The organism is Vreelandella azerica (assembly GCF_013112225.1).
GTDB classification, from domain to species: domain Bacteria; phylum Pseudomonadota; class Gammaproteobacteria; order Pseudomonadales; family Halomonadaceae; genus Vreelandella; species Vreelandella azerica.
Genome location: NZ_JABFHI010000004.1, coordinates 230,686 through 288,356 on the forward strand (window position 1 = coordinate 230,686; position 57,671 = coordinate 288,356).

Annotated in this window: 44 protein-coding genes and 10 pseudogenes (2 of these 54 only partly in view); 9 read left to right on the top strand and 45 right to left on the bottom strand. The window is 55.3% G+C overall.

The window, feature by feature from the left end; all coding sequences use genetic code 11:
- The 7 genes and pseudogenes from HLB35_RS11185 to leuC form a co-directional block, all read right to left on the bottom strand.
- A protein-coding gene (locus tag HLB35_RS11185) for a phosphoribosylanthranilate isomerase (RefSeq protein WP_171702633.1) crosses the window boundary here: on the bottom strand, window positions 1-22 show its 5' end (the start). Its footprint begins 614 nt before the window's first position; the window shows 22 of its 636 coding nt (coding positions 1-22); the start codon lies at window positions 20-22; the stop codon falls past the left edge of the window.
- Window positions 22-958 (bottom strand): annotated as a pseudogene (gene truA / locus HLB35_RS11190) (tRNA pseudouridine(38-40) synthase TruA). Before truA ends, HLB35_RS11185 begins: the two are co-directional and overlap by 1 nt.
- Window positions 959-978: 20 nt before the next feature.
- The gene (locus HLB35_RS11195; RefSeq protein ID WP_171702634.1) at window positions 979-3,114 is read right to left on the bottom strand and encodes a FimV/HubP family polar landmark protein; all 2,136 of its coding nucleotides are present in this window, start codon (window positions 3,112-3,114) and stop codon (window positions 979-981) included.
- 286 nt (window positions 3,115-3,400) lie between these two features.
- Window positions 3,401-4,512 (bottom strand): annotated as a pseudogene (gene asd / locus HLB35_RS11200) (aspartate-semialdehyde dehydrogenase).
- Between the two features lie 109 nt (window positions 4,513-4,621).
- On the bottom strand, window positions 4,622-5,704 hold the full coding sequence (gene leuB / locus HLB35_RS11205; protein WP_171702635.1) for a 3-isopropylmalate dehydrogenase: 1,083 nt from the start codon (window positions 5,702-5,704) through the stop codon (window positions 4,622-4,624).
- 65 nt (window positions 5,705-5,769) lie between these two features.
- On the bottom strand, window positions 5,770-6,408 hold the full coding sequence (gene leuD / locus HLB35_RS11210; RefSeq protein ID WP_171702636.1) for a 3-isopropylmalate dehydratase small subunit: 639 nt from the start codon (window positions 6,406-6,408) through the stop codon (window positions 5,770-5,772).
- 3 nt (window positions 6,409-6,411) lie between these two features.
- Window positions 6,412-7,863, bottom strand: coding sequence for a 3-isopropylmalate dehydratase large subunit (leuC, locus tag HLB35_RS11215; protein ID WP_171702637.1), 1,452 nt, complete (start codon window positions 7,861-7,863; stop codon window positions 6,412-6,414).
- 160 nt (window positions 7,864-8,023) lie between these two features.
- On the opposite strand from leuC, the gene HLB35_RS11220 reads away from it, so the two are divergent.
- On the top strand, window positions 8,024-8,908 hold the full coding sequence (locus tag HLB35_RS11220; protein WP_171702638.1) for a LysR family transcriptional regulator: 885 nt from the start codon (window positions 8,024-8,026) through the stop codon (window positions 8,906-8,908).
- Here the strand turns inward: HLB35_RS11220 and HLB35_RS11225 are convergent.
- A complete protein-coding gene (locus HLB35_RS11225) occupies window positions 8,905-9,381 on the bottom strand; it encodes a DUF6314 family protein (RefSeq protein WP_171702639.1) in 477 nt (158 codons plus the stop codon). The genes HLB35_RS11220 and HLB35_RS11225 overlap by 4 nt on opposite strands.
- 100 nt (window positions 9,382-9,481) lie before the next feature.
- Here HLB35_RS11225 and HLB35_RS11230 point away from each other — a divergent pair, with 100 nt between their 5' ends.
- The gene (locus tag HLB35_RS11230; RefSeq protein ID WP_235937143.1) at window positions 9,482-10,558 is read left to right on the top strand and encodes a TauD/TfdA dioxygenase family protein; all 1,077 of its coding nucleotides are present in this window, start codon (window positions 9,482-9,484) and stop codon (window positions 10,556-10,558) included.
- Window positions 10,559-10,593: 35 nt separating this feature from the next.
- Here the strand turns inward: HLB35_RS11230 and HLB35_RS11235 are convergent, their stop codons facing one another.
- The 7 genes and pseudogenes from HLB35_RS11235 to HLB35_RS11270 all read right to left on the bottom strand — a co-directional run bounded on the left by HLB35_RS11235 (window position 10,594) and on the right by HLB35_RS11270 (window position 17,580).
- On the bottom strand, window positions 10,594-11,781 hold the full coding sequence (locus HLB35_RS11235; protein WP_171702640.1) for an efflux RND transporter permease subunit: 1,188 nt from the start codon (window positions 11,779-11,781) through the stop codon (window positions 10,594-10,596).
- Window positions 11,727-13,777, bottom strand: a pseudogene (locus tag HLB35_RS18920) (efflux RND transporter permease subunit). The gene HLB35_RS11235 and the pseudogene HLB35_RS18920 overlap by 55 nt, the downstream one beginning before the upstream one ends.
- Window positions 13,764-14,117 (bottom strand): efflux RND transporter periplasmic adaptor subunit, encoded by a 354-nt coding sequence (locus HLB35_RS11250; RefSeq protein ID WP_171702643.1) that lies wholly within the window; start codon window positions 14,115-14,117, stop codon window positions 13,764-13,766. Before HLB35_RS11250 ends, HLB35_RS18920 begins: the two are co-directional and overlap by 14 nt.
- Window positions 14,118-14,119: 2 nt before the next feature.
- A complete protein-coding gene (locus tag HLB35_RS11255; protein WP_171702644.1) occupies window positions 14,120-14,890 on the bottom strand; it encodes an efflux RND transporter periplasmic adaptor subunit in 771 nt (256 codons plus the stop codon).
- On the bottom strand, window positions 14,887-16,197 hold the full coding sequence (locus HLB35_RS11260; RefSeq protein ID WP_171702645.1) for a TolC family protein: 1,311 nt from the start codon (window positions 16,195-16,197) through the stop codon (window positions 14,887-14,889). The genes HLB35_RS11255 and HLB35_RS11260 overlap by 4 nt, the downstream gene beginning before the upstream one ends.
- Window positions 16,198-16,503: 306 nt before the next feature.
- Window positions 16,504-16,722: a hypothetical protein gene (locus HLB35_RS11265; RefSeq protein WP_171702646.1), complete on the bottom strand. Its 219-nt coding sequence runs from the start codon at window positions 16,720-16,722 to the stop codon at window positions 16,504-16,506.
- A gap of 195 nt (window positions 16,723-16,917) precedes the next feature.
- On the bottom strand, window positions 16,918-17,580 hold the full coding sequence (locus tag HLB35_RS11270; protein WP_171702647.1) for a SatD family protein: 663 nt from the start codon (window positions 17,578-17,580) through the stop codon (window positions 16,918-16,920).
- 440 nt (window positions 17,581-18,020) lie between these two features.
- Here HLB35_RS11270 and HLB35_RS11275 point away from each other — a divergent pair, with 440 nt between their 5' ends.
- The gene (locus HLB35_RS11275) at window positions 18,021-19,340 is read left to right on the top strand and encodes a hypothetical protein (protein ID WP_171702648.1); all 1,320 of its coding nucleotides are present in this window, start codon (window positions 18,021-18,023) and stop codon (window positions 19,338-19,340) included.
- An 18-nt stretch (window positions 19,341-19,358) separates the two neighbouring features.
- On the opposite strand, the gene HLB35_RS11280 is transcribed toward HLB35_RS11275, so the two are convergent.
- The 4 genes from HLB35_RS11280 to HLB35_RS11290 all read right to left on the bottom strand — a co-directional run bounded on the left by HLB35_RS11280 (window position 19,359) and on the right by HLB35_RS11290 (window position 20,820).
- Window positions 19,359-19,673, bottom strand: a complete 315-nt coding sequence (locus tag HLB35_RS11280; protein ID WP_171702649.1) for a barstar family protein — start codon at window positions 19,671-19,673, stop codon at window positions 19,359-19,361.
- 37 nt (window positions 19,674-19,710) lie between these two features.
- Window positions 19,711-19,899 carry a guanyl-specific ribonuclease gene (locus HLB35_RS18925; RefSeq protein WP_422822452.1) on the bottom strand — a complete coding sequence of 63 codons (189 nt, stop codon included), beginning with the start codon at window positions 19,897-19,899 and terminating at the stop codon, window positions 19,711-19,713.
- Between the two features lie 10 nt (window positions 19,900-19,909).
- Window positions 19,910-20,104: a hypothetical protein gene (locus HLB35_RS16520; protein ID WP_216601498.1), complete on the bottom strand. Its 195-nt coding sequence runs from the start codon at window positions 20,102-20,104 to the stop codon at window positions 19,910-19,912.
- Window positions 20,105-20,310: 206 nt separating this feature from the next.
- Window positions 20,311-20,820: a zinc ribbon-containing protein gene (locus HLB35_RS11290; protein WP_171702650.1), complete on the bottom strand. Its 510-nt coding sequence runs from the start codon at window positions 20,818-20,820 to the stop codon at window positions 20,311-20,313.
- 153 nt (window positions 20,821-20,973) lie between these two features.
- On the opposite strand from HLB35_RS11290, the pseudogene leuS reads away from it, so the two are divergent.
- From leuS to holA, 3 genes and pseudogenes are all read left to right on the top strand, one after another.
- A pseudogene (leuS, locus tag HLB35_RS11295) lies at window positions 20,974-23,558 on the top strand (leucine--tRNA ligase).
- Window positions 23,555-24,058 (top strand): LPS-assembly lipoprotein LptE, encoded by a 504-nt coding sequence (locus tag HLB35_RS11300; protein WP_171702651.1) that lies wholly within the window; start codon window positions 23,555-23,557, stop codon window positions 24,056-24,058. Before leuS ends, HLB35_RS11300 begins: the two are co-directional and overlap by 4 nt.
- A pseudogene (gene holA / locus HLB35_RS11305) lies at window positions 24,055-25,112 on the top strand (DNA polymerase III subunit delta). The gene HLB35_RS11300 and the pseudogene holA overlap by 4 nt, the downstream one beginning before the upstream one ends.
- 11 nt (window positions 25,113-25,123) lie before the next feature.
- On the opposite strand, the gene nqrM reads toward holA, so the two are convergent.
- The 8 genes and pseudogenes from nqrM to HLB35_RS11345 form a co-directional block, all read right to left on the bottom strand.
- On the bottom strand, window positions 25,124-25,384 hold the full coding sequence (gene nqrM / locus HLB35_RS11310) for a (Na+)-NQR maturation NqrM (protein WP_171702652.1): 261 nt from the start codon (window positions 25,382-25,384) through the stop codon (window positions 25,124-25,126).
- A gap of 186 nt (window positions 25,385-25,570) precedes the next feature.
- The gene (gene nqrF / locus HLB35_RS11315) at window positions 25,571-26,803 is read right to left on the bottom strand and encodes an NADH:ubiquinone reductase (Na(+)-transporting) subunit F (RefSeq protein ID WP_171702653.1); all 1,233 of its coding nucleotides are present in this window, start codon (window positions 26,801-26,803) and stop codon (window positions 25,571-25,573) included.
- A 74-nt stretch (window positions 26,804-26,877) separates the two neighbouring features.
- Window positions 26,878-27,495 carry an NADH:ubiquinone reductase (Na(+)-transporting) subunit E gene (nqrE, locus tag HLB35_RS11320; protein WP_171702654.1) on the bottom strand — a complete coding sequence of 206 codons (618 nt, stop codon included), beginning with the start codon at window positions 27,493-27,495 and terminating at the stop codon, window positions 26,878-26,880.
- 1 nt (window position 27,496) lies between these two features.
- Entirely contained in the window at window positions 27,497-28,165 is a 669-nt protein-coding gene (locus HLB35_RS11325) for an NADH:ubiquinone reductase (Na(+)-transporting) subunit D (protein ID WP_171702655.1), read from the bottom strand.
- Between the two features lie 3 nt (window positions 28,166-28,168).
- Window positions 28,169-28,987 carry a Na(+)-translocating NADH-quinone reductase subunit C gene (locus HLB35_RS11330; RefSeq protein WP_171702656.1) on the bottom strand — a complete coding sequence of 273 codons (819 nt, stop codon included), beginning with the start codon at window positions 28,985-28,987 and terminating at the stop codon, window positions 28,169-28,171.
- Entirely contained in the window at window positions 28,987-30,213 is a 1,227-nt protein-coding gene (locus HLB35_RS11335) for an NADH:ubiquinone reductase (Na(+)-transporting) subunit B (protein ID WP_171702657.1), read from the bottom strand. Before HLB35_RS11335 ends, HLB35_RS11330 begins: the two co-directional genes overlap by 1 nt.
- A pseudogene (locus tag HLB35_RS11340) lies at window positions 30,213-31,561 on the bottom strand (Na(+)-translocating NADH-quinone reductase subunit A). Before HLB35_RS11340 ends, HLB35_RS11335 begins: the two are co-directional and overlap by 1 nt.
- A gap of 301 nt (window positions 31,562-31,862) precedes the next feature.
- Window positions 31,863-33,320 carry a glyceraldehyde-3-phosphate dehydrogenase gene (locus HLB35_RS11345; RefSeq protein ID WP_171702658.1) on the bottom strand — a complete coding sequence of 486 codons (1,458 nt, stop codon included), beginning with the start codon at window positions 33,318-33,320 and terminating at the stop codon, window positions 31,863-31,865.
- Window positions 33,321-33,530: 210 nt separating this feature from the next.
- On the opposite strand from HLB35_RS11345, the pseudogene mfd reads away from it, so the two are divergent.
- Both mfd and HLB35_RS11355 read left to right on the top strand, forming a co-directional pair.
- Window positions 33,531-36,979, top strand: a pseudogene (mfd, locus tag HLB35_RS11350) (transcription-repair coupling factor).
- A 120-nt stretch (window positions 36,980-37,099) separates the two neighbouring features.
- Window positions 37,100-38,224, top strand: a complete 1,125-nt coding sequence (locus HLB35_RS11355) for a L,D-transpeptidase family protein (protein WP_171702659.1) — start codon at window positions 37,100-37,102, stop codon at window positions 38,222-38,224.
- 197 nt (window positions 38,225-38,421) lie between these two features.
- Here the strand turns inward: HLB35_RS11355 and HLB35_RS11360 are convergent, their stop codons facing one another.
- From HLB35_RS11360 to HLB35_RS11385, 6 genes and pseudogenes are all read right to left on the bottom strand, one after another.
- Window positions 38,422-38,685: an Lpp/OprI family alanine-zipper lipoprotein gene (locus HLB35_RS11360; protein ID WP_171702660.1), complete on the bottom strand. Its 264-nt coding sequence runs from the start codon at window positions 38,683-38,685 to the stop codon at window positions 38,422-38,424.
- Window positions 38,686-38,893: 208 nt separating this feature from the next.
- Entirely contained in the window at window positions 38,894-39,517 is a 624-nt protein-coding gene (locus HLB35_RS11365) for a L,D-transpeptidase family protein (protein WP_422822453.1), read from the bottom strand.
- 35 nt (window positions 39,518-39,552) lie between these two features.
- Window positions 39,553-40,020 (bottom strand): 2-hydroxyacyl-CoA dehydratase, encoded by a 468-nt coding sequence (locus HLB35_RS11370; protein ID WP_171702662.1) that lies wholly within the window; start codon window positions 40,018-40,020, stop codon window positions 39,553-39,555.
- Between the two features lie 143 nt (window positions 40,021-40,163).
- Entirely contained in the window at window positions 40,164-40,625 is a 462-nt protein-coding gene (locus tag HLB35_RS11375; RefSeq protein WP_171702663.1) for a DUF6586 family protein, read from the bottom strand.
- Window positions 40,622-43,247, bottom strand: a pseudogene (topA, locus tag HLB35_RS11380) (type I DNA topoisomerase). The gene HLB35_RS11375 and the pseudogene topA overlap by 4 nt, the downstream one beginning before the upstream one ends.
- A gap of 278 nt (window positions 43,248-43,525) precedes the next feature.
- Window positions 43,526-45,907 carry a DUF3141 domain-containing protein gene (locus tag HLB35_RS11385; RefSeq protein WP_422822454.1) on the bottom strand — a complete coding sequence of 794 codons (2,382 nt, stop codon included), beginning with the start codon at window positions 45,905-45,907 and terminating at the stop codon, window positions 43,526-43,528.
- Between the two features lie 475 nt (window positions 45,908-46,382).
- On the opposite strand from HLB35_RS11385, the gene lipA reads away from it, so the two are divergent.
- The gene (lipA, locus tag HLB35_RS11390) at window positions 46,383-47,444 is read left to right on the top strand and encodes a lipoyl synthase (protein ID WP_171702665.1); all 1,062 of its coding nucleotides are present in this window, start codon (window positions 46,383-46,385) and stop codon (window positions 47,442-47,444) included.
- Window positions 47,445-47,452: 8 nt separating this feature from the next.
- Here the strand turns inward: lipA and lipB are convergent.
- From lipB to HLB35_RS11445, 12 genes and pseudogenes are all read right to left on the bottom strand, one after another.
- A pseudogene (gene lipB, locus HLB35_RS11395) lies at window positions 47,453-48,102 on the bottom strand (lipoyl(octanoyl) transferase LipB).
- The gene (locus tag HLB35_RS11400; protein ID WP_171702666.1) at window positions 48,102-48,419 is read right to left on the bottom strand and encodes an HP0495 family protein; all 318 of its coding nucleotides are present in this window, start codon (window positions 48,417-48,419) and stop codon (window positions 48,102-48,104) included. Before HLB35_RS11400 ends, lipB begins: the two are co-directional and overlap by 1 nt.
- A 102-nt stretch (window positions 48,420-48,521) precedes the next feature.
- On the bottom strand, window positions 48,522-49,670 hold the full coding sequence (locus HLB35_RS11405; RefSeq protein ID WP_171702667.1) for a D-alanyl-D-alanine carboxypeptidase family protein: 1,149 nt from the start codon (window positions 49,668-49,670) through the stop codon (window positions 48,522-48,524).
- Between the two features lie 205 nt (window positions 49,671-49,875).
- Window positions 49,876-50,778, bottom strand: coding sequence for a septal ring lytic transglycosylase RlpA family protein (locus HLB35_RS11410; RefSeq protein ID WP_216601500.1), 903 nt, complete (start codon window positions 50,776-50,778; stop codon window positions 49,876-49,878).
- Complete coding sequence (locus tag HLB35_RS18445; RefSeq protein WP_328731674.1) at window positions 50,775-51,014, bottom strand: lytic murein transglycosylase; 240 nt, start codon at window positions 51,012-51,014, stop codon at window positions 50,775-50,777. The genes HLB35_RS11410 and HLB35_RS18445 overlap by 4 nt, the downstream gene beginning before the upstream one ends.
- Window positions 50,969-51,817 carry a lytic murein transglycosylase gene (locus HLB35_RS11415; protein ID WP_328731676.1) on the bottom strand — a complete coding sequence of 283 codons (849 nt, stop codon included), beginning with the start codon at window positions 51,815-51,817 and terminating at the stop codon, window positions 50,969-50,971. The genes HLB35_RS18445 and HLB35_RS11415 overlap by 46 nt, the downstream gene beginning before the upstream one ends.
- A 98-nt stretch (window positions 51,818-51,915) precedes the next feature.
- Window positions 51,916-53,076: a rod shape-determining protein RodA gene (rodA, locus tag HLB35_RS11420; protein ID WP_171702668.1), complete on the bottom strand. Its 1,161-nt coding sequence runs from the start codon at window positions 53,074-53,076 to the stop codon at window positions 51,916-51,918.
- A gap of 13 nt (window positions 53,077-53,089) precedes the next feature.
- A pseudogene (mrdA, locus tag HLB35_RS11425) lies at window positions 53,090-54,992 on the bottom strand (penicillin-binding protein 2).
- Between the two features lie 106 nt (window positions 54,993-55,098).
- Window positions 55,099-55,566 (bottom strand): 23S rRNA (pseudouridine(1915)-N(3))-methyltransferase RlmH, encoded by a 468-nt coding sequence (gene rlmH, locus HLB35_RS11430; RefSeq protein WP_171702669.1) that lies wholly within the window; start codon window positions 55,564-55,566, stop codon window positions 55,099-55,101.
- Complete coding sequence (gene rsfS / locus HLB35_RS11435; protein WP_171702670.1) at window positions 55,563-55,952, bottom strand: ribosome silencing factor; 390 nt, start codon at window positions 55,950-55,952, stop codon at window positions 55,563-55,565. The genes rlmH and rsfS overlap by 4 nt, the downstream gene beginning before the upstream one ends.
- A gap of 128 nt (window positions 55,953-56,080) precedes the next feature.
- Window positions 56,081-56,734, bottom strand: a complete 654-nt coding sequence (gene nadD / locus HLB35_RS11440) for a nicotinate-nucleotide adenylyltransferase (protein WP_171702671.1) — start codon at window positions 56,732-56,734, stop codon at window positions 56,081-56,083.
- Window positions 56,731-57,671: the 3' portion of a glutamate-5-semialdehyde dehydrogenase gene (locus HLB35_RS11445; protein ID WP_171702672.1), read on the bottom strand. It continues 361 nt past the right edge of the window; the window shows 941 of its 1,302 coding nt (coding positions 362-1,302); its start codon lies off the right edge, out of view; the stop codon is at window positions 56,731-56,733. Before HLB35_RS11445 ends, nadD begins: the two co-directional genes overlap by 4 nt.

Sequence of the window (57,671 nt, forward strand, 5' to 3'; positions counted from 1 at the left end):
TTCGCGTTCGCTGAATAGGCATCACAATACTGGCTTCTCCGCAGTGGGGACATTGAGCAGGCCGCTGACCTGTTCACGACGCAGGCGCACCATGGCGTTATCGGGAATTTCCCGCTCGCCGGTCCACTCCCCGTAAAGGCAAGAAGGTTGGGACCAAGCGGTTCGCGGGGCAAGTCAAAGGCGTCATCATAACAGGAATCAACAAAGTGCAGGCCGCAGGCTGGGGCTGTCACATCGCCCTGCTTGCGATCACGCAGCGCCAGCAAGCGCTCGATATAGCCTTCATCCTCGGTTCCTCGCCCAACACTGACCAGCGCCCCGACGATATTGCGAATCATGTGATGCAAAAAGGCATTGCCCTGCACATCCACCATCACCAGAGGGCCGAAACGCTTGACGTCAATGAAGTGCATGAAACGCCGTGGCGTTCTGGAACGACAGCCAGCAGCGCGGAAACTGGAGAAGTCGTGCTCCCCCACCAACGCCTGGGCCGCCCGGTGCATGGCATCGGTATCCAGAGGGTCACGGCACCAGGTGACATTTGCCCTTTCCAGCACTGGCCGGTTCATCTGGTTAATCAGCAGGTAGCGATAACGACGGGCCAGGGCATGCAGGCGGGAATGAAAAAGTCCGGCACCTGCTTTACCCAACGAATGGCAATATCTCGGGGCAGATGGGTATTGGCACCGAAGATCCAGGCTTTCTCACTACGCTTGACCGGCGCATCGAAATGGATGACCTGACGGGTCGCGTGGACGCCGGAATCGGTACGCCCGCTGGCATGTACCCTGATCGGCTCGCTGGCGACCCGTGAAAGCCCCTCTTCCAGGCTGGCCTGAACGGAAGCTGCGTGACTCAGGCGCTGAAAGCCACAGTAATGGGTACCGTCATACTCGATACCCATGGCGAGACGGCCTGTCAGCGGCGTTTTTTCATCAAAGCGATCAAACAGCGACATCAGTTCACATAATTATCAGGTTAGGAAGACCGCATATTATCCCGACCTGGGCGCTGGAATGCCACCTCTTCTATTTCCCAATCATCATTCAGATCCACTTTCTGGTTTGCCGCCTGGGTATTGGCACGCTTCTGATCACGGCTAGACGATTGCTTTTCAGCCTGATCATTTGCGTCCCCAGGCGCCTCAAATTCCACGGTGGGCTGCATCAGCGTTTCCGTATCTTTGTCACTTTGCGGCTCTGCACTGAGAGATGGCGGCTGGTAATCGATAAAATGCTTGCGCTCATCGTTGCCGTGGCGCTGCTGTCCTGTTTCAGCGGATTCGTCAGCTTGTGTATCGCCTTCTGCTTCAGCTTTCTTAGTCGCCTCGTTTTTTTCCTCTGGCTCTTGGCTGCTTACTATTGCCTGATCAAGCGGTTCCGAATCAGGCGAGGCCTTGCCAAAAAGCCCAGAGGCCTGGCTGCGCCTCAGATCTGCAGGTTGTGATTCGAGTGTGTCGGCAGCATTTTCAGGTGTGTCTTCGTGGCGGGTCTTTACCTGCACTGTTTCTCGCGCCTCTTCAATGGCACTAAAGCGGCTGGGATTATCGCGCGTGACTGTCTGACTTGACTCACTTGCCTTGCTTGACTCACTTATTCCGCTTGTTTTACTTGCCTCACCTGTCTCGCTTGCCTGGGTACTGGCAGGCGTGACAGCCGCCGCAGACTGGGCCGTTTCTGGTGGCACATAGGCTGCCTTTGGTGCTGGCTGAACGACGTTGGTGGCGCCAGAGGGTTCAGCATCAGCCTGATGGGTTTTGACTTCCTGCCACTCCTTGGCCTGGCGGCGGCGTATCATCAGCAATAACACTAATAGCAAGAGAACCGCGGCAGCGGCCAGAGGCCAGCGGCTGTCGCGCAGTGATTGCGAATAAAAATCCTGGCTCCAAGCCATCGCCTGGGCCAAAGCACCAGGTTGATCAGCGGGCGAATCTTCCGTAACAGCCGTTTGCTCGTCTGGCTGGCTGGAGGGTGAACCCTGAGGCGCAAGGCTTTGCGCCGCCGCCAAGGCTTGATTCAGACTCGCCACCTCGTTACGAAGTGCTTCAATTTCAGCCTGCATCAACTCACGCTCCTGGCGTAACTGGTCAAGCTGCTGGCGCTGCTCATCCAGACGCATGTCGCGTAACTGGCGGTTCAGGGCCTGCGCAACCTCAAGCGCCTGAGGCGAAATAACGACGTCGGAATCATTACTATCAGCGGCGCTTCCACCTTCCACGGCAGCTTCAGCAAGCGCTACATCCGCAAGCGGCGTATCTTCAGACGGCGTAGCGGATTCACTAGGTTCACCCGACTCGGTGGCCGCCGTTTGTGATGATGAAGCAGAGGAAGAGGACGCAGTGGATACTGGCTGCGCTGACTCATTACTACGATTACGCCAGGCGGTGTTCATGGTATCTATGATACGGGCTGCATTTGCAGGTGACTGACTGAAGACCTCTGCATCACTGGGCATTTCCAGGGTATATCCCGCCCGCATATCGTTGATATTGCCAGATGGAAAGCGGCTTTCATTGGCTTCAAGCAGGGCCAACATCATCTGCTGAACACTGGCTTGGGGTGGCTTGACGCGTTCAGCCACGCTCCACAGGGTATCGCCACTATTGATGTAGGCAGGCTCACGGGAGCTTACTGAGTCTGCAGAGCTTTGCGGGCTTGTTGGCGCTGATACCGGCGTGCTGCTGACCACTCTGGATGAGCCAGCCTCAGATGCTTGTGCGGATGGCGTGCCGGGTGGATCAAATAATAGCGTCAGCACCTGAGACTGGCGGCCATCAGGCGTTTCCAGGGTTAACAGCAAATCCAGCCAGGGGTCGTTTACCGGGGTCGATGAGGTCAACTGCAAATAGGGCCGCGAACCGCCCTCCAGCGATATAGACACATTCTCTGTCAAAGACGTCCAGTCAAGGCCAAGGGCTCGAAAAGCGGAAGGCTCGGCAAGGCCAACACGAATATCATCGGTACTAAAACCACTGGTATCGGTCAGTGGTACTGTCGCCCTCAGCGGAGAATCAAGAGAAGATTCAACGTTTGGCTCACCGATATCCAGCGCCATTGCCAAAGGGCTTACGGCTCCCCATGCTGCCAGCACCGCCAGTAAGATTAATCGTTTCATTGAACCCCCTTTTGACTCGCGCCATCATGGCTTAAGAACCCATGGTCAATAACTCTTAGCTACTGACTCAGTCTCCAATCCTAGCTTATTTTTAATACAAATTAACTTTTTTCAGCGCCCTACCAAAATGAAAACCATAACCCAAAAAATTAAGCACCTACTTAAACAATAAAAGCTTAAACGAATTGATGCATAAAAAGATTGCAAAAACTGAACATAAAAAAAAGGGGCTATCGAGATAGCCCCTTTCCTGATTGTTGCGTTTTATCGACTCGCAAATGCGAAATTACTGCTCGCGCAGAATCTTCAACATCCGCTTGAGCGGCTCTGCGGCGCCCCACAGCAATTGATCACCCACGCTGAAGGCTGACAGGTATTCACCGCCCATGGCCAGTTTGCGCAAGCGGCCTACCGGCACCTGAAGCGTGCCTGTGGCGGCGGTCGGCGTCAGGCCGTCAATGGTGGCGTCCTTGTCATTGGGGATCACCTTGACCCACTCATTGTGCTTGGCAATGCGCTCTTCGATTTCATCCATCGGCACGTCCTGCTTGAGCTTGATGGTGAATGCCTGGCTGTGCGAACGCATGGCACCGATACGCACACACAGGCCGTCAATCGGGATAGGGTTGTTATCGAGGCCCAGAATCTTGTTGGTCTCGACCGACCCCTTCCACTCTTCACGGCTCTGGCCGTTATCGAGCTTGGTATCGATCCACGGCAGCAGGCTGCCTGCCAGGGGGCGCCGAAGTTATCGGTGGGGAAGTCACCCGAACGCATGGCGGCGGTGACCTTGCGGTCGATATCCAGAATCGCGCTGGAAGTATCTTTCAGCTCTGCGCCGACACAGTCATGCAGGCTACCCATCTGGTTGAGTAGTTCGCGCATGTGCTTGGCGCCGGAGCCAGAAGCTGCCTGATAGGTCATCGAGGTCATCCACTCGATCATATCGGCTTCAAACAGGCCACCCAGGCCCATCAGCATCAGGCTGACGGTGCAGTTGCCACCCACAAATGTCTTGGCGCCCTTGGCCAGCTGGGCATCGATAACCTTGCGATTGGCTGGGTCCAGTACGATGGTGGCGTCGTCTTCCATACGTAGCGAGCTGGCGGCGTCGATCCAGTAGCCTTTCCAGCCGCTATTGCGCAGATCACTGTAGACAGCCTTGGTGTAGTCGCCACCCTGGCAGGTGACAATCACATCCAACGGCTTGAGTTCGTCCAGTGAATGGGCGTCCTTGAGCGGAGGTACGTCAACGCCGATATCGGGACCCGGCTGGCCAACCTGGGAAGTGGTGAAGAAAATCGGCTCAATGCCGTTAAAATCACCGTCTTCCTGCATGCGCTGCATCAGCACAGAACCGACCATACCGCGCCATCCTACGAAACCGACTTTCAACATCGTGAAGTCCTCCAATAAAGAATGAACCGCCCATTATACACAACTATTAAAAATAATTTTTCCGACCATTGGCTCAGGGCCAATGGCTCTGGATGCCGATCCTACTGCACTACTGCTGTTTGGCAAAAGCGGCAAGCACCGCATCGCCCATGGCATCGGTACCGACTGTCTGCATGCCTTCAGAGGCAATATCAGCGGTGCGTAGACCATCATCCAGTACCTGACCGACCGCTGCTTCAATGCGCTCGGCCATGGCCGCCTCACCCAGTGAGTAGCGCATCATCATCGCCACTGACAGCATCATTGCCAAAGGGTTGGCCATATTCTGTCCGGCGATATCCGGGGCGCTGCCATGGCAGGGTTCGTACATGCCCTGGCCGCTTTCGTTAAGCGATGCCGACGGCAGCATGCCAATCGAACCGGTCAGCATGGCTGCCGCGTCGGAAAGAATATCGCCAAACATGTTGCCCGTTACCATCACATCAAACTGCTTGGGCGCGCGCACCAGCTGCATGGCGGCGTTATCCACATACATATGGGAAAGCTCGACATCCGGGTATTCCGGCGCCAGCCGGTTCATCACCTCACGCCACAGTATAGTCACTTCAAGGACGTTGGCCTTGTCCACGGAGCACAGCTTCTTGCCACGTTTCTGGGCCATTTCAAAAGCCACCCGGCCAATCCGCTCAATTTCGCTTTCTGAATACACATAGGTGTTAAAGCCGACGCGTTCGCCGTTGCGCTCTTCAATGCCCCGAGGCTGACCAAAATAGATGCCGCCGGTCAGTTCGCGCACGATCATGATATCCAGACCCGCCACCAGCTCTGGCTTAAGGCTGGAGGCGCTGGCCAGCTGAGGGTACAACATGGCCGGGCGCAGGTTGCCAAACAAGCCAAGGTTCTTGCGCAGCCCCAGTAGGCCCTTTTCCGGGCGTTTAGACAGATCTTCCAGGGTATCCCACTGAGGACCGCCCACTGCGCCGAGCAGGATGGCGTCGGCCGCCTTGGCCTTGGCCAGGGTCTCTTCGGGTAGCGGTTCACCGTGAGCATCATAGGCGCATCCCCCTACCAGACCTTCTTCCAGCTGGATATCCAGCCCGGCGTCCTGGCAGGCACGCAGCAAGCGCTTGGCCTGGGCAGCAATTTCGGGGCCGATACCATCACCTGGCAGAAGTAAAACGTTGTGCGTCATTACAGGATCCTTCAATCATGAGTCAGGCTGAACACGGTTATTCAGCCAGGAAGACAACCAACCGCCTAGCGGAAAAGCCAGGGGCGCTGTTCACGGTGCTGCTGTTCAAACTGACGAATCACGGCGTCATCCTGCAGGGTGATGCCAATATCATCCAGGCCTTCCAGCAGGCAGTGTTTGCGAAACTCGTCCACGTCAAACTCAAGGATCTCACCGCGTGGCGTAATAATGCGCTGGTTTTCCAGATCCACATCCAGCGCATAGCCTTCGCGCTCTTCGGTTTCCTGGAACAGACGCTCAATCTCGTCTTCTTCCAGGCGCACCAGCAAGAGGCCGTTCTTGAAGGCGTTGTTATAGAAGATGTCGGCAAAGCTCGGCGCGATAACTACCTTGAAACCAAAATCTTCCAGCGCCCAAGGGGCATGCTCCCTGGAGCTGCCGCAGCCAAAGTTACGCCGGGTCAGCAGGATTTCGGCATTCTGATAACGGGGCTGATTGAGCACGAAATCAGGGTTCAGTGGCCGGTTCGAGCAATCCTGGCCCGGCTGGCCTTCGTCCAGATAGCGCAGTTCGTCAAACAGGTTAACCCCGAAGCCGGTGCGCTTGATGGACTTGAGAAACTGCTTGGGGATGATCAGGTCGGTATCGACGTTAGCGCGATCCAGTGGTGCCACCACCCCTTCAAAACGTTCAAATTTTTTCATTCTTCAAGCCTCCTGGGCGTGGTTGGCATCGTTGGCAGGCAAGCTGCGTACATCCACAAAGTGGCCGGCAATCGCGGCAGCGGCGGCCATCGCCGGGCTGACCAGGTGCGTGCGGCCACCGTAGCCCTGACGACCTTCAAAGTTGCGGTTGGAGGTCGAGGCACAGTGCTCGCCTGCGCCCAGCTTGTCGGCATTCATCGCCAAGCACATGGAGCAGCCCGGCTCGCGCCATTCAAAGCCTGCCTCGATAAAGATCTTGTCGAGGCCTTCTTCTTCCGCCTGACGCTTCACCAGGCCAGAACCCGGCACCACCATGGCCAGCTGGATATTGCTGGCAACCTTCTTGCCCTTGGCCACCTTGGCGGCTTCACGCAGGTCTTCAATTCGCGAGTTGGTGCAGGAGCCAATAAAGACTTTATCCAGCTGAATATCGGTGATTTTCTGGTTGGGCTGCAGGCCCATATATTCCAGAGCGCGTACATGGCTGCGTTTGATCGTTTCATCCAGAGCGGCTTCCGGGTCAGGCACCTGACCGGAAATGCCGGTCACCATCTCGGGGCTGGTGCCCCAGCTGACCTGCGGCTCAATCTCGTCGGCATCCAGCGTCACGATCTTATCGAACTCGGCATCCGGGTCCGAGACCAGATTGCGCCAGTCGGCCACTGCTGCTTCCCACTGTTCAGCGGTGGGCGCGTAAGGACGGTTGCCAATGTAGTCAATGGTGGTTTCATCCACAGCAATCATGCCGACCCTTGCACCGGCTTCAATCGCCATGTTGCACACCGTCATGCGCCCTTCCATCGACAGCGACTCAATCGCACTGCCCGCAAATTCGATGGCATAGCCGGTGCCGCCCGCGGTGCCAATCTTGCCGATAATCGCCAGCACTACATCCTTGGCGGTCACGCCCAGGCCGAGTTCGCCTTCAACCCGCACCTGCATGTTTTTCATCTTCTGGGTCAGCAGGCACTGGGTCGCCAGCACGTGCTCGACTTCTGAGGTGCCAATACCGTGGGCTAGCGCCCCAAAGGCACCGTGGGTAGCGGTGTGGGAATCGCCGCACACTACCGTCATACCTGGCAGCGTTGCGCCCTGCTCGGGGCCGATGACGTGGACAATGCCCTGACGCGGGTCGTTGATGCCGAATTCGGTAATGCCGTACTCAAGGCAGTTATCGTCAAGAGTCTGCACCTGAATGAGGGACACTGGATCCTTGATGCCTTTATTGCCTTCGGCACGCTCGATCAAGGTCGTCGGAACGTTGTGATCCGCAGTCGCCAGGTTGGCATCCAGGCGCCAGGGCTTGCGCTTAGCCAGGCGCAGACCTTCAAAAGCCTGGGGCGAGGTGACTTCGTGGAGCATGTGGCGGTCGATGTAGATCAAGGCAGTACCGTCGTCACGCTGCTTGACCAGATGCTGATCCCACAGCTTGTCGTAAAGTGTTTTAGCTGACATATGCTCTCCCGGGCCATGGCCCTGTGATTTTCCAGTGATGAGGTAACCCTGGACGTGAACCTGACTGGGCGTGCTGCAGGGTAGTGAATGCAATGTTACCCCGCTCGCAGATAAAATCAATTCATGTTATTTATGGATTAGATTCCCAGCAGGAATACTAATGGACACTCAACATCTACAAGCCTTTTTGGCCGTAGCCGATACACAAAGTTTCTCCAAGGCCGCTGATCAGCTGTTTCTGACCCAACCCGCGGTCAGCAAACGTATCGCCATGCTGGAGCAGCAGCTCAATACCCGGCTGTTTGATCGCATCGGGCGGCGCATCGCCCTGACCGAAGCCGGTGAGCTGCTATTGCCCCAGGCGCGCCATATCCTGCTCAGCGTGGAAGACAGCCGCCGTGCCCTGGCCAACCTGTCCGGCCAGGTCGGCGGACGTCTGACCATGGCCACCAGCCACCATATCGGCCTGCACCGCTTGCCGCCGATTCTCAAGGCCTATACCCAGCAACACCCTGAGGTGGATCTGGACTTGCGCTTTGTCGATTCCGAGCTTGCCTATCAGGGTGTGTTGAATGGCCATCTTGAGCTAGCGGTGGTCACCCTGGCGCCGCACCCGGTCGAGCAGCTCAGCGTCACCGAGCGCTGGCGCGATCGCATGTGTTTTGTCAGTGCCCACGACCACCCACTGGCCAGGCAGGTCAGCCGCCCGGCCAAGCCATTGGCGCTTACCACGCTGTGCGAACACCCCTGCGTATTACCCGGCGCCCAGACCTTTACCCGCAGCCTGATAGAAGAGCGTTTCGCCCTTAAGGGGTTGGCGCTATCGGTGAGCATGTCGACCAATTACCTCGAAACCCTGAAGATGATGTGCAGCGTGGGGCTGGGCTGGAGCCTGCTGCCCGAAAGAATGCTGGATGAGGATCTGGTTGAACTACCCGTCGATACGCCGCCCTTTTACCGCCCGCTGGGCTACCTCACCCATAGCAACCGTACCCTTTCCAATGCCGCTCGCAAGATGATTGAGGCGCTAGAACAGGGCCGCTAGGCAGTCGGGTCAGTCTGGTAGCTATACACAATCGCTTCCTGCTTGCGCGGGCCCTGAATCGACCAGGCCACCCGGATCTGGGTACCTTCAATCGTGAGCGAGGCGGCATACACATCCTGGCCGCATAGATGCGGGTCGACTTCCCGCCACTGCCCTGCCTCATCCGGGGCCATATCAAACAGCAACACCGGCTTATCCACACCAAAGCGCAAATGCTCCAGACGCAGCTGATGCCCTATTGCTGTCCAGCGGAAGGTGTTGGTGAAGGCAAACGCAGACGGATGCTCTGCGCTTTTGTGGTTCGGCTGCCAGTTGCCTGTTTCGTGAAATACCAGGCTGTTCTCCTGCGCTGCTGAGACCTTGACCTCCCCCTTGCCCACCCCTTCCCAGCCGGTACCTGCCTGACTTTGCGCGTTAAAATGCAGTACGCGCACACGGCGCAGACAGCTGAGCACCTCTTGAGAAGTTTGCATCTTTCTCTCCTTAACAACAGCGAGCCTGCAAAATCGGGCTTGTCACTTTTATACAGTCGGTTAGGCTGAGGGTAAATTCACCCATAGAGGCGATTTTATCTTGGGTAACCTGCAGACACGCCTGGACGATACGTCTTCAACCATTCCTGCCATCGACCCGGTACACCTGTCACTGCTTGAGCAACACGGCCTGACGGCCACCGAGCTTGAACCACTGGGCATTGAAATCCGCGGCGCCGATGTGCGTTCAGCGCTGCCTGAGGCAGTGATCAAGGCGCTGGAAGTTGAAATGGCCCAGCGTGGCTTTATTGTCTTCAAGCACCAGACCGAGCTGTCCGCCAACGAACTGGTGGAAGCCAGCAAATGGTGGGGCGCCGGAGAAATCCACTCGACCCACGGCGTTCACCCCGCCACTCCGGATATGAACCGGGACATCTTCCGCTGCTCCAACGATGACCGCTACGGCATTCTTGGCGTTGGCCCACAGTGGCACAACGACGGCAGCTTCGAGGCGGCGATTTTCTCCCACTCAGCCTATTATATGGCCCGCGCCCCAGAACACGGCGGCGGCACCCACTTTGCCCACCAGGGCGCCGCCTTTGATTCCCTGCCCGAAGAAAAGCAGGCTTACTGGGAACGCCTGGTATCGGTCAACTCCGCCTCCGGGGTCAGCCACCCTGTGGTGCATACTCACCCCATCTCCGGGCGCAAAAGCGTCTGGCTACACCTGGGCATGACGGGGGCAGTGATTGAGCGCTTGCCAGAAGACGGCGTGCCCATTGAGGAGCTGCAGCGCCAGCCGGCGGATGTTGCCCAGATGCGCCTGCTCAATGCCGACGAACTCAAGCAGTTATTCAATGATTACAACGACCTGCTAAACGCCTCCTTCGACAAGGGCTACGGCATTCGTTACCACTACGACACCGGCGATCTGCTCTATGTGGATAACTGGGCGCTGGCCCACCGCGCAGCGCCAGAAGCGCATATGTCCGCTGAGCAGCAAGGCCTGCGCATCATGGATCGCGTCACGGTCAAGGCCAAACAGAATCTGGCGCCCCACTTCGGCCTGCCCCAACATATCAATCTTGCCGGGCCTCACCCCTTTAACCACGACGGCATATGGCAAGCCGGAGGGATCGGTTTTCGCTGGAAGGACGATATTCCAATGCAGAACTGAGGGCAAAGAGCTGTTGCCGCCACTTTCGGCAATGTTCAGACCTCTTTGCCATCCCTGGGGCTAAAGGCGTGGTAATAGAGGATTGGAATCAGCACCAGAGTCAATAAAGTGGATACCAGCACACCGCTGGCTAGGGTAAGGCCCAGCGGCTCCAAGGCTGGCTCAAAAATCAGCACACCGCTGCCGAACATCACCGTCGCAGCAGTCAGTAAAATCGGGCGGGTGCGCTGGGCACCCGCCTGGACTACTGCCTCTTTCAGCGCCATCCCCTCGTTAAGCCGCTGCTCAATAAAGTCCACCAGCAGAATAGCGTTGCGGGTCACGATGCCGCCAAGGGCAATCACTCCCAATACCCCAGTGCCGGCAATATTGATCCCCCATAGCCAATGGGCGGGTATCACCCCGATAAAGATCAGCGGAATGGGCAGCATGATCAACAGAGGTAGCGTGTAGGATCCAAACCAGCCGGCCAGCAGGACATAGATCAGCACCATCACCACCAGCCCGGCAACGGCCAGATCCCTGTAGACGCCTCGGGTCATTTCCCATTCACCCGACCAGTAGAGCAAAGGCGAGGCGGCTTCATCCGGCGGCTGGCGCCAGCGAATCTCCGTGCCTGGCCATTGTTCACTCACCAGCGCTTCAAGCTGCACGCTCAGCGGCTGCGCCACGGAACGATCCAGATCAGCAAAGACGGTGGTTACCGGCATCAGATTGCGCCGATACCTGGCAGGTTCGCCATCGTCGTGGCTGAAATCCAGCAACGACTCCAGCGGCACCGGCTGGCCGCTGGCGCTCAGGGTATAAAGGCTACGGATGGCCTGTTCGGAACCCCGGTCCTGCTTGGCCAGGCGCAGGATAATGGGCACTGAATCCCAGGCATATTGACTGCCGGACCAGTCGCCGAGGGTTTTGCCCGCAATGGCAAGCGACAGGGTGCGCGTCACCTCAGCCGGGATGACCCCATAAGTCGCTGCCTGCTGCGGGTTAACGTTCAGGTTCAGAGACGGCAGGGCCGCCATGGGGCTCTGGCTGGTGGTGATCACTCCTTCTTGCTCGCCTAGCCATTGCTCAAGCTCGTCGGCCACGGCCTGACGCGCCTGCGGGCTTGGCCCGTAGATCTCGGCGGTAATGGCTCGGTCACTGGCGGGGCCGGAAGGAATCCGTGCTATATGGCCAGTGGCCTGGTGAGGCGCCAGCCAGCCGCCAAGCTGTTGAGCCACCTCCCGGCTGACCTGGTAGCTCTGGCGGTCACGCTGCTGTCAGGCACCAGGCTTACATGCAGGGTCAGATCCCGGGGCGCTTTATCAGTGGGGGCCGTAAGCGTTTCCGGCGGATAGATCATCGGCGGGGTCAGGCCGGCATACAGGGTGACCGCCCTGACTTCCGGCAATTGACGCAGCTGCCGGTTCAGATCAGAGGCCACGCCAAGCGACTCGGTCAGGGTAGCCGTAGCGGGCAGTTCCACCTTGACCGCAAACAGATTCCGGTCCAGCAAGGGCGTCAGGCCAATCTGCACGCTGCGTGTTGCCACCAACGCAAGACTTAACAGCAACAGGATCACCAGGCCCAGATAGAAAAACCAGCGCAATATGGCAGAGCGGACAAAGGGCGCCAGCAGGCAGCGATAGCGCACCACAAAGGGGCTGTCTTCTCCACGCTCTTTGTGGCTTTGCTGCTCTTCTTTCTCATCGCTTTCGGATTGCTTCACTTTCAACAGGCGATAGCCGAAATAAGGCGTTATCGTCAGGGCGACCAAGAGGGAAAACAGCACGGCAGCCGAGGCGCCCAGTGGAATGGCGCGAATATACTGGCCCATTTCGCCTGTAATATAGGCGGTGGGCAACAGAGTCGCGACCACCAGCAGATCTGCCAGTATGGTCGGATTACCCACCTCATTGACCGCCTTGACAGTAAGCTCACGACTTTTTCGCCCGCGCGCTGAAAATGCCTCGCGACGTTTTCGAGTATGACCACGGCATCATCCGAGAGAATGCCGATGGCCAGAATCATGGCGGCAATCGATACCGGGTTCAGGGTGAACCCCAGGTGATGGTACAGGTAGGGCACAATCGCCAGCGAAGACGGCATCATGATGGCGATCACCACGGCGGCCCGCCAGCCGAGACCCAGCCAGATAATCCCCACGACGACCAGGGTGCCGGTTAATAACTGCGACAGCACGCTGAAAACCCTGGCCGTGGCATCTTCCCCCGCATCCAGGATGATATCCAGGTGGACGTCCGACGGCAGGACCTCGTGCTGAAACTGCTCCAGCCGCGTGATGACGGCCTGTGTCACATTGCTAACGTTCCGGCCTTCCAGGGTGGTTACTGCCAGCGTCACGGCCGGGAAAGGCGCTGAATGGCCTTCCTGCCAGTGCAATACGGCCTGATTGTTTTCCACTCGGCCATGGCGAATATCCGCCACCTGGTCCAGATAAACCGGGCCTCCGCCATCGCTACCGACGGGGATGCGCCCCAGCTGCTCAAGCTGATCCAGCTTCATTCCTGCCTGAAGATTGGTGACCGGCGGGCTTTCCAGGCGGCCGGTGGGCACCTGCAGATTGGCACCCGCTACCGCCTCGGCCAACTGGTTCAGCGGGATCTTGCGGGCCGCCAATTGGTTTGGGTCCGGCAGGATTTCAACCGCAGCGCGGTCGCCGCCGAAACGTTCCACATCGCGCACGCCGGGAATACGCAGGACATCTGACGTCAGTTCAGCTGCCACCTCTTCCAACCCGGCCGGGCCCAGGGTCTTGCTGCTGAGGGTGGCCGTCAGCACTACCAGGCGCGAGGTCCCATAGGTCTCAATGGTGGCCGGGCCGGCGTTAGTGGGCAGATCATCACGACGGGCGCCAAACAGCTCACTCAGCTGCGAGAACGCCTTTTCCTTGGCCGTACCCGGAGTAAACTCTACTGATAGAAGCGCCGCATGGCTTGAGCTGCTACTGCGCACATCACTGACATTGGGAAGTTCCCGCACCCAGCTGGCCGCTTTACGCGCCAGCTGATTATCAACGCGCTCAACGCCAGCTCCCGGCCAAGGGATGAGTATCGTGGCAGTGGGCACATCAATATCCGGCCGGTCTTCCCGGGGCGTTACCAAAAGTGCATAGCCGCCTAGCAGCAAGCAGGCCACCACAAAAAGCGGCACGATGGGCGAATCAAGCAGCCGATTGGCAATCCGCCCTGCCAGGCCCAGCTTACTCTCCTGCATGTTGCGGCCCTGATGGCTTGATCGTGACCGTTTGCCCGTCCTCAAGTTTGACAGAAGGGTTCAATACCACCTTGTCGCCCACCGTTAAGCCCTGGGTCACGGGAATCAGCTCACTGTCATTAGCTGGTGGGTTAGCCAGCTTTATCCACTCAAGACGCACGACAGAGCCACTGCTGGTCTGCTCGACCACCAGCGTTCCGGTCAGCTGGCCTCTGCGCAATAGTGCCGCCTGGGGTAGCCCCACCCACTCGCTGGCCTGCGTCTGCTGCGCCCTGTCCGGCACCAGCACAGAGACGACCTGACCCGGCGCAAGCGGGTCATCGGCGGTTTCCAGGCTCAACCTCAGGCGCTGGCCGGTGGCCTCCTCCCCAGCGCTGGCACCACGCTGATCAGAGAGGCCGGCAGGCTTTTACCCTGCGGCCCAACAACCACGAAAAGCTGCTCACCGGGCGTAAGGCGCGAAGCCACCTGACTGGACACCGGAACGTCCACGCGTAACTGATCCCGGGATTCCATGATCACCAATGGCTGACCAGGCCCGACAAAGCTGCCAGTATCCACCGGCGTTTCGGTCACCCTGCCGTTGAAAGGTGCGGTTAACCGGGTATAGCTCAGGTTTGCCTGCTGGGCCTCCAGTTCGGATTCGGCGGCCTGGAGCTGGGCTTGCAGTTCCTGATACTTGACCTGGGCCCTTTCCATTTGAACACGGGCTATCAGGTCTTCGGCGTACAATCGCTCCAGCCGCTGGCTTTCCAGCCGGGCCTGTTCCACGCCAGCTTGAGTGGCGCTGATTTTAGTGCGTGTCGCCGCGATGGCGGCATTGACTTCCCTGGCATCCACCTTGGCCAGCAGGTCGCCGGTGGTCACCCTGTCACCCGGCTCGACCTCGACTGACAGCAGGGTGCCAGCAAAACGGGTGCCCAGGACCGCACGCTTGCCGGGGCGCACCACGCCGGGCAGCTTCTGGCTGACCGCCCCCTGCCAGGCCTGAACCTCGGCAATCTGGACGTCGGGAATTTCGCTGGCGGTTTGCTTGGATGGAGGCGCATCGCTGAAACAGCCGGTAAGCAACAGCATCGCTGCCAGCAGAGGTATTGAAACAAGCATCTTCATGGTGACGGTTGACCAAGCGCGAGTAAGGGGTCACGGCCGTTCTGCAAATGGTAGTTCATACCGGCAAGCAGGGCCTTGTAACGGGCATCAATCAGGGTGGCTTGCTGCTGATCCAGGCGCGCCTGGGCAGCAAGCAGCTCTGTCATTGACCCCAGGCCTTCTTCGTAGCGTCGTATGGCCAGGCGTGCGGCACTTTCAGCGGCTTTTTCAGCGTTTTCAGCGGCCTGCCAGGCGGTGTATGCCGCCTGCCACTGGCGGGTGGCCACTGCCTGTTCCTGCTGAATCCGCCGCCGGGTATCCTCCATTTCAACCTTTGCCTGCCGGGCCTGGGCTCGGGATTCGGCCATTCGCCCTTCACGGCCAAAGCCATCAAACAGCGTCCATTGCAGATTGACCGCCACTAGCCAGCCATCGGCATGATCTTCCAGCGGCTGGTTGCCTTGCACCCACTGCTGCCTGGCCAGCAGGTTCACCCGGGGTAGCCACTCGGCTTGTGAGGCGCTGGCCCTGGCCTCTGCGGCATCAACGGCCAGTTTGCGGGCCTGCAGGTCTCTGCGCGGCAAGCTATCGTCCCTTATGACCAGCGGATCGGGGCGCGGCATGGAGTCTGTCACGTGCAGCGGCTCCTGTGGTGCCATACCCAGCAGATTCTTTAGCTGGTATTCCGCTTCCATTGCGTTACTTTGCACCTGTGCAACACGAGCTTCGGCAGCCGCCCGCTGAGCATTGGCCTGTTCGATGTCCAGACGCGCCGCCATTCCCTGTTGATAGCTTGCCTCAGCCAGCCGGGCAGCCTTTTGAGCCGCCGTGTGAGACAGGCGGGCAGCGCTTTCATGCTGCTGTAAGCGCAGGATATTGAAGTAGCGGCGCGCCACTTCCAGACGCAGGGCCTGCTGGCCCCATTGTTGCGCCTCTTGGCGGGCATCGACATTCAAACGGGCTGCCTCACGCTGTTGCAGGGCATCGGCGTTGTAGACAGGCTGGATGAGCTGAAGCCCCACCATCGTACCTTCTACCGGCCCGAAATCAGTGCTCTCGATACGCGGCGGTATCCCCAGCACCGGCACCGGTACACCGGTAATCAACGAGGAATCCGCCCGCAGCCACGCCGCATCCGTAGTAACAGTAGGCAGAAACGCCTGAGAAGACTGTTGATAGACGGCTTCCGCTTCCTGAGCCTCTGCCTCCAGGGTTTGTAGTTGGGTCGCCTCACGCTTGGCAGTGGCCAGCGCTTCATCCAGCGAAAATGCGCTGGCTACCCCTGGCAACATAAAGACAACAGCAATGAGTGCTCTTAGATTAAGCAAGCCAACTCCTGACCTTGCAACCAATGGCTGAATGAATGAGACAAATCAGCTTAACACTTTATGGTTCAGGTGCGGAATTAGGCTTAATACTGCTAAAGCGGTGATAGGGTGATTACCCGAAGACGGCAACACTCGTGAGAAGCTGCGACGCAAGTAGGCGGCACAGGACTCTATTGGAAAGGCCCATTGAAAGACAAACTGAACGGGATGTATATCTGCGTACTAGCGGCGATGACGCCATTTGCAACGGTATCGATAGGCGCAGCACGCAAGCATGCTCAGCCGCGCCTTGGTTATTAACGGCCTTTATTTGCCGTTGACCATCTCTTCACATTCAGCGATCAAGTCATCCAGTACCTGGACTGACGTTTTCGCTTCAGCTTTGATTTCTTTCAGGAAATTCAGTTCGCTCTGACTTACATGATCGTCCTTCAGGATCAGCTCGCGCAGCAAGTCCACTTCTTTAGTGCTAACGTGCCCGTCACCCAAGGCAAAGCCTTTCGCAACCTTACGCCACTCAGCCATAAATTACCTCCTGTCGCTATCGTTGATATAGATACCTGTAGATACTTTCTATCTACAGGTACTAATTTAGCAGACACCAGGGGTTGTGGGCACCCTTTTTCCCCAACACAAAAGCGTCTCCCGAGGATTTGTCTGACACGGCTTATAATCTCACTCAAATGCTTCATACTGAGGCAGGCCATCTGTACTTTCGAACTAGTTCACTTTTCGTCGTACCCATATTTCATCGAAGCATGCCTGCCAAAGGCCAAGGTTTCTTCTGAAGCGGGAGTAGTCCATGGCAGACAGGCTGTGACTGATGGCCGACTGGTCGATGCCGAGATGCTTGGCCGCTGCCGATTGTGAGTCACGCTGCATATACTCACGGACGATCTCGTGCTGGCGGCGTGTCCAGCCCAGCATCTGCGCATACAGCTGATCACCCAGTGCGCTGATCAATTCGCTTTGCCAGGTCTCCAGGCTAGTGTGATGATAACAAAACAGTTGCCCGGTCTGTTGCATTCCGGCCAGTTGATCTGCGGCCTGATGAAAAGCGGGACCATCAAAGTGGTACACGGCTGGCGGCTGATCAACATCATTGGCAATGGCCTGAATATCCAGATCACCAACCACCACCGAGCATCTGACTGCTTGGGGATAAAGCCCAAACCAGAGTTTTTGCATGATTCGACCACTGGCTGGATTGGTCACAATACCGGCGAATTCGTCAATTCCGGCCTGTACGGCAAATTTTGCAATCAGATCATCCGACTGTTCATTAAGCGCATCCATACAGTGGGATACCTGAGCGGCAAACGCTTGTCGATCTGATATCTTGCGAGAATCCCTGATATCGCACAGTACAACGGTAGCCCGCATTGCCATGAACCTTAATGATTTTAATGAACGTTAATGTGCATAAATATAAATTATGAGTTATTTTGTTCATAATTACAATATATGAGTATATTCATACATTTTATAGCCGTAGCGTATCTTCATCCGTCTGTTGCCTGACAGGCATGTCAGTATCGTTGTGATTGGCGATCAAATCGTTCGGGAGCATAGGAAACTTATAGCAGACTCCCCAGCCACGCTATCGCCAGGACGCACCAGCCAGAAATGCAAAACCGGTAATCTTCACCCATACTGATTGAGCGCTTTCTAAACTATATTTTTGACTTTATCTGCCTCGCGCTCTCCTTGCAAAGCGCTCTAATCTTTTATCTGTCACGTAAATACCCGGTAGCTTGTGCCGGGTGACTGGTAAAGCATCGCAAACAATATTAGCCTGCTAACTCAACCATCAAGGGCATGAGATGCAAGAGACAACCATCAGGCAGCGGTTGGCAGGTATATTGATCGCTTTGGCACTGCTGTTACAGATAGTCGGTTTTACCGGCTGGGTTTCCACAATACTAGCTGTGAGTTATTTGCTATGGCTTGGGGTAGTGCTGCTGTGGCGAGATATTCCGCGTCGTTCACGCCTGCAGGCAGCAGCCTTGATAGCCCTTGGCCTGGGTATGCTGCTGATAGCGCGCTTTGTGTACGGTGCGGACATTGATTGGCCTGGCATGCTAACCGGCAACACCTTTGTGGTCGCCATGCTGGTAGGGGTGAGCTTTATCTCACTGATTGGTAAACAGCAGGGCCGCAAGGGCGTGCCAGGGCAATCAGTGACGGGTGCAGGCGGGATTTTACGTACCTGGTTGGGGGTGCATTTTCTTGGCACGATTCTCAACCTTTCAACGGTCTTCATGGTCGGAGACCGCCTGGCCCGCCATAATCCGCTGAGTACGCCACAGTTTCTGGCTCTGAACCGGGGGCTTTCCAGTGCGGCGCTGTGGTCGCCGTTTTTTGCTTCCATGGGGGTGGTGATGGCCTTGGTGCCGGAAATGAACTACCTGACCGTGGCGGTGGTAGGCTTTCCACTGGCCATGCTGGCCGGACTGTTCACGGCGCTGGAGCTGCGCCAGCGCTTTGACTTGAGCGATACCGTCGGCTTTTCGCTTTCACCGCGCAGCCTACTGATGCCGGTTGGCATGGCTGCTTTGGTGATGCTGTTTCATTTTGTGCTGACGCCAGCGCTTTCCATTGTCAGCATTATTACCTTTCTGCTGCCGCTGGTGGCTATCGCCAGCAACCTGCCAGAAGGCCTGAAATGGACTCGTCGGCGGGTCAACCAGCATACCCTTAACCGCTTGCCAGCCATGCGCGGAGAGATTTCGCTATTCCTGGCCGCGGGTTTATTGACCCTGGGGCTGTCAACGCTGCTGGAGGCAGCCACCGGCGATAGCTGGTCGCTGTTTGCCGAGTTCAGCATCCCTCAGGCCTTGATCAGCTTTGCGACCATTTCCCTGAGCGCCCTGCTGGGTTTGCATCCGATTATCGGCGTCTCGGTACTGGCCTCAATGCTGCCCCTGGAAGGCGCTGAGCAGACTCTGTTTGCCTTTGTGGCTCTGTCTGCCTGGGCGGTGGGCACCAGCGTTGGCCCTCTGTCAGGCATCAACCTGTCATTGCAGGGCCGCTACGGGGTGAGTGGCTACCATATGATGAAGAACAACCTGATCTATGCCGCTGCGCTGAGCAGCGGCGTGGTGGTCATGATCAGCCTGTTGGGCGCTTGGTTAAACGTCTAGGACGCTTATGCCATCCGTTCAAAGGGTAATACCCGCCAGGAAAAACCGCAGTGTTTTTTCCTGAGGTTGCTGGTCGATCACGTCTTGCAGAATGTTTAAAAGTTCAGCAAGCGGCGCTTGATCGCGTGCCGCAGTGGATGAACTCTTGAACAGCACATCCAGTTGGTCATATGTATCCATGGCATCACACAAGCAGTCAAACGCAGCATCCCAGTTATGGCCAAAGTAATCGGGAAAATCAAAGGCCGTTGATAATGCGTTCAACACCGAGCTTTTGCTCATCTCGCCCTGATCATCCAGCTGAACCGTAATGTCAGGCTGAATGGATGTCATCTGGTCAGCCGAATAAACCCCGAAACAAGCAGGTCACTCATGGCGGTGTAATCCTGGTGAAGGACCCATAATGATCCTCAGTGTAATAGTAAACTTCCGGAGGGTTTCCACCTGTCACCACACGCCTGGGTCCACGGTGATTCAGCCCGGGTGTATCCACGGTAAATTCACGATAATAACCGCGAGGCTTTTGCGGCAGACGACCCTCGCGGTTTTCAAACGTGATTCCATCTCGGCTATAAGGGTACGGCCCCCTGCTGTATCAGCTTCAACGTCTGGTGAAGATTCTGCTCTTGCTGGGATAGAGACGTAGAAGTAGACGAAGACTCGGATGAAGATGACTGCGTAAAACTGTCAAGCGCACCGTCCTGCAGAAAGAAGGCACCGACCACCAGGATTAACGGTACTAACAGCTTTTTGAATTTTAACATTCCAGGTTCCTTTGCGTGTTTTTAACACAATTCCCATCAAGATTATTACAAGCCTGTCGGTATGATTGCTGTACCAACACTGTGTCATTACCGGGCTGCTTTCGGGTGGGGTGTCACTCAATGACGAAGAACCACCTGATCTATGCCGCTGCGCTGAGCAGCGGCGTGGTGGTTATGATCAGCCTGTTAGGCGCCTGGTTAAAGGTCTAGGACGCTTGCGACAGGCGGTAGAAGTAACGGTGGCCGCACTGGTGGCAAGGCTCAAGGCGGGCGACTTCCTCCAGGGTGACGACGGCATCACAGTGTACGCAGGCCATCTTGCCAGGGGCGGCCATCTCGCCTTCACAGTAGTCGGCACGGGCCGCTTCCAGATCATCTTCAAAGCGTTCGCGCTCGACCACGCTGCGGTCAGCAATCGAAAGCAGCGATTCCGCCACCCGGCGCGATAGCGCATCGATATCAATATCCAGCCACTGGGCGACCTGCTTGCCAGTGTCCGCCAGGAAGAAGCGCATGTCTTTCAGGTCGCGCTCTACCCAGGCGCGCAGCAGAGCCAGTTCATCCTTGGTGAACTCTTCCAGCTCACTTTCAAATTCAACCGCGTCATCAAGGTCCTTCTGCAGTGCTTCCCAGGTCAGCTCGTTGGCGCCTTCCTGCAGTCGCTCCAGCAGGCGTTCATAGCCTTCGCGCAGGCGTTTGTCTTGTTGCTGTTGCATAAACCTCTCCTTACTCACGTTGCGCGGATGTTGGGTTACCGTTCAAGGTTCCTCTCGCATAGGATACAATCAGATGCGACAACATACATTGATTTTCATCATTCACCCTGCCCGATTTTTACGGGCGCCCACGCCAAGGCATTGAATAAACCGATGGACGCACATTACAGCCCACGTGAACTCGAACACCAGGTACAGCAGTATTGGGACAAGAACCAGTGCTTCAAAGCCGTAGAGGATGCTTCAAAAGAGAAGTTCTACTGCCTCTCGATGTTCCCCTACCCCAGCGGCAAACTGCATATGGGCCATGTGCGTAACTACACCATCGGCGATGTGGTTTCGCGCTTTCAGCGTATGCAGGGCAAAAATGTCATGCAGCCGATGGGTTGGGATGCGTTTGGCATGCCCGCCGAGAACGCGGCGATCCAGAACCAGGTGCCGCCCGCCAAATGGACTTACCAGAATATCGATTATATGCGTAACCAGCTGAAAGCGCTGGGGTTCGCCTATGACTGGGGTCGCGAATTTGCCACCTGTGACACCAGCTATTACCGCTGGGAACAGTGGTTCTTCACCAAGCTGGTGGATAAAGGCCTGGTATACAAGAAGATGTCGACGGTCAACTGGGATCCGGTCGACCAGACCGTACTGGCCAATGAGCAGGTGATTGAAGGCCGTGGCTGGCGCTCTGGCGCTCTTGTCGAGCGTAAGGAAATCCCCCTGTGGTTTTTGAAAATTACCGATTACGCCGATGAACTGCTGGCGGATCTGGATCATATCGACTGGCCGGAACAGGTCAAAACCATGCAGCGCAACTGGATTGGTAAATCCCGTGGCGTCGAGCTGAGCTTTGATATCGAAACCGCAGAGGGTCAGCCCGCCGAGCCGATGTCGGTCTACACCACCCGCCCGGATACTCTGATGGGGGTCAGCTACATGGCGGTGGCCGCCGACCACCCGCTGGCCAAACAGGCGGCTGAAACCAGCGCTGAGATTGCCAACTTTCGCGAGGAGTGTGCCAAAGGCGGTACCTCTGAAGCCGAAATGGCCAAGCGTGAGAAAAAGGCCTGCCCACCGGACATGTCGCCATTCATCCGCTTAATGGCAAGCAAGTACCCGTCTATGTAGCCAACTTCGTGCTGATGGAATTCGGCACTGGCGCCGTCATGGCCGTGCCAGCTCATGATCAGCGCGATTGGGAGTTTGCCACCAAGTACGGCATCGAGATTCTCCCAGTGATTGCCGCTGAAGATGGCAGCATCCCTGACCTTTCTGAAGGGGCCTACACTGACTACGGTACGCTGATTAACTCGGGCGAATTTGATGGCCTGACATTTGAAGCCGCCTTCGAGGCCATTGCCACCAAACTGGCCGAAATGGGCCGTGGCGAGGTCAAGACCAACTATCGCCTGCGCGACTGGGGTGTTGCCCGCCAGCGCTACTGGGGCGCGCCGATTCCGGTGAAGTACGGCCCCGCCGGTGAAACTGTACCGCTCACCGACGAGGAATTACCGGTCGAGCTGCCGATGGAAGTCACCGTCGATGCCTCCGGCTCGCCGTTGAAGAAAATGCCTGAGTTCTCCGAGCTAGGCGATGGCTGGCTGCGCGAAACCGATACCTTTGACACCTTTATGGAATCTTCCTGGTATTTTGCGCGCTTCTGCTGTGCGGATAACCATGAAGCCATGCTCGACGACAGGGTCAACTACTGGTTGCCGGTCGATCTCTATGTGGGCGGCATCGAACACGCCATTCTCCACCTGCTGTATGCGCGCTTTTTCACCAAGCTGATGCGTGATTTCGGGCTGGTCGAGGCCAGCGAGCCTTTCCAGCGCCTGCTCACCCAGGGCATGGTGATTGCTGAAACCTACTACCGCACGACCTCCAACGGCGGTAAGCAATGGTTCAACCCAGCGGATGTTGAGGTCAATCGCGATGACAAGGGCCGCCCGATCAGCGCCCTGCTGGTCAGCGATGGTCAGCCGGTCGAGATGGGCGGCATCGAGAAGATGTCCAAGTCCAAGAACAACGGCGTTGACCCGCAGTCGATGATTGATAAGTTCGGCGCTGACACCGTGCGCCTGTTCATGATGTTTGCCGCCCCGCCGGAGCAGTCGCTGGAATGGTCAGAATCTGGCGTAGAAGGCGCGCACCGCTTTATCAAGCGCCTGTTGCGCCAAGTGCATGAACATCTGGGAGCTGGCCAGCCGCCTGCTTTGGAGACTGCCCGCCTGAACGATGATCAGAAGGCCATGCGGCGCAAGACTCATGAAACCATCAAGAAGGCCAGCGATGATATCGGCCGCCGTATCACCTTCAATACGGCCATTGCTGCGGTGATGGAGCTTTCCAACACCCTGGCCAAGTTCGAAGATACTAGCCCACAAGGCTTGGCCGTGGCCCGGGAAGCTGTGGAAGCCAGCATTCTGCTGCTGGCCCCTATTGTTCCCCACGTCAGCCATATCCTCTGGGAGCAGTTGGGTCACGCCGAGCCTGTGATTGACGCTCGCTGGCCGCAGGTGGACGAACAGGCCCTGACCCGTGACACCATTGAGCTGGTGGTGCAGGTCAATGGCAAGCTGCGCGCTCGGCTTGAAGCCGATGCTGATGCTGACAAGGCCACAGTGGAAGCGCTGGCCATGGCCGATGACAATGTCCAGCGGCATATCGACGGCAAGACGGTGCGTAAAGTCATCGTTGTGCCCGGCAAACTGGTCAATATTGTGGTGAGTGGATGAAGCGCCGTCATTTTCTGCGCCTTACCCTGATGACAGGCATGGCAGCTTCGGCTGCCGTGTTGGGCGGCTGTGGCTTTCAGCTGCGAGGTACTCAGCGACAGCGCCATATTCCACCGATAGCCTTAGATGGCGATACCCGTAGCCTGGTGGCGCGCAACCTGACTGTGGAGCTCAACAACCTTGGTAATGGTATTGACGAAGAGGCGCCCTGGCGACTGACCCTCTCATCGCCGACGCTTGAGCAGCGGCGCCTGGGCGGTGAAGATTCCGGCAGCCAGGAGCATGAATTTACCCTGGAAATCCAGGTGTCCGTGCAGGAACGGTCAAGCGGCGGCTATGCACTGAACAACCAGACCCTCAGCGTTATCAGCCGCCAGCGTCTTAATGATGATGATCTGCTAAACCGTGAAAGCCTGATCGAGGAAACGCGGTTAACGCTATCCAGGCGCCTGGCACAGCGTGTCGTGGAACGCATCAGTGCTTTGGAGGCGTTCGAGTGAAGGTCTTTGCTGACAAGTTGCCAGCCGCCCTTGAAAAGCGCCTTCCCAAAGTCGTGATTGTTTCTGGGGATGAACCTCTCCAGCACCGTGATGCCTGCGATGCGGTGCGCGCCGCTGCCCGGCAAGCTGGCGTTGAAGAGAGAGAAGTAATTGACGTTGAGCCTAATTTTGCCTGGGGTCGTCTGCTGGATATTGCTGGCAACCTATCCCTATTCGCCTCGCGCAAGCTGATTGATGTGCGCCTGGGCAACCAGAAGCTGGGGCAGGAAGGCAGCAAGATGCTGGCGCATTATGCTGAACAGATGGACGGCAGCGACGATGTTCTGCTGCTCAGCATGGGCAAACTGGATGCCAAGCAGCAAAAAAGCGCCTGGTTCAAGGCGCTGGATAAACACGGCATTTTTGTACCCGTCTGGCCGGTCGATGCATCACGCCTGGGTTATTGGCTGCGCGACCGCGCGGGCTTACATGGTTTACAGTTGGATATGGACGCAGCCCGCTTATTGGGCGAACGTACCGAAGGCAACCTGCTGGCAGCTGATCAGGAATTGCAGAAGCTTGCCCTGATGCTTCCGCTAACGCGCGTATCAGTGCCGACACTATTGCTCAGGGCGTGGAAGACAATTCACGTTTTGATGTCTTTAATCTGGCTGATGCCTGCTTGAAAGGTGAACCGTCCAGAGTTTCACGCATCGTCCACGGCTTGCGAAGTGAGGGAATTGAAGCGCCAATTGTGCTTTGGGCACTGAGCCGCGAGCTGCGCACCCTGCTGTCTATTCATCAGCACATTGATCAGGGGCAGAGCTTTGAACATGCTTGCAAGGCACAGAAGCCGATGATTTTTGATAAACGCCGCCCAGCCTACCAGCAGGCCATTCAGCGCTTACCCATGAAGCGACTGCACAAACTGCTGCTGATGGCCCAGCGCCTGGATCTGGCTGTTAAAGGCGCGTCACCCGTGCCACTTTGGCCAGGATTGCATGATCTTGCCTTCACCTTGGCCGGTGGCCGTGGCCTGCTGGCAGAATCTGCCTGGACCTATCGGCTGCATTAGTTCTCTACCACTCAACGGCGCGTTGCATCGTAACCAAGGTCAGCACCGCGGCTTTCATCGCTGGTGCGACGTACGGAAACGCCACGGCGTTTGCGATTTTCCTCTTCGCACACCTCATCCTTGCCGCCGCAGATATCACAGCCGTTTTTCATCCCGATCTGGTTCAGTCCACCACATGAGCCTGCGATAGGCTTGCGGCCCAGAATGACACCGACTGCCATAGCGCCCATTACCAGCAGCATGAAACCAAATACCAGTAACCAGATTGCCATTGTTGAACACCTCGTTTAACAGTGAGTGTGCGTGGGGCCAATACAACAATAAACAGTGGCTCCACGATTCTCCTAGCCTAACTGACAGTATTATACGCTGATAGTGCTCTTTTCGACCAATCATGGCCCCATACAAAAACGGGGCCAGCCGATTGGCTAGCCCCGCTGTACCGGTAAGAGTAGAAATTATCCGCCAAAGTCATCCAGCAGAATATTTTCAGGCTCCACGCCCAGATCAAGCAGAAGCTTGATGCAGGAGGCGTTCATCATCGGCGGCCCACACATGTAGTATTCACAGTCTTCAGGCGCTGGGTGATCCTTCAGATAGTTTTCATACAGAACATTGTGGATAAAGCCGGTCGGCCCTTCCCAGTTATCTTCCGGCTGGGGGTCGGACAGCGCCAGATGCCACTCAAAGTTGGGGAACTCTTCAGCCAGCTTGTCATACTCTTCGTTATAGAAGGTCTCACGCCAGGAGCGCGCACCGTACCAGAACGAAATCTTGCGGCTTGATTTCAGACGCTTGAGCTGGTCGAAGATATGGCTACGCATCGGCGCCATACCCGCACCACCACCGATAAACACCATTTCGGCATCGGTGTCTCTGGCGAAGAACTCACCAAAGGGCCCCATGACGGTTACCTTGTCGCCCGGCTTCAGGCTGAACACATAGGTAGACATCAGGCCAGGCGGATGGCTAGTGCCAGGAGGCGGCGTCGCGATCCGGATATTGAACTTGAGCAGCCCTTTCTCATCTGGATAGTTGGCCATCGAGTAGGCACGAATGATTTCTTCGTCATTCTTGTGGGAAATGTCGAACAGACCAAACTTTTCCCAGTCGCCACGATATTCTTCTTCGATGTCGAAATCGGAGAATTTAATATCGTAAGGCGGCGCGACCAGCTGAACATAGCCACCGGCACGGAAGGCAACTTCCTCGCCTTCCGGCAGCTTCAGGTTCAGTTCCTTGATAAAGGTCGCCACGTTGGGATTGGCGGTGACTTCGGTTTCCCATTTCTTGACGCCAAAGACCTCTTCCGGCACTTCGACTTTCATGTCCTGCTTGACAGGCACCTGACAGGAAAGGCGCCAGCCTTCCTTTTTCTCACGCATGGTGAAGTGAGATTCTTCGGTCGGCAGAATAGAACCGCCGCCTTCTTCTACACGACATTTGCACTGCGCGCAGGAGCCGCCGCCGCCGCAGGCAGACGAAAGGAAGATGCCGTTGGCTGCCAGCGTGTTCAGAAGCTTGCCACCGGCTTGGGTAGACAGAGTATGTTCAGGATCACCATTCACTTCAATGGTTACATCCCCGCTACTTACTAGCTTACTGCGGGCCGCCAGAATAATCGCCGTCAAACTGATGACGATGATGGTAAACATGACGACACCGAGCAAGATGACAGTTGTATCAACCATGTCGGTTTCCTATTGCTGAGGGTTTTCAGTGAACCGGCAGCGCCTTAAGGTGCTACCGGAAAAACCATCTCTCATCAAAGCTGAATGCCGGAGAAAGACATAAAGCCGAGTGACATCAGGCCCACAGTGATAAAGGTGATACCCAGGCCCTGCAAGCCTGCAGGCACATCGCTGTACTTCAGCTTTTCACGAATACCTGCCAGTGCGGTAATCGCCAGCGCCCAGCCAACACCAGAACCAAAACCATAAATGACGGATTCACCGAAATTATAGTTACGTTCCACCATGAACAGAACGCCACCGAGAATTGCACAGTTAACCGTGATCAACGGCAGGAAGACGCCAAGAGCGTTATAGAGCGCTGGCACGTACTTATCCAGAAACATTTCCAGAATCTGTACCAGGGCGGCAATAACACCGATGTAGCTCAGCAGGCCCAGGAAGGACAGATCAATGTTTTCAGCACCACTGATTCCCGTCCAAGATAGCGCACCTTCTGCCAACAAAAAGCCGAAGACAAGGTTATTAACCGGAACAGAAATCGTCAGTACAACGATGACCGCTATGCCCAGACCAAAAGCTGATGACACCTTTTTGGAAACGGCCAGGAAGGTACACATGCCCAGGAAGAATGCCAGCGCAAGATTCTCGACAAATACCGAGGCAACGAAAAGGCTCAAATAATGTTCCATGTTACACGGCCTCCTTCGGCTGGGTATTTTCTTTCATCTTGAACTCATTGGATTCCACCTGCTCCGGGTTAACTGCGCGCAGCACCCATATCAACAGCCCAATAATAAAGAAGGCTGACGGCGGCAGCAGCATCATGCCGTTAGGCACGTACCAGCCACCGTTCTGGACAGTCTCCAGAATAGTGATACCAAATACGCTGCCTGACCCCAAGAGTTCACGGAAGAAACCAACGACCATAAGAACAAAGCCATAGCCAATGCCGTTACCGATACCATCGAGGAAGGACATGCCCGGTGTATTGGACATGGCAAAACCTTCTGCACGGCCCATCACGATACAGTTGGTGATGATAAGGCCAACGAATACCGACAGCTGCTTAGACATTTCATAAGCATAGGCTTTCAGAATCTGATCTACCACGATAACCAGCGATGCAATAATCGTCATCTGAACGATGATGCGAATAGAGGAAGGAATGTGGTTACGGATCAGTGAAACAAACAAGTTAGAAAAAGCAGTTACGAAGATAACAGCAAGTGTCATTACCAACGAAACGCTCATGCTTGTGGTGACGGCCAGCGCAGAACAGATCCCCAGAATTTGCAGCGCAATGGGATTGTTCTTGAAAATAGGTGCCGTCAGGACACTTTTAGGCGTAGCGTCTGCCATGTTTTAGGCTCCTTCCGATTCGAGTTCGACATCGGCTTGTTGAGCTTCTTCCTGGGTGATTCCACTGCGGAATTTCGCCAGGTACTCACCAAAGCCTTCAGGGCTCATCCAGAACTGCAGCATGTCAGTTACGCCATTACTGGTCAGGGTTGCGCCTGACAGAGCATCAACTTCGTACTCGGAGCTCGCGCCACCCTTGGTCAGGTGGATTTCCGGCGAAAGATCACCCTCTTCCTCATAGATCTTCTTGCCTTCCCACTGCGCTTGCCAACGGGGGTTATTGACTTCAGCCCCCAGGCCAGGTGTTTCACTGTGGTCGTAATAGGTGATACTGACGATGGTGTTGCCATCACCTTCTACTGACAAAAAGCCCATCATGCTGCCCCACAGGCCCTGCCCACGAATGGGCAGGACAATCTGATCGGGGTCGTCGACATCGCCGACAAGGTAGATGGTAGCGAAGTTTTCAACTCGCGACAGACCAGCAATATCCTGATCACCTGAAAGTGTACGGCCTGTTGCAGGATCACGTGCTGCTTCAAACTGGTTGAAGGTATCCGGATCAAACTGATCGGTGTATTCACCCGAGCGCAGGTCAACCACGCGAGCAGTAATCTTGTCGCGGAAAGTCTCTTCAATATCCATGCCTGACTCGTAGAGCTTGGCAACGTTGAGAATATTGGATTTACGATCAAGTTCCTGATTCGTCTGCTGCATTGGACGCAGTGCGACGGCTGCTGTCGATACAATGATCGAACACACGACACACAGGGCAAATGCAACAGTTAAAATCTTTTTGATCGAATTATTACCTTGAGCCATCAGGCAATCTCCTCGGCCGGTGCACCCACGCGCTTCTGGCGACGCTTGATGTTAGCCTGGACAAAGAAGTGGTCGATCAGCGGTGCAAACAGGTTAGCAAACAGAATCGCCAACATGATGCCTTCCGGGAAGGCCGGGTTAACAACGCGGATCAAAACGGTCATCACACCAATCAGCGCACCGAATACCAGACGCCCCTGATTGGTCATGGAAGAAGATACTGGATCTGTCGCCATGAACACCATACCGAAGGCAAAACCACCAATCACCAAATGCCAGTACCAAGGCATGGCAAACATGGGATTGGATTCTGAGCCGATCAGGTTGAACAGGGTACTGGTGATCACCATGCCAAGGAAGACACCCAGCATGATTCTCCAGGACGCGATACGCGTCCAGAGCAGAACTGCTGCGCCGATAAAGATAGCCAGCGTTGACACTTCACCCACTGAGCCGGGAACGAAGCCCAGGAAGGCATCCCACCAGCTGAAGGTGGAAGTAAGAGCAGACATACCGTCTTGGAAAGCCATCGATAGTGCGGTAGCACCGGTATAACCATCTGCCGCGACCCAGACAGCATCACCTGAAATCTGTGCTGGGTAGGCAAAATACAGGAAAGCACGACCGGTCAAAGCGGGGTTGAGGAAGTTCTTTCCTGTACCCCCGAAGATTTCCTTACCGATGACAATACCAAAGGTAATACCCAGCGCCACCTGCCAAAGCGGGATAGTAGCAGGCAAAATCAGCGCAAACAGAACTGAAGTTACGAAGAAGCCTTCGTTGACTTCATGGCCACGCTTAATGGCAAACAGTACTTCCCAGAAACCACCCACCACGAAGGTGACTAGGTAGATCGGCAGGAAGTAAGTAGCGCCCAACACAAAGTTGGCCCACAGGCTGCTCGGATCATGCCCGCCTGCTAGGGTCATCATGATAGCTTCGCGCCAGCCCGCCATGGAGGCATAGCCCGCGTCAATCGCAGTATTGGCCTGCCAACCAGCGTTCCACATACCAAAGAACATGGCAGGGAAGGTACACATCCATACCGTGATCATGATGCGCTTAAGGTCTATACCGTCACGCACGTGGGCAGTGGTCTTAGCCACGCTGGGTGGCGAATAGAAAATCGTATCGACCGCTTCATAAAGGGGGTAGAACTTTTCGAACTTACCGCCTTTGTGGAAGTTGGGTTCGAGGTTGTCGAGTGTTTGTCTAATACCCATCATCAGGCCTCTTTCTCGATCATGGTGAGATTATCACGCAGGATGGGGCCATACTCATATTTGCCTGGGCAAACATAGGTACATAATGCCAAATCCTCTTCATCTAGCTCCAGACACCCCAGTTGCATGGCAACTTCAATGTCACCCACGATCAGTGAACGCAACAGCTGAGTTGGCATGACGTCTAACGGCATGATCTTCTCATAAGCTCCGACCGGCACCATGGCTCTTTCCGAACCATTGGTGGATGTCGTCGGCGCATAGTTGCTGAGCCCCTTGATTTTAGAAATATAGATTCCTAATACCGAGTGCTTGTTAACACCTGGCGATAGCCAGCCCATGAAAGCACGTTTATTTCCTTCTTCCAACAGACTGATCTGCTGATGGAAGCGCCCCAGGAAGTTCACGTTACCCTCTGCCGTCGCACCAGAGAAAACAGAACCAGAAATCACACGAGTATCGTCCGGTTGGATCACTTCGCCCTGCAAGAGTTCCTCAGTGCTGGCGCCAATACGAGTACGCACAAGACGCGGTTTCTCGGCGCGTGGCCCCCAATGGCAATAATACGCTGTGTATCAACCTTGCCTTCAGTGAACAGCTTGCCAAAGGCAATCACATCCTGGTAGCCGATATGCCAGACTTTTTTGTGCAGTGCAACTGGTGACAGATGGTGGATATGTGTTCCCACCAAGCCAGCAGGATGCGGGCCCGAGAAGGTCTGCGCCTGAACACCGTTGATGTTGCCGCCAGGAATACTGCTGTCCGAGCCAGTGCATAGGTAAACCTTACCTTCGGTCAGCCGTGCCAACACTTTCAGGCCATCCTCAAACGCCTGGGGCTGCTCATTGATGATCAAAGCAGGCTCAGGACTCAAAGGATGGGTATCAATGGCAGTGACAAAGATATCAGCAGGCGCACTATCGACTTCCGGTGTACGGGAAAACGGGCGCGTACGTAACGCCGTCCACATCCCCGATTCAACCAGTTGGTCAACAACGCTCTGTCGTTCAAGGCTTTCAAGGTTTGCGCGATCATGAGAAGCAAATGACACCGCCTCTTCAGCCTCATCGGCCTTGATCACTACAGACAGTAAACGACGCTTTTCGCCACGGTTAATGGCAACGACTTCACCCGCTGCAGGTGCTGTAAAGCGCACACCCGCAATTTTCTTATCGGTGAAGAGCAATTGGCCCAGTTTGACCTTATCCCCTTCCTTGACTTCCATAGTCGGTTTCATACCGACATAGTCAGTGCCCAGGATTGCCACGTGACGCACGGGCTTGGCATCTTCAATGCGTTGCTCGGGCGCTCCCGTGATGGGGAGATCCAGGCCTTTCTTGACTTCGATCATAGTCTCGCCCAGTTGATGGATCGGATAAACGAAGATAAGGGGTTCGAATGGATTCGAATTCTTATTAGTTTCTCAGATTGTTACCAGTCCGGCTTGGAGCTTGAAACAAGCCCAAACCACCCCAAAAATCTACCTCATTATAAAGATAACCGCGTCCAATGACCACATCCCTGACGCTCACCAAAAGTGCTATAGACTAAAATTGTCATAGACGAAACGGGCATAGCTTTTCTGGATTAATCCCCAGAAACAGCAACGCCACCCGTAGGTGGCGTTGTAATGACCTGATCATGCCGTGAAATCAGGCATGTGGCAGCTTTAGAAAGGTGACGTTGGACATTTGCTGTAGGATACGCACGACCTGACAGCTGTAGCCAAACTCATTGTCATACCAGACGTAGACGACAGCATGATTATCGTTGGCAATCGTCGCCTTGGCATCAACAATGCCGGCATGACGATTACCGACGAAATCAGATGACACCACCTCAGGCGAATCAACAAAATCAATCTGCTTCTGGTAGGAAGAATTGATGGAAACATCGCGCAGATAGTCATTTAATGCTTCTGCGTCGGTACCCTTCTCCAGGGTGAGGTTGAGAATCGCCATTGAAACATTAGGCGTCGGCACGCGAATAGCGTTACCCGTCAACTTGCCTTCAAGCTCAGGCAGCGCCTTGGCCACGGCTTTCGCCGCACCGGTTTCAGTCAATACCATGTTTAGTGCTGCGCTGCGGCCACGGCGGTCACCTTTATGGTAGTTGTCGATAAGGTTCTGGTCGTTGGTATAAGCATGCACGGTTTCCACATGACCGGTGACCACGCCGTACTGGTCGTTCAATGCCTTGAGAACGGGCACGATAGCATTAGTGGTGCAGGACGCAGCAGAGAGAATCTTGTCGTCTTCCGTAACAGCATCATGATTGATGCCATAAACAATATTCTTGATTGAGCCTTTGCCCGGCGCCGTCAACAGTGCCTTTGAAACGCCTTTGCATGTCAGATGCTGGCCAAGGCCGGCCTCATCACGCCAGATCCCGGTATTGTCGACGACCACGGCATTGTCGATAGCGTAATGGGTGTAATCAATCTCGTCTGGCGAGTCGGCGTAGATAACCTGGACGACATTCCCGTTCACTGTCAGCGTACGCGCTTCCACATCAATGCTGATCGTACCCTCAAACGGGCCATGGACGGAATCACGACGCAGCAGGCTGGCGCGCTTTTCAAGATCCTTGGCGACGTCACCGCGACCGCGTACGACGATAGCACGCAAACGCAGTAGGTTACCGCCACCGGCTTTCTCGACCAGGATGCGCGCCAGCAGGCGGCCGATCCGGCCAAAGCCATACAGAACAACATCTTTAGGTTCGCCAATGCTGGCACCAGGCTGATAACCATCGACAATTTCATGCAGCTCTTTGCGCAGGAAGGCCTCAACGTCGCCACCACCCTGCTTTTTCAACATCACACCCAGCTTGCCAATATCGACATGAGCAGGCCCAAGATTAAGGTCGCACATGGCTTTGACAATCGGAAAGGTGTCCTGAACGGACAGCTCAGTGCCTTCAATCTTGCGCACAAAGCGATGGTCTTTCAGGATGCGAATGACAGAGCGCTTGATCAGCGAACGCCCGAACATGGTAGCGACAACGTTATTCTGGCGATAGAGACGGCCGACGAGGGGGATCATCTGCTCGGCGAGCGCTTCATTGCTTTGCCATTCCTGGAATATGTTATCGAGCGTTTGCTGACTCACGGGCAACCTCTTCATAGTGAAATAGTAGGGTACTGACGTTACTATTATCCCGACCTGGAATAAGGGCTGCAATCACTGGATAGTCGCACTACGTGTAAGGAGATTACACAAACGCGTTTTTGACTACAAAAACGCTTGAGCTCAAGCCGCCAGTCGCCATGGTCGTGTATCATCGGGGTTTTCATTTTTTGTGCAGCCGATATTTCCATTATGCCGACTTTCTCTCTGCTGGAACCGCCTGCGCCTAAAGGGGCGCGTGAAACGCTTTACTGGGAAAACCCACCAGGCAGCGCGGTCGCACTGGGGCTTGCCCGCCTAGCGAGCAAGGCGCCCTTGCTGGTGATTACACCCAGCACGGCGGATACGCAAACCCTGGAACAAGCGCTGAGTTTTTACACCGAAACACCGGTGCTGCCCTTTCCTGATTGGGAAACGCTGCCTTATGACAGCTTTTCTCCCCACCAGGATATTGTCTCCGCACGTCTGCGCACCTTGCGCCAGCTGCAGGACGGTCTACACGGCATCGTGCTGGTACCCATCAACACCCTGATGCAGCGCCTGCCACCGGTAGAATATATCGCCGGGCGTGTGATGTCGCTCAAAGCGGGTGACAGGCTGGATCGCGAAGCTTTCCGTGAGGCGCTTTCCCGAGCAGGTTACCGCGCCGTGGAAACCGTCTATGAGCCAGGCGAGTACGCCCTGCGTGGCGCCTTGATTGATCTCTACCCCATGGGCGTCGATGCCCCCATCCGTATTGACCTGTTTGACGATGAGATCGAAACCCTGCGCCTGTTTGATCCAGGTTCCCAGCGCACGACTGAAAAGATCAATGCTATTGAGCTTCTGCCTGCCCACGAATATTCGTTCAGCCGCAGTGCCATTGCCTGCTTTCGTGAAAACTTTGAAACGCTTTTCGACGTTGATCCGCGTCAATGCCCTTTGTATAACGACGCTCTAAAAGCCATTCCATCCCCTGGGCTTGAACAATACCTGCCGCTATTTTTTGAACAGACGGCGTCCCTGTTTGAACACCTGAGCGACGCCACTCAAGTTGCCCTGCTGCCAGGTATTCACAAAGCCGCCGAGCAGCACTGGGCATCCATCGAAGCGCGTTACGCTAACCTCGGCGTCGACCCGACGCGCCCCTTGCTGCCGCCCCACCGTGCCTTTATTGCCAGTAACGATATTTTTGCCGCTATCAACCAGCGCCCACGGGTTGAGTTAACCAAGGATCAGGACAATCGGCATGCCCAGGTACCGCAAGCCCGTACCCTGCCAGAGGTTACCATCAATGCCCGCAGCAAGACGCCACTGGCAGCGCTTGAGCACTTCCTGACCACGCATACTCACACACGCGTCCTCTTTGTTGTTGAATCCCGTGGCCGCCGGGAAGCGCTTGAAGACCTTCTCGCCCCGCTGGCACTCAAGCTACCTTATGTCAGCCGCTTTGCTGACTTTCTTGATAGCCAGTTGCCTTATGCGATCAGCGAGGGGCTGGTGGCACAGGGTTTGTGGCTTGAAAGCCCTGACCTGGCCGTCATCACCGAATCAGAGCTTTTTGGTGAGGTGGTACGCCAGAGCCGTCGGCGTGAAAAAGTAACCGATGACAATGAGTTTGCCGTCCGCCATCTTTCCGAACTAAAAGAAGGCGCGCCAGTTGTCCATCAGGCCCATGGCGTTGGGCGCTACCTGGGGCTTGAAACCCTTGAAGCAGGCGGCCAGGCCAGTGAGTTCCTTGCCCTGGAGTATGCCAATGGCGCCAAGCTTTATGTACCAGTTGACAGCCTGCACCTGATTTCACGCTACAGCGGCAGCGCGGATGAACTGGCGCCGCTGCATAAACTTGGCTCGGATCAGTGGGAAAAGGCGCGCAAGAAAGCCGCAGAAAAAATCCGCGACACCGCCGCCGAGCTGCTGGATATCTACGCCCGCCGCGAAGCCCAGGAAGGCGTGGTTTATGCCGCGCCGGACGATGAATATCAACGTTTTGCGGCCAGTTTCCCCTTTGAGGAAACACCGGACCAGCAAGCCGCCATTGAAGCGGTCATCAACGACATGACCTCCCCTCAGCCCATGGATAGAGTCGTCTGTGGGGACGTAGGGTTTGGTAAGACAGAAGTCGCCATGCGCGCCGCTTTCCTGGCAGCCCAGTCCAATCGCCAGGTAGTGGTGCTGGTGCCCACTACTCTGCTGGCTCGCCAGCACTACGAAAACTTCCGTGACCGTTTTGCCGATACGGCGGTGAACATCAGCCTGGTATCCCGCTTCACCCAGGGCAAGACCATGAACGACACCCTGGAGCGTATCCGCAATGGCCAGACCGATATCGTGATTGGCACCCACAAACTGCTCTCCAAGAGCGTGGAGCTGCCCAGGATGGGCTTGCTGATTATCGATGAAGAGCACCGTTTTGGCGTAGCCCAGAAAGAAAAGCTCAAAACCCTGCGCGCCGAGGTCGATATTCTGACCCTGACCGCCACACCTATTCCACGTACCCTGAATATGGCCATGAGCGGCATTCGTGACCTCTCGATCATTGCCACACCTCCCGCCCGGCGCTTATCCGTCAAGACCTTCGTTCAGCGCCATGAAGATGGCACGATAAAAGAAGCGCTGCTTCGCGAAATCCTCCGCGGGGGACAAGTCTACTTTCTGCATAACGAAGTCAAGACGATTGAAAACGCCGCAGAAAAGATTCGCGAGCTGGTGCCTGACGCCCGAGTTGCCGTGGCTCACGGTCAGCTTCCCGAACGCAGCCTTGAACGCGTCATGTCAGACTTTTACCACCGCCGCTTCAATGTACTGGTCTGCTCCACCATCATTGAAACCGGCATTGATGTGCCTAATGCCAACACCATTATCATTGAACGCGCTGACAAGTTCGGACTTGCTCAGCTGCATCAGCTGCGTGGCCGAGTAGGCCGCAGCCATCATCAGGCTTACGCCTACCTGATGACACCGCCCCCAAGGCCATGACCCGGGACGCTATAAAACGCCTGGAAGCGATCAGCGCTTCCGATGACCTCGGCGCAGGCTTTACTCTCGCCAGCCACGATATGGAAATTCGCGGCGCTGGCGAGCTGCTGGGTGACGAGCAGAGCGGGCAGATGGAGACGATTGGCTACACGCTGTATATGGAAATGCTCGACCGCGCTGTCAAGGCCATCCGTTCAGGCAAGACACCCAACATTAACGCCCCGTTCAATACCGGCGTGGAAATCAGCCTGAACCTTCCGGCCCTGATACCCGCCGACTATATCAACGACGTCCAGCAGCGGCTAGTGATGTATAAACGCATCGCCAATACCCAGAACCGCGAACAGCTCAAGGAATTGCAGGTCGAACTGATAGATCGTTTCGGGTTACTGCCTGCACCCTTGAAAAACCTGATCCGCCAGACCCAGTTACGTCAGCGAGCGGATCAACTGGGTATCAAGCGGCTGGAAGCCGGAGAAACACGCGGCAAAATCACCTTCGAAAGCGAGACACCGGTTGATCCCATGACGCTGGTTAACCTGATCCAGCGCTCACCCCAGCAGTTTCGCCTTGAAGGCTCAGACACCTTGCGCTTTGAACTGCCAATGGAATCCGTCGACGCCCGCTTTAAACAGCTGGAGGCACTGCTTGATCAACTGAATCAAAAAGTAGTCGCCGCTTGACGTCTGGGGCAAACTGTCCTGAAACACAATATCGCTTGGCCTGCAATGTATTGGCCATTCACCCCTGAACGCATCAGTACCGATTGCACAGACGCAATCAAACACCTAGAGGGAAAATGCATGACCACTCACCCACTCCTTCGGTCAGCCAGGCTGTTTCACTGCAGCCTGCCTGCCATGGTGCTGGTGGCCACTGCGCTGGTCACCGCTCCAAGCCTTGCTCAAACGGCCAAGGAGGCAACGCCATCTCCTGGCATCTCTGAGCAGGTCTCAGAAGCAGAGAGTGCTCGCCCCAATGAGCTGCCTCGCGGCCAGTTCGTCATGCCTGAAGAAGGCGACCTCATTGGTCAGCACTACACTATTACGGTTGATGATCACGCCGATACGCTGATCGATATCGCACGTCGCCATAATATCGGTTATGAAGAAATCCGTATGGCGAACCCGGATGTCAGCCTTTGGGTGCCTGGAGAAGGCACCGAAGTAGTTATTCCCGCCCAATACATTCTGCCGCCTGTACCTCGCGAAGGTGTTGTGATCAACCTGTCGGAGCTGCGCCTTTATTATTACTCGGCCGATAACCCGGAAATTGTCGAAACCTACCCTGTCAGTGTAGGCCGTGATGAGTTTGCAACACCGGTGGGCGTTACCCGCACCACCATCAAGGTAGAAAACCCTGCCTGGGCACCGCCTGCCTCCATGCGCCGGGAAGCCGCTGAGCGCGGTGACCCACCGCCCGAAATCGTCCCACCGGGGCCACAGAACCCCCTGGGGGAACATGCCATTCTATTGGACATGCCCAGCTACCTGATACATGGCACCAACCGCCCTGACGGCGTGGGCATGCGGGTCAGCCGCGGCTGCATTCGCATGTATCCGGAAGATATCAAGTCGCTATATGAGCGCTTGCCAAGCGGTACCAAGGTGAACCTGGTCGATATCCCGTTCAAAGCCGGCTGGGCTAAGGATGGCACCCTCTTCGTGCAATCCTTCCCACAGCTTGAAGAAAACATGGGTAACTTCGAGCCCTTGCTTAATGCGCTTGAGCGTGTCGCGGAAAAAGCCTCCGATGACATTAGTGTCGATTATGCTCAGGTCAAGAAAGTGATAGAGCAGCCCAACGGGCAGATGATCGCCGTACATGGCCCGCAAATGCCTGCTGCACCGGAACCTGAGCAATGGGATAACGACCTGCTTGATGAGATCGAACTCGGTGATACTTCCGAACAAGCACCAGATGCCTGAAAGACAAACCTGATGTTTGAAGACAAAAAACCCTGCCGAGGCAGGGTTTTTTGTTCACACTGACTGATAGTAGCCTGTTAGCTAGAAATAGCTTAATAGACCTGAAACACCCAACGATGTTTCATTACAGCCAAATGATGCTAGCAATTGGTTAGACCCGCCTGAAAGCAAGCTCTCAGGCGGGTTATCAACCTGTCTTACTTCTGCATGGAGCGCTGGAACATGCGGTTCATTTCTTCACGGTTCTGCTCAGACATCTGCATGGCCGCACGCGCGTCGCGCTGCGCCTGGTTAGCAGTGTTCATTGCCTGAGAAGCCATGCTGCGTGCTTCTGCAGCGTCTGCCTGAGCAGATTCAGCCGTCATGCGCACTTCTTCCAGAGCGCTGGTAGAAGCACAACCTGCCAGAACGGCCAGAGAAGCGGCAGCGACAGACAGCTTGAGAGTAGTCTTCAGAGTCATATAGTTCTCCTTGAGTCTTCCTTGGTACTACGTTAAAGGCAAGATAACGCTGCAGCAGCTGCTAATGGACGTTACCTACCTGCGATGCAGGTTCATTTCAGCGACTTATACCTTTCGGCAAAATCGACAGAAGCTGTTGTATTATAGTCCACAACATTTGTCTATAGCCGCGTTTTTAAAAACTAGATTTTATCTTAACAGATTCAGCCTAGCGGATTACAACCCGAGTGCCAATCCCGATTAATTGGCTAAAACGCTCAATCTGGGCGTTTGTTAATGCAACACAACCTTGCGTCCAGTGAAATTGCTGGTGAATTTCAGGGTCTGCCCCACCCAGGCCATGAACGCCTATGGCACCGCCTAGCACGGTGTCCTGTGGCGGAGAGCCATACCGACGGTAGTAATCGAAATAGTCATCGTAGTCCTGCTGAGAGTATACGCCCGTCTTTAAGGCCATTCGCGCATGCGCCGGTGTCGGATAATCAATACCCACAAAGATATGCCACTGGCTTTCGTAATTAAACCGGTTGATACGAAACTCCCCCTTAGGGGTTACATTACTTCCTCTGAGACGTTGGGTTTTTGCCCCAGAGCGTCCCAGCGATACCGGCGCATAATGCTCAAGCCGACTGTTTCCCCGATAAACGCTCAGAGTGGCTTCCTGATCATCAATCAACACCCAGACTTCATCGGTAAAACGCGGCACGTGGGCGCGGGAAATGAGCGTTTCAATCAGATCCGGCTCCTCTCCAGCGGGTACATATGCCATGGAAACGGAGGCGGGCAAACACAGCGCATAAGCAAGAAACTGACGACGATTGACGGGCATTATGATGTCTCAAAACACTGACTTTAACGCTTGCATGCTTAAAGGTCAGAAAATTCCTCAAGGTGAGTGACAATCTGGCGCGCTTCACTTTCATGGCCTTCGGCCAAAGAACCAAAGAACGCCTGTTCTGGCTCAATCACCGATTTTTCTGCACGGTACTCGTACATTGCTTTCAAAGTGTTGTTTGCGCTCAAGGCCGTTTTCATGGCTGCATCGATATCATCATGGGCTACGGCCTGCTCAGCCATCTGGACAAGCACAGGGGGCTGCGGAAAATCAGTGGGGTCATCGAACCAGGTTTCCAGCACATCAGTATGGTCAGAACCATCATCAAACACGCTTTCTAGACCTTTACCCATACGTTTTTCACGCCCGGCAAGATAATCCAACACCATACTGGCGCGCTCTGAATCAGACTTGCGTGCTGCCTCTTCAAACTGTTGAGCCATACGTTGATGGAAGTCAGCTGCCCAAACAACCAGATCTTTTACCTGGTTATAACGCATATTTGTCTCCTCGCCCGCTCGTGATCAATGGTTAATAACTTCTACACAGATAGCAAGTTAACAAGGTTTGCTCGATGAAGGCATACTCTTTTAGTGAATAATCAGTGGATAGCCATCACGCTTGAGCACTCGCCCTGCTACGGCTACCATTCCTGACTGGTTTCGCGCAGCTGTGCAACTTCAGTTTTGGCCGACTGAATGCATTGTAACAGCTGATCGGCAAACTCGGTTTCACTTCCAAGCGCTATCATGCCGGGATTGGCGACCGATCGACGGCCAGCCCCCTGATCGCTATGCAAGCGTTCAAGCTGGAAGATCAGCCAGCCCAGCCATGAATCGGCGTCAGCGGCAACGTCTCTAAGCCGTTGCAGCTCAGCCACATCAGGGCCATCGGCTGCCAGCAGTAACTGCCAGCGGTGAGTGTCCAGGCGGGCATGCTCAGTCAGCTCCTTGAGCATTGATTCAAGTGCCAGCTCAAGAAGCGCCAGAGCGCTCTCCTCCATGGCCATCTTACGTGCCGCTGCATGCTCATCATCGCCTGCAGGCGTATCTGCCATTAGCTGGGCATGATAGAAGAGCTGATTGGTACGCGATTTCGGGGTCATTTACGCTTGTCCTCAACCTGCCATTGACCGTTAGCGAAGGTTGCTTTCCACCCTGTGGCCTTACCGTCTTCATCCGTCATCACATATTGCTCCTTGTTCTTACGTGAGAAGCGAATCTGGGCGGGGCGTCCATCCGGGTCTTCGGTCGGCGCCTTGAGAATAAAGTGATATTTCTCAGGCAGCTCATCCGCGTGCGCTTTCAACTCTTTAACCAGAGGCGGACGGGTTTCACGGTTTTTCGGAAACTTGCTGGCTGCCAGAAACAGGCCGCTGGCACCATCGCGCAGCACGTAATGATCCTCGACTTTCTGGCAAGCCAGTTCCGGCATTGCAATCGGATCCATTTTCGGTGGCGCCACCTCACCACTTTTTAGCAACTTACGGGTATTTTTACATTCGCTGTTGGTACAGCCAAAATATTTGCCAAACCGGCCTGACTTGAGCTGCATTTCACTGCCACACTTATCACATTCGATAATCGGCCCGTCATAACCCTTGATCTTGAACTTGCCTGCTTCCACTTCGTAGCCATCGCAATCAGGGCTGTTACCGCAGATGTGCAGCTTGCGGGTTTCATCAATCAGGTAATTGTCCATGGCCGTGCCGCACTTGGGGCAGCGGCGCTTGGCGCGCAGTGCATCAGCTTCGGCTTCCTCCCCGGCATCGGCGGCCACCGCTTCTTCACCAGGAATCAGGTCAATGGTGGTCTTACAGCGTTCCTTTGGCGGCAGGTTATAACCACTGCAGCCCAAAAAGACCCCGGTTGATGCGGTGCGAATCTGCATCTTACGCCCACAGCTTGGGCAGTCGATATCCGTCGGCACTGGCTGATTGGGGCGCATACCGTCTTCACTTTCGGCTTTTGCCAGTTCATCACGAAATTCGTGATAGAAGGCATCCAGTAAGGCCCGCCAGTTGCGCTCACCTTCGGCTACTTCATCCAGGCTGTCTTCCATTCGTGCGGTGAATGAAAAATCCATCAGATCCGGGAAAGATTCTTTCAACCGCTCGGTAACAATATCGCCAAGTTTCTCGGCATAAAAGCGCCGATTTTCAAGCTTTACATAACCACGATCCTGAATCGTTGAAATAATCGACGCATAGGTGGACGGCCGGCCAATGCCCTGTTTTTCGAGTTCTTTCACCAGTGCCGCTTCCGAATATCGCGCCGTTGGTTTGGTGAAGTGCTGCTGCGGGTCGAGTTTTTCCAGCTGCATCGGGGTGCCTTCCGGCAGATCTGGCAGCTGCTGATCTTCGTTTTTACCCCCGGCTTCATCACCCGAGTATAACCATCGAACTTGAGTACCCGCCCTTTGGCGCGTAGTTCATAGCCGTCAACCTGCACGTTCAGGGTGGTGGAAAGGTACTCGGCAGGCGTCATCTGACAGGCCAGGAATTGCCGCCAGATCAGTTCATACAGGCGCTCGGCGTCTCTTTCCATGCTGGCAAGCTCTGTCGCTTTGCGCTCTACGCTGGAAGGACGGATAGCCTCGTGGGCTTCCTGAGCACTTTCCTTGCTGGAATAGCGAATAGGCTTTTCTGGAAGATATTGTGCGCCGAAGGCATCACCAATATAGGTACGGGCACTTTCAACGGCATCCTTGGAAAGATTGGTCGAATCGGTACGCATATAGGTGATATAGCCCGCCTCATAGAGACGCTGAGCCATGGTCATGGTCTTTTTGACCGAGAATCCCAGACGGCTGCTGGCCGCTTGTTGCAGCGTTGAGGTAATGAAGGGAGCACTGGGCTTTGAACGGGTCGGTTTGTCTTCCCGCGAGGTGATTGCCAACTGTGCGTGGCGCAAGGCGGCAATCTGCTCCATGGTTTCCGCTTCGCTGGCAGGCCGAAAGGCTTTACCGTTGTAACGCGCAAGCTCAAAACGTATCAGCTCACCTTCTGGCGAAACCAGATCCGCGTGCACGTCCCAGAACTCTTCCGGAACAAAAGCACGAATCTCGCGCTCGCGCTCAACAATCAGACGAACGGCCACCGACTGCACTCGCCCCGCCGATAAGCCGCGGGCAATCTTGGCCCACAGCAGCGGCGACAGCATAAAACCCACTACGCGATCAAGAAAACGCCGAGCTTGCTGCGCCTCTACCCTGGGGATATTAAGTGCGCCAGGGGCCTTGAACGCATCCTGGATGGCATTCTTGGTAATCTCGTTAAACACCACACGTTTATAACGCTCGTTATCACCACCGATGGTTTCACGCAGGTGCCAGGCGATCGCCTCCCCTTCACGATCCAAATCCGTGGCCAGATAAACCGCATCGGCTTTCTCTGCCATTTTTTCAGCTCTGCAACCACTTTTTCCTTGCCGGGCAAGATTTCATAATGGGCCTGCCAGCCATTATCAGGGTCTATGCCCATCCGCCGAATCAGCTGGTCGTGGGCTTTATGCTTTTTATAAACGGCCTTTTCTTCCGGCGACATTTTGCGTGTTAGCGCCGCCTGACGGGCACGCTCCTTTGGGTCGGAGGCCGTCTTTCCCGAGCCGCTGGTCGGCAGGTCACGGATATGACCCACGCTCGACTTCACGATGAAATCGTTGCCGAGATACTTATTGATCGTCTTCGCCTTGGCAGGCGACTCGACGATGACCAGTGACTTGCCCATAGTGCTCCACTTAAATAACGTGCCGGCTGATGTGAGGCGGCAAATGAATGCAAAAACGTGCACAAGCTGATTGACCGCTGCACGCCTGAAAAAATGCGCTTACCCTACCCCAGGCCATGCAGAAGCGCCAGCCTTGAACAACGTTAAACCAGCGGACACTTGCCTGACAACTTCAGCTAGACACTAGACTGCCAAACGCCAAACGGCAACCTTCGAAAAATTTGATGTATACAAAAACGCCCCAGCCATTTTGCCGGGGCGTTGAGTTAACCACTCAATCAGCGCTTGCGCGATTGACCACGGGTAGTGGTCTTATTGGCAGCGGGGGCCTTTTTTGCTTGCGTTTTTACAGGCTCTTTTGGCTCAGGCGTAGCCGCTGGCTTGGCAGTCGTTTCAGCGTTTTCCGCCTTGGCGGGCGCTTGCTCTGCTTTTACTTCAGCTTCAGGGGCTGGCTGAACTGGCGCGGACTCAACCGGAGCTGACTTAACGGGTACTTCAACCAGTGTTTCAGGGCGCGCCTGATCAAACAACGCCTTGACTTGCTCAAAACGTTCTGATGAGTGTTCCGACAAATCGCCGCTGGCGGCCAGTACATGATCCAGATGGTCAATATGCGCATCAATCTGGGCATTGCTCTGACCAGCCAGTAGTTGCGGCAGGGTAGCAAGGGCTTCTTCACGATCCAGCTTGAGAATAAAGAACTGCTCACGTACCAGTTTCTTGAACTCATCCAGCGAGCTGCCCGGCTCAAGCTCAGCGCGTGACGCCCGCAGACGCTTGAAGTTACGCTCATCCGTGGCTGGCGAACCGCCGAGCACGTAAATAACCGCGCGCATTACCGCTTCGTGCTCACCACCATGAGCAATCCGCTCGCGCAGCTCTTCACGGCGCTGCTGGATAAAGCGACGATGTTCAGGCTCTGCGCCTGGACGACGACGATGAACATGGGCATCGCCATAGAGACCAACGGCGGCCTGCAGCAGAGGCTGGCCATAAACATCCAGGAAAATGCGCTCAAGCGAACTATCACGCAGATCACGCACGGCGTTCAGATTAGACACGATCTGCTCGGAAACAATGCCTTCCATGGATTTAAACAGGTTATCGTGGCCTACCTGATGACGGTTAGCGCGCACCGCATCCGCCATGACTGGCAAAGGAACGGTCAGAGGGTTACGATCCGACATTAATCGGTAGCCCAGGCGGATCGGGTGCATGCGCCGTATCCAGCGGGCCATTTCAGGCGTATTAAGCGCTTGAATCCAGGGCTGAACCGCCAAACGGTAAATGCCCAGATTAATCTCTGATACGCGCGCAACGGTCGCGAAACGACGATCATCTTCGGCGATGGGATTGACTTCCTGATCAAGCTCATCAAAGTTGCGCGTCTCGAATTCGAGCAGATACTCACGCTCGATCAGCTCAGCATCTGGCCGTTCGGAAGCGCGGGTAATCTTGGTTTCATAGAGCCCAGGCGGCATCACATCGATGTAATCCATGTTAGCCGTGAACTCGGAATGCTCCTTGCGGGAAACACTACCAGAGACAAAGATGCCCAGATGGCCCGTGGTATCGTGCAGGCAGTAGACAATGGTCTGGTCGTTGGCAATGATGTCCTCTTCGCCTTCATACAGATCACGAATCCAGCCAAGCGCCTGGGGCGGCGGCGTAATATCGTCACCACGCGAACAGAACACCACGACCGGCGAGCGGACATTGCGTAAGTCAACGCGACGCCCATCACGGGTCACCAGCTGAGCGGTCGACAGACGGTTACCGACAAACAGGTTATCCACGATGTACTGGATTTCTTCGCCACCCAGCACCACGTGGCCGCCCCACCAGCGTTCAAATTCCAGATAACGTTCGGCTTCGTTATCGATGTTATCAAACAGGTGATACTGCTTTTTCCAGTAGGTATTGGCCGGGTTCAGGCGTTCGAAGTTTTGCACCAGCCAGGCACCGTCAAACAGACCGTTACCAATATCACTGGTCAAGGCAGTCACCCAACTGCCGCCGGTAATCCCGCCGGTATAACGCATCGGCGCCTTGCCACGCTCACCTGCCCAGTAAGAAAGCGGTGCACCCGCAATCAGGATGGGGCCAAACACGTCAGGCTCCAGCGCTGCCGCCATCATGATCTGCCAGCCCGCCTGACAGTTACCCACCACCATCGGCTTTTCACAGGTATCCGGATGCAGAGAACTTACATGGCGCAGAAAAGCGATTTCCGCTTCGACAACGTCTTCAACCGTCTGCCCTGGCTCCGGGAAAGGCAGAAAGCCGATAAAGTAGCAAGGGTGTCCAGCGCGCATGGCAACACCCAGCTCGCTGTCAGGCTTAAAACCGCCAATGCCCGGGCCGTGGCCGGCACGGGGGTCGACGACCACAAAGGGACGCTTCAGCTCGTCAATTTCGACGCCTTCCGGCGGCAGAACGCGCATTAATTCATAGTTGGTAGGATGCTCGAGCTCACGACCATCCATGACAACTTCGGTTTTAAAGCCAAGCACATTGGGCTTGGTTTGCTCCATATGCTCAAGGTATTGATTACCCCGTTGGCGCATCACATCCCAGTAGAGAATGCTGCGCTCCAGGCCGTCGCGCCAGTAGTCAAGTGCAGCGCGGCCAAAACCGAAGGGGTCACACAGGGTCATCATCGCTTGGGTTCCGGCATTTAACGGAAAGTCGGCGATGGCGCCATCATTGCCAGTTGGCGCTGATGGCATAAAAGGGTTGGCGAGAAAGTTCATGGATTCTCCCTTGGGCCAGCATGAGTGCCATGGCCCTAAATCGTTTTATGCTGCAACGCAATATAGTGTAATTCACACAGCCCTCAACGTCGATGAAGAAAGCTACTTTATCGCTGCCAATGTTGTGATTGTTCACTTTTAACGCTGTTCCAGCCGGAAAACCAAGGCATCAGACAGAGAAACAGGATTTGATCATGACAATATTCGCCGCTGTTGTTAATCATCCTTTATAGCGCTACCTTACAATGACGTAACGATATCCCGCTTTCTGCCAAATATGTTACATTGAGCCTTATAGACTTCTGTCGACATTGACCCATATTCCCGAGCGGTTAAAGAGGCCAGATAATGACCGCTCTCGCCATAGCAGAGGCGCTTTATTATGAGCAATCACCCCTCGCAGCGTATTTCCAGCGGCGAAAAATTCCGTAATGAACATGGCATGGCCGTCATCAAGGACGGCATCAAACAAAGCAAGCAAGTACCAGAAACACCGTCTACCTTACCTGAGCGTAAACCTGCCTGGCTGCGCGCCAAAATGCCCGGCGGCGGACGTTTTGAAGCCGTCAAGAAAAACGTCAAGTCGCATGGGTTAAGCACCGTATGCGCTGAGTCCCACTGCCCCAACATGGGTGAATGCTGGAGCAATGGCACGGCAACCATCATGCTGATGGGCTCTGTTTGTACACGGGCATGCCGCTTCTGTGCCGTCGATACAGGCAACCCCAAAGGCTGGCTGGATCATGATGAGCCTGAGAATACGGCTAAGTCGGTTGAACTGATGGGGCTACGCTATGTGGTGCTTACCTCGGTGGACCGGGACGATCTTGACGATGGCGGCGCCTCCCATTATGCGGCCTGCATACAAGCCATCAAGCGCCATACGCCTGAGGTGGTCGTAGAAGCCTTGACACCGGATTTTGACGCTGAACCCAAAGCGATTGAGCGGGTGGTTGATTCAGGCTTGCAGGTGTTTGCCCAGAACGTCGAGACCGTTGAGCGGCTGACGCAAAGGGTTCGCGACCCTCGTGCTGGCTATCGCAAGACGCTGGACGTTCTGGCCCACGCCAAGCGCTATCGTCCTGATATCATCACCAAGACCAGCCTGATGCTGGGGCTGGGCGAAACCAAGGAAGAAATCCTCAAGACCTTTGACGACCTGCGCGAGATTGGCGTCGATATCGTGACGCTCGGTCAGTACTTGCGCCCCACCAAGAATCACCTGCCGGTTGAACGCTACGTAACTCCGGAAGAATTTGAAGAGCTGCGTCAGCTTGGGCTTGAAAAGGGCTTCATGGAAGTGCCTTCCGGCCCTCTGGTGCGCTCCAGCTATCGCGCTGACCGGGTATTCGAGAAAAACAACCTTGGCTTGGCAACGCCTGCCAAAGTGCCTGGCCTGGCAGAAGAAGACAACAATCTTATTCCGGCTTTCAACGTCGGCTAGCCGGGTTTTTACGGCTTTGGCGTTAACCGACGCTGAAGCCGTGCTGCCAAGGCCTCTGCAAGCTCTCTGCCCACAGAGTCACAGCTAATTTGGCGTTCAACCAGATCAGCCAGATTAGTCATCTGCATGCCAGCATAGCCGCAGGGGTTAATGCGCTCAAACGATGACAGGTCAGCCTCCACATTGAGTGCTACGCCGTGAAAGCTGCCTCCCCTTCGGATGCGCAGACCCAAAGATGCGATTTTGGCCTCGCCCGTTGCGGTGGTGACATAGACACCTGGGGCATCCGGCTTGGCGTTGGCACTTACCCCATAGTTTTCCAGGACATCAATTACCGCGTTTTCAATCGCGCTTACCAGATCTCTTACTCCAACCCCGCCCGGCGCACGTCTAAGAGCGGATACAACACGACTTGCCCAGGGCCATGGTAGGTCACCTGCCCACCACGGTCTGTATGCACCACAGGAATATTGCCTGGCATCAAAAGATGCTCAGGTTTACCGGCGCGCCCTTGGGTGAAAACAGGCTCATGTTCCACCAGCCAGAACTGATCGGGCGTTTCAGCGTCACGGGTATCCGTCAGCGAACGCATGGCTTCCCAGACGGGCAGATAGGGACGCATCCCCAACAGGTGTAACTCAATGGACTGTTTATCCATCACAGCACCATATGCACGCGGCCAGTGGCCTTAAGGTCGACAAATAGCCGCTTGATCTGCTCCTCGCTGGTAGCCTGAATCGTCAGCCGGACGGATTGAAAACGGCCATTGCGGCTATCCACCACGACCACTGTACTGGCATCAAATGCCGGCGAGTGAGTTACCACCACCTGACACACGGCTGCTGCAAAGTCGTCGGCCGCATCACCCACCACCTTGATAGGATAATCACAGGGGAAGGTAATTTTGGCTGCCGAAGGGTCATTAGCCACCGGCTGACGCATATCCCGAAACGTTTTTTTACCACTTGATTTCATCGCAACATCCAAACGGTTTATCAACAAAAACGACCTGGAGTTTCCAGGCCGTTCAGCTTACCAGAGGGAACCCTCCGGTGAGAAAAAGTCACTTACTGGCGGCTAGTCCAGAAACCCACTGATCAAGCCGCTAAAGAAACGCCGCACCTGATCCAGTAGACGCTTGAACAGGCCGCCCTCTTCAACGTCTTCCAGCGCAACTAGGGTGCGCGCTCCCACCACGTCTTCACCAAGCACTATTTCCAACTGACCCACCTGATCACCTTTTGAGATGGGGGCCATCAGATCACGATTCAAGTTCAGTCTGGCACGTAATTCTTCGTTACGGTTGCGCGGCAGGGTGACATGGACTTCATCGCCGACACCCGCGCTGACTTCGTTGCTGGCGCCGCCCCATATACGCGGCGAAGCCAGCACTTCATCCTGCTCATAGATCGGCAGCGTTTCGTAAAACCGATAACCGTAGCTGAGCAGTTTCTGAGTTTCCTGAGCGCGGGCTTCCTCAGAGTTGGTACCCATCACCACTGACACCAGACGCATACCATCACGCTCAGCTGACGCCACCAGCCCATAACCCGCCTCAGAGGTCCAGCCGGTTTTCAGGCCATCCACGGTTGGGTCGCGCCACAGCAGACGGTTACGGTTAGGCTGATCAATTCCACCAAAGGAGAAGGAGCGCTGAGAGTAAATCGCATAGTGTTCAGGATAGTCATTGATAATGTACTGGGCGAGCAGCGCCATGTCCCGTGCACTTGAATAATGATTTTCGCCCGGAAGCCCGGTTGGGTTTTCAAAATTGGTGTTATGCATGCCCAAGCGAGTGGCATGTTGGTTCATCAGATCCGCAAAAGGCACTTCTCCACCGGCCAGATGCTCTGCCATGGCCACACTGGCATCGTTACCTGAGACAATGATGATACCGTGGAGTAGATCATCTACCGACACCTGGGTACCCACCTCAATAAACATCTTGGAGCCACCTGTACGCCAGGCCTTTTCGCTGATATTGACCATATCGTTGGGCTTGATGGTGCCGCGATCCAGTTCGCGCTCAACCAGATAAGCCGTCATCAGCTTGGTTAGGCTTGCAGGCGGCAGCTGCTCATCCGGTTTATGTGCTGCCAATACGTGGCCGCTATTGGCGTCCATCAGAATCCACGACTTGGCAGCCAGCTGGGGCGGTGAGGGAATAATCGTCTGAGGCTGGGGAATCGCCTGGGCATTGGCGGTTACTGCCAACACTGTGGTCATCACGCCTGCGCCAACAATAAGACTTGCGCGTCTTAATCGCAGAGAACGCGAAAACCTGCGACCAAGACGTGATAGATCCGGCAGTGGTACCTTTTTAAACAGCGTTGAAATCGTCTTCATAACTAAAAATATCTCATTAAAATCATTGGCCTCATAAGAGGCATACAAAGGTACAATGTACTTTATTGCTACTTTACAATCTGGATTACTTTACAATAAATGCTTGCGGGTAGCCCGCTTGACGTAGCGTCTCACGCAGCGCCAACTCTTCCCGCTGGTGGCCTACCGGACCCACCTGGACACGATAGACGCCGCCGTCATCAGCTATCCTGACGTTCTGATCAAGGCGACTCTGCAACTGACGCTTCAGCTGTGTCGCACTGCCTCGGTCACTCAGGGCAGCCACCTGTAAGTATCCTGATGAATTGGTACGCCTATCTGTTGTGTCACTTGCCGGTAGCTGAGCCGTGTTGATTGACGAATGTCCTGCCCAGCCTTGCGGGTCGATCGCCTCGACTCTTACCCGCCCTGTCCCGGCCTCGGTAAAACCAAGTTGATAGGCCGCGGCATAGGAAAGGTCAATTTCGCGTTCGCTATGAAAAGGCCCCCTGTCGTTGATGCGGACGATCACCGAACTGCCGTTCTCCAGACTGGTTACCCTGGCAAAGGTGGGCAAAGGCAGCGAGCGGTGGGCGGCCGACATTTTATACATATCGTAGATTTCACCATTGGACGTAGCATAGCCATGAAATTTTTCGCCATACCAGGAAGCCATCCCTTCTTTCACGTACCCTCTGGCATCCGGCAGCACACGGTAGGTTTCTCCCCATACTTCATAGGTTGGACGATTGCCAGCGCGGGAAAGCGGTTCGACTCTCGGTTCAGCATTCGGCACCTGGGATACATCTGGCGGGTCAAGCGGATAGGCATCAGCACTGATGGCATAACGCCCGCCGCCCGTCAGCTCGGGTGGCTCAGCGGTAGCGGGAGCTGGTGGTGGCACCTTACTGGCACAACCCGTTAGCAGCAGGGCAAATGCCATAGCCCCAGGTACCAGCCAAGCTGAAAGATTCGCCTTACAACCAGGAGTAGTGGCTTGCTTACTCATTGGACATCCTTTTCACTCGCCATAGTGTCACTTTTTGTTATCTTCAGATTACTGATGTCTTCCACTGCCGCCTTTTTCGCAATGGCTTGTGCCAACTCGGTAACTGCCATTGCATAAAGATGACTATGGTTATAACGCATGATTACGTAGAAGTTAAAGCTACCCAACCGATAATCCTGCACGTCTTCACTTATATCCAGATACAGCGGAACCACCCGTCGCTCAGGGTCGGACATAAAAGCTTCAGCCCCTTCCCCTTGGGGGTTATACCCGCCTCCATTACCTCGTTCAAGGTCAGGGTGGGCGTACTGGACTGATTGAACTCAAGCGTTTCAGGCGGGCTTTGCGGCCCTTCAGCCTGCTGATAGATTGGCTCTCCGGCTTGCCATCTATGCTCAGCAAAGTAGTTGGCAACACTACCAATGGCATCTATCGGGTTATTCCACAGATCACGAATGCCGTCCTGATCGAAATCCACCGCATACGCCTGATAGCTAGTGGGTATGAACTGAGGGTAGCCCATCGCTCCAGCATATGAACCTCTTAGTTCAGCCGGATCAACACCTTGCTCATAGGCAATTCTCAGCATGGCGGCGAGTTCGCCACGAAAGAAGCGTCCACGAGTAGGATGGTGAAACCCCAGGGTGGCGAGCGAATCAAGTACCGGGTGTTTGCCTTTAAAGCGCCCATAGTAGGTTTCCACCCCAATAATGGCGGTAATGATTTCTGCAGGCACACCGAACTGCTCAGTAGCGCGCTCCAAGGTTGGTAAGTGCAGGCGCATAAAATCAGCGCCCTGCTCGATACGCTCATCTTTCAGGAAGATATTGCGATACTCGTGCCATACTAGGCGACGCTCGGCAGCACCTTCCATAGCATCCAGCACCTCTCGGCGGTAAAACGTCCGCGCCAGAACATCGTATAGCCACTCTTGTGACAGCCCCTGTGCCATCAGTTCAGATACCAGGACTGCCGTATCAGGATGGTGGTCAGGATGAAAACTCACCCCCTCAGGCTCACTGGCTGCGACACTGGACAAACTTTTCCCCCATCAGTAGCATCAGCATAATGGCGCGCCGAAAGCCTCCCTTGGCCCTTATCATCAATGCGACTCCTTTAGAGATTACGTTGTATGCATTAACGCGGCAGAAGCCTGCGATGCGAATGAATGGACATCAGAATACCAAAACCCGCCAGCAGGGTAACGCTGGATGTGCCGCCATAACTAACCAGCGGCAAAGGCACTCCAACTACAGGCAGAATCCCGCTGACCATACCAACATTAACAAAGACATAAATAAAAAAGGTCAGAATGATACTGCCTGCCACCAGACGCCCAAAAGTGTCCTGGGAAGCTCCCGCCAACCATAGGCCACGGGAGACAATCAGAAAGTACAGCATCAGGGTCAGCAGCATGCCTACCAGGCCAAACTCTTCCCCCAGCACGGCAATGATAAAGTCAGTATGACGCTCAGGCAGAAACTCCAGCTGTGACTGAGTTCCCTGTAGCCAACCTTTCCCCCATACCCCGCCGCTGCCAATCGCAGTGGTCGACTGGATGATATTCCAACCGGCCCCTAAAGGATCAGAATCCGGGTTTAGAAAGGTCAGCACCCGCTGGCGCTGATAATTATGCAGGCTCATCCACAAAAACGGCAGTGCCGAAGCCAACAAAGCAGCGGCAAAAGCAATCAGGCGCCAGGAAAGTCCCGCAAGCAGAACCACAATCACAGCGGCACTGGCCACCAGCAAAGAGGTACCCAGGTCCGGCTGTGTCGCAATCAACACCACCGGTATACCGATGATGATAGCGCAGACCACAATATCGCGCAGACGCGGAGGCAACTGGCAGCGATTCAGATAGGCAGCCACCATCAGTGGAACAGCCAGTTTCATCATTTCTGACGGTTGAAAGCGTATCACTCCAGGAATCACCAGCCAACGCTGAGCGCCCATCCCCATATCACCGAAAAACTCCACGGCCAGCAGCATCATTACCCCAACCAGATACGCAGCGGGCGCCCAGCGTAAAAAGGTCGTCGGTGAAAACTGGGCAATCACCAGCATCCCGACCAGCGCCACAATAAAGCGGATACCCTGAGCGTAAACGACGTCAATGCGCTGACCGGAGGCGCTATACAGCACCACCAGGCCAGAGGTCATCAACACCAGCAGCAATCCGACCAGCACCGGGTCAATATGAATTTTCTCCCAGAAACTTTTACGCCGCGCGATCCCACTGTCAGGTGGCCTAACGGGGTAGCGTCGCAAAGGACGTGTCAGCTGTTGCCAGGGCATGCATTAGTATCCTTTATCCATCAAGGTTGGCGTCATCCTGCTCCAGGATCTCGCGCACCTCGTCAACGTCAGGTGTCTCATCTTCCAGCAACCAGGCATCGGTCATGGCACGGGCAAGATGCGCGGCATGGGTGCTGCCACCGCCAGCGTTTTCAACAATCACCGACACCGCAATCTGAGGAGTTTCCAAGGGCGCAAAGGCCATGAACAGGGCGTGATCGCGCAAGCGCTCTTCCAATTCTTCAGCGTCATAACGCTGATCCTGGCCAAGCGAGAACACCTGAGCTGTACCGGACTTACCCCCATTCGATAGTCAAGCCCTACGCCCGTGCGACGCGCCGTACCTTCACGCCCCGTCAACACTTTTTCCATACCTTGAAATACATCATCCCACCAGCTGTCACTAGTAAGCTCTATATCAGCAGGCGTCTCAGGTAGCACTTCAGGTAGAGGTGTATCGCCGATCATACGCGCCAGGTGCGGCTTAACCCATTTACCGCGATTAGCCAATGTTGCCGTTGCCGCGGCCAGCTGTAGCGGCGTGATCTGCCAATAGCCTTGCCCTATACCGACCGAGAGGGTTTCTCCTGGGTACCAGGGTTGATTGTAGCGTGCCTGCTTCCACTCACGGGAAGGCATCAAGGCGTCACTTTCACCCTGTACATCATGGGCAACGCGCTGACCAAATCCAAAGGCGCTCATCTGTTCATGCAGGCGATCAATGCCCAACTCATGGGCAAGCGAGTAATAGTAGGTGTTATTCGAGACCGCAATCGAACGCTCAAGATCCACCCGCCCATGCCCCCAGCGTAGCCAGTTACGGTAGCGCCGTGAGTCATTGGGCAGCTGGTAGTAGCCCGGATCGTTAATGGTGGTACTGGGCGTGCGAATCCCTTCACGCAGCCCGGCCAGAGCCAGAAAAGGCTTGATCGTCGAACCGGGCGGATAATGTCCGCGGATGGCGCGGTTAAATAGCGGCAAATCTAGATCCTGCTGAAGACCACGATAGTTCTCAACGCTGATGCCGGTGACAAATTGATTGCTGTCAAACCCCGGCACGGACACCATCGCCAGAATATCGCCGCTGGCTGGCTCAATGGCGACGATGGAACCTCGTCGGCCGTCCAGCAGTTCATAAGCCAGCATCTGTAGCTCTTTATCAATCGTCAACGTCAGGTTTTTCCAGGAACAGGGTCGTTCTTGCCCAGCTCGCGCAACACACGCCCACGGGCATTGGTTTCCACTTTGCGTAAGCCTGCCTCACCATGCAGCTCAGTTTCGTAAAAGCGCTCCACCCCAGTCTTGCCGATAAAGTGCGTGCCAGCATAGCTACCAGGGTCAAGGGATTTAAGTTCGTCAGCATTGATGCGCCCAACATAACCCAGCGCATGCGCCATGATTTCTGCGTCGGGATAATAGCGCAACAGCTGAGCTTCAACTTCGACCCCCGGCAAACGGTGTCGATTGACTGAAACCCTGGCAATTTGGGTCTCAGTCAGATCACTCATCAATAGCGCTGGCTGATAAGGCCGCTGGCGCTGGCGCGAGCGTTGCTTGAACGCCTCAACCTCCCCATCCGGCAAGGCCAATAACTCGATCAGAAAGCTCAAGGTTTCATCCAGGTCATCGACGCGTTCACGCACAAGGGTGAGGTTATAGGTAGGGCGGTTTTCAGCCAGCATTTCACCATTGCGGTCAAATATCAGCCCACGGGTAGGTGGCAGTGGCTCTACGCGCACCCGATTATTTTCCGAACGAGTACTGTAAAGGTCATGCTGAACAACCTGAAGATAGCCCAGACGCCCCATCAAGAGACCCGTCAGCACAATGACAACCAAGATAGCGAGGAAGGCGCGTACCCGGAAAATCTGTAGCTCAGTCTCACTGTTTTTCAATGTCTCGGGGCGCTGCGGCATTAGGCAACCAGTTTCTCACTTAACCGGCAGCGGCGATCAACAATGGAGCTTTATCCAAACGCCATTTCCTTAACGCCACTGCCTGTTGTATTTAATGATTAAGTATTTAACGATGATAAGGGTGACCAACAAGTAGCGTCCAGGCACGGTAAAGCTGCTCAGCCAACATGATACGCACCAGCGGGTGAGGTAATGTGAGGGGTGAAAGCGACCAAGCGGCATCTGCCTGTGCCGAAAGTACAGGGTCTAATCCATCCGGCCCTCCCACCAACAGCACGACATCCTTACCCTGCATTCGCCACTGGTCAGCTTCACTGGCCAGCTGCGGCGTCGACCAGGCCTTGCCCTTGACTTCCAGTGCCACCAGGTATTCATCGCCTTTAAGTCTGGCTTTGATACGTTCTGCTTCCTGCAATCGCGCCTTGGTCACATCGGCATTCTTACCACGCTGGCCCAGCGCTATTTCTTCAATCTCCAGGCTGAAATCGCGAGGCAGGCGTTTGCGATATGTTTCAACACCTTCTTCTACCCAGGCTGGCATCTTGTTGCCTACCGCCAGCATGCGTAGTTTCATAAATCCGTTACCTGCCCGTCCATACGTTCGCGCAGCATATCGTGGGCCAGTGCACTGTCAGCTGGCAAATCTGCCCACAGGCGTTCCAGGTCGTATAAGGCGCGGGCTTCCGGCAACATGACATGAACAACAACATCACCCAGATCGACAAGCACCCAATCGGCGTTGGCTCCGCCTTCAACACCGCGCGGCTGCAGCCCCTGCTCCTTGGCTTTTTCCACCAGATTCTGCGCCAGCGCGGAAACATGACGGGTAGACGTACCGCTGGCGATAATCATCAGATCCGTTACATCGGTCAGCTTCGCTACATCCAGGTGGGTAATATCACGGGCTTTGAGTTCTTCAAGTGCATCGACGGCGAGTGTTTTCAGTGTTTCAATTTGCATGACGTCTAATTGCCAACCCCTTTGGTTGCGATAGTAGTGAGCATAAAATTTCAATAAATACCTTTCAGCCGGCCATTGTAACGGCTATTCGTATGACTGCCAGCGCTTATTGAAACCCGTCACACAAATTAAAATGTATACAGCTGCCGAGCATGAATCTGCTCTTCAACGGCTTCAGGCAGTAAATAACGAACGCTGCTATGCTCGGCAAGGCGCTGGCGAATATGCGTGGCAGAAATACCCATTGGCGTCGGCAGCGTCAAAGCCAGAAGCTTGCCTTTTGGCTCTTCCATCATTGACGCCACACTATCGACTTCACGCAGACCAATCAGTTCCTTAAGCGCTGCCGAACGGTCGGGCTGATATCCCGGACGAGCCATCACCACCACATGGGCAAGCGCAAAAAGTTGCTCTGGCTGGTGCCAATTCGCCAGGCGCAAGAACGCATCCTGGCCCAGCACCATGACAAGGCGCGCCGTATCCCCGTATTCCTCGCGCAGCTCCGCCAACGTCAAGGTCGAGTACGAAGGGCCTTGTCTGCGCAACTCGCGGCCATCGGCTATCAGGCCGGGCGTGTCTTTTACGCCAGCCTCCAGAAGCGCCAGCCTGTCCTGCGCCGATATTTGCGGCTGGCCGCGCAAGGGTGGCTGGGGTGCTGGAATCATATGCAGCTTGTCGAGGTGCAAACATTCGGAAATTTCAACGGCGCTACGTAAATGCCCCAGATGAACGGGGTCGAAGGTGCCACCAAACATCCCCACCCGCAGCGGTGCCTCACTCATTGGCGTACCTGGCCATCGCCGAGCACCACATATTTCTGGGTAGTCAAACCTTCCAGCCCTACTGGCCCACGCACGTGAAGCTTGTCGGTGGAAATGCCGATTTCGGCTCCCAGGCCATACTCAAAACCATCAGCAAAACGGGTGGAGGCATTAACGATCACCGAGCTTGAATCCACACTGGCCATAAAGTGGCGCGCAAGGTGATAGTTTTCCGTCACGATGGCATCCGTGTGATGAGAGCCGAAGCGTTCGATGTGAGTGATCGCCTCGTCAATACCGTCCACAACCTTGATAGCCAGCACCGGAGCCAGGTATTCGGTTGACCAGTCCTCTTCGCTTGCTGCGACAGCGTCAGGCAATATATTGCAGGTTCGCGCGCAGCCGCGTAGCTCAACCTGGTGTTCGCCATAGGCGCTGGCCAGATGCGGCAGCAAGGCGTCCGCAATCGGCGCATCCAGCAACAGGGTTTCCATGGTGTTGCAGGTGCCATAGCGATGGGTTTTGGCGTTAACAGCGATTGCCAGCGCTTTTTCAAGGTCGGCACTGGCATCAATGTAAACATGGCAGATGCCGTCTAGATGCTTGATCACCGGCACTCGCGCTTCCCGAGAGATTCGTTCAATCAATGACTTGCCACCCCGTGGAATAATCACATCCACAAATTCAGGCATACTGATCAACTCGCCCACCGCCGCGCGATCAGTGGTAGCCACCACCTGGACGCTGCCAGCGGGTAACCCTGCATCGCGTAAACCTGCCTGAATACATTCATTCAAGGCAGCGTTAGACGCACTGGCTTCCGAACCGCCACGCAAGATACAAGCATTACCTGATTTAAGGCACAGGCTGGCCGCTTCCAGGGTGACATTGGGGCGCGACTCATAAATGATCCCGATCACACCCAAGGGAACACGCATCTTGCCCACTTGTATACCGC

Excerpts from the sequence above, each read along its gene's own strand:
- HLB35_RS11405 (WP_171702667.1), bottom strand. The coding sequence starts at position 49,670 with ATGACCACAGTGTTGGCAGTAACCGCCAATGCCCAGGCGATTCCCCAG.
- nadD (WP_171702671.1), bottom strand. The coding sequence starts at position 56,734 with ATGAGTGAGGCACCGCTGCGGGTGGGGATGTTTGGTGGCACCTTCGAC.
- HLB35_RS11355 (WP_171702659.1), top strand. The coding sequence starts at position 37,100 with ATGACCACTCACCCACTCCTTCGGTCAGCCAGGCTGTTTCACTGCAGC.
- HLB35_RS11255 (WP_171702644.1), bottom strand. The coding sequence starts at position 14,890 with ATGAAGATGCTTGTTTCAATACCTCTGCTGGCAGCGATGCTGTTGCTT.
- HLB35_RS11330 (WP_171702656.1), bottom strand. The coding sequence starts at position 28,987 with ATGGCTCAAGGTAATAATTCGATCAAAAAGATTTTAACTGTTGCATTT.
- HLB35_RS11195 (WP_171702634.1), bottom strand. The coding sequence starts at position 3,114 with ATGAAACGATTAATCTTACTGGCGGTGCTGGCAGCATGGGGAGCCGTA.
- HLB35_RS11325 (WP_171702655.1), bottom strand. The coding sequence starts at position 28,165 with ATGGCAGACGCTACGCCTAAAAGTGTCCTGACGGCACCTATTTTCAAG.
- HLB35_RS11290 (WP_171702650.1), bottom strand. The coding sequence starts at position 20,820 with ATGCAACAGCAACAAGACAAACGCCTGCGCGAAGGCTATGAACGCCTG.
- HLB35_RS11275 (WP_171702648.1), top strand. The coding sequence starts at position 18,021 with ATGCAAGAGACAACCATCAGGCAGCGGTTGGCAGGTATATTGATCGCT.
- HLB35_RS11225 (WP_171702639.1), bottom strand. The coding sequence starts at position 9,381 with ATGCAAACTTCTCAAGAGGTGCTCAGCTGTCTGCGCCGTGTGCGCGTA.
- HLB35_RS11410 (WP_216601500.1), bottom strand. The coding sequence starts at position 50,778 with ATGAGTAAGCAAGCCACTACTCCTGGTTGTAAGGCGAATCTTTCAGCT.
- rsfS (WP_171702670.1), bottom strand. The coding sequence starts at position 55,952 with ATGCAAATTGAAACACTGAAAACACTCGCCGTCGATGCACTTGAAGAA.
- nqrF (WP_171702653.1), bottom strand. The coding sequence starts at position 26,803 with ATGGTTGATACAACTGTCATCTTGCTCGGTGTCGTCATGTTTACCATC.
- HLB35_RS11385 (WP_422822454.1), bottom strand. The coding sequence starts at position 45,907 with ATGATGACCCTGTGTGACCCCTTCGGTTTTGGCCGCGCTGCACTTGAC.
- rlmH (WP_171702669.1), bottom strand. The coding sequence starts at position 55,566 with ATGAAACTACGCATGCTGGCGGTAGGCAACAAGATGCCAGCCTGGGTA.
- lipA (WP_171702665.1), top strand. The coding sequence starts at position 46,383 with ATGAGCAATCACCCCTCGCAGCGTATTTCCAGCGGCGAAAAATTCCGT.
- HLB35_RS11400 (WP_171702666.1), bottom strand. The coding sequence starts at position 48,419 with ATGAAATCAAGTGGTAAAAAAACGTTTCGGGATATGCGTCAGCCGGTG.
- HLB35_RS11370 (WP_171702662.1), bottom strand. The coding sequence starts at position 40,020 with ATGCGTTATAACCAGGTAAAAGATCTGGTTGTTTGGGCAGCTGACTTC.
- HLB35_RS11220 (WP_171702638.1), top strand. The coding sequence starts at position 8,024 with ATGGACACTCAACATCTACAAGCCTTTTTGGCCGTAGCCGATACACAA.
- leuC (WP_171702637.1), bottom strand. The coding sequence starts at position 7,863 with ATGTCAGCTAAAACACTTTACGACAAGCTGTGGGATCAGCATCTGGTC.
- nqrM (WP_171702652.1), bottom strand. The coding sequence starts at position 25,384 with ATGGCAATCTGGTTACTGGTATTTGGTTTCATGCTGCTGGTAATGGGC.
- HLB35_RS11335 (WP_171702657.1), bottom strand. The coding sequence starts at position 30,213 with ATGATGGGTATTAGACAAACACTCGACAACCTCGAACCCAACTTCCAC.
- HLB35_RS11300 (WP_171702651.1), top strand. The coding sequence starts at position 23,555 with ATGAAGCGCCGTCATTTTCTGCGCCTTACCCTGATGACAGGCATGGCA.
- HLB35_RS16520 (WP_216601498.1), bottom strand. The coding sequence starts at position 20,104 with ATGTTAAAATTCAAAAAGCTGTTAGTACCGTTAATCCTGGTGGTCGGT.
- HLB35_RS11360 (WP_171702660.1), bottom strand. The coding sequence starts at position 38,685 with ATGACTCTGAAGACTACTCTCAAGCTGTCTGTCGCTGCCGCTTCTCTG.
- nqrE (WP_171702654.1), bottom strand. The coding sequence starts at position 27,495 with ATGGAACATTATTTGAGCCTTTTCGTTGCCTCGGTATTTGTCGAGAAT.
- HLB35_RS11375 (WP_171702663.1), bottom strand. The coding sequence starts at position 40,625 with ATGACCCCGAAATCGCGTACCAATCAGCTCTTCTATCATGCCCAGCTA.
- HLB35_RS11265 (WP_171702646.1), bottom strand. The coding sequence starts at position 16,722 with ATGGCTGAGTGGCGTAAGGTTGCGAAAGGCTTTGCCTTGGGTGACGGG.
- leuB (WP_171702635.1), bottom strand. The coding sequence starts at position 5,704 with ATGACGCACAACGTTTTACTTCTGCCAGGTGATGGTATCGGCCCCGAA.
- HLB35_RS11270 (WP_171702647.1), bottom strand. The coding sequence starts at position 17,580 with ATGCGGGCTACCGTTGTACTGTGCGATATCAGGGATTCTCGCAAGATA.
- leuD (WP_171702636.1), bottom strand. The coding sequence starts at position 6,408 with ATGAAAAAATTTGAACGTTTTGAAGGGGTGGTGGCACCACTGGATCGC.
- HLB35_RS18445 (WP_328731674.1), bottom strand. The coding sequence starts at position 51,014 with ATGTCCGACCCTGAGCGACGGGTGGTTCCGCTGTATCTGGATATAAGT.
- rodA (WP_171702668.1), bottom strand. The coding sequence starts at position 53,076 with ATGCCCTGGCAACAGCTGACACGTCCTTTGCGACGCTACCCCGTTAGG.
- HLB35_RS11280 (WP_171702649.1), bottom strand. The coding sequence starts at position 19,673 with ATGACATCCATTCAGCCTGACATTACGGTTCAGCTGGATGATCAGGGC.